The sequence below is a fragment of the Streptomyces sp. PA03-3a genome (assembly GCF_033792735.1).
Lineage (GTDB): Bacteria > Actinomycetota > Actinomycetes > Streptomycetales > Streptomycetaceae > Actinacidiphila.
Genome location: NZ_JARAVM010000005.1, coordinates 280,689 through 325,014, shown reverse-complemented (window position 1 = coordinate 325,014; position 44,326 = coordinate 280,689). Strand labels below are relative to the sequence as shown.

The window sequence follows — 44,326 nt, the reverse complement described above, 5'->3', positions numbered from 1 at the left end:
GCCGACGGCGGCGGGGCCGCGCGGGCGGCCCGGACTGCCGCCGGGTCACCGCGGAGGCCCGCCGCCACACCGGCGTGGGAGCCGGCGGCCCCGCACCGGTCGCGGGCTGTGCCGCTACGCGGCGCCGTGGGCCGGGGCGATGTCCTCGATGCGCCGGGCCAGCCCGAAGTCCCGTTCCGTGAGCCGGCCGCCCGCCGCGTGCGTGGTGACGGCGACGGCGACCGACTGGTAACCCAGCGTCAGGTCACTGTGGTGGTTCAGCTCGTCCTGGATCTGCGCGATGTGCATCACGAGGACCGCCGCCGGGATGTGCGGCAGCCGGTATGTGCGCCGCAGGCTCATTCCGTCCTCGGAGAGGGACCATCCGGGCAGCTCGGCGAGGCGGTCCTCGATCTCCTTGTGCGACAGGGGCTCGGCGTAGGGTGACATGGTTTCATCGTGGCACCGCATACCCTGCGGAGCCATGACTGAGATCGCGGGAAATGGAACGGGCGCGGCGCTCCGGGTCGCGGTGGTCACCGGGGCCGGGTCCGGCGTCGGGCGGGCGGTGGCACGCGAACTGGCGGCCTCGGGCTGGGCCGTGGCCCTGGCCGGCCGGCGTGAGGAGGCGCTGCTCCGTACCGCCGAGGGACTGCCGGACGAGGCGGTCGCGGTCATCCCGACGGACGTCACCCGCCCGGAGGCGGTGGCGGCGCTGTTCGCCGCCGTGGGCGCCCGCTTCGGCCGCGTCGACCTGCTGTTCAACAACGCGGGCACAGGCGCGCCCGCCGTTCCGCTGGACGAGCTGACGTACGAGCAGTGGCGTGCCGTCGTCGACGTCAACCTGACCGGGGCGTTCCTGTGCGCACAGGCCGCCTTCCGGGCCATGCGCGCGCAGCGGCCGCAGGGCGGGCGGATCATCAACAACGGGTCGATCTCCGCGCACGCGCCGCGGCCGCTGAGCGCGCCGTACACGGCGACCAAGCACGCCGTCACCGGGCTGACGAAGTCCCTGTCGCTGGACGGCCGCCCCTACCGGATCGCCTGCGGCCAGATCGACATCGGCAACGCGGCCACGGAGATGACGGAGCGGATGGCCGCCGGGACCCTTCAGGCGGACGGGCGGCTGACGACCGAACCCCGGATGGACGTCGACGACGTGGCCCGGACCGTCGCGCACATGGCCTCGCTCCCGCTGGAGGCGAATGTGCAGTTCGCGACGGTGATGGCGACGAACATGCCCTACATCGGGCGCGGTTGAGGGCACCGCGGAGGAGAGGGCCGAGGGGAACGGCCACGCGCACGGCCGGAGTCGGGGGCCGGCCACAGCCACCCACGGCCGGATTCGACCACTTCACCCCCGAAAATGGTCAAGTCCGAAATACGTCCCATAGGACTGCTTGCGTCGCGTTACGTTGCGGCATGCTCTCCAAGCACCACCGCGACGTATGGTCAGAACCACCCGCAGACGAAGTCGGGTTTGAGGCCGGGACCCCCGAGCCGGAGACCGAGCTGATAGCGCTGCCCGGTCCCGTGTTCGTCGATTCCAGCGGGAGACGGGCCCGCGCGGTACGCAGGGCCGGCTGGCTGGTCGGCGCGGCGTGCTCCGTCTACACGGCGGCGCTGGCGCTCAGCCTCTCCGGCGCGACGCCGATCGCGCCGAAGACGCTGCTGCCGCTGCCGGGGGTGCCGAGCACAGCGCCGGACGACGCGGGCTCCTCGGGGACGGGAGAACTCGACGAACCGGCCGACCAGGCCGCACCCCCGGCGACGGCGGGCTTCATCCGGGCGGGGGCGGCGGCCGCGCCGTCCCCGTCCGGGGCGGTCCGCCTCGTGTCCTCCCCCAGTCCCAGTGCCTCCGCGACCAAGCGCCCGGCCAAGGGCGGCGGGGTCCCCGGCACCCCGCGGGCGACCGCGGGCAGCCCGGCCGCCCCGACCCCGACCGCCGGCGCGACCGCGACCGAACCGGTCGCGTCCGGCTCCCCTTCGGCGCAGCCCAGCGCCTCCGCGTCCCCCGCACCGGGTGTCTCCGACGCCCCGGTCGACCAGCAGCCGCAGGGCGGACAGTGACCGCCCTGCGCCCCCGCCTCGTCATACCCCTGCTCGCCCTCGTGATGCTCGTGTGCGTCCTGCTGCTCGGCGGCTACGTACGCGGCGACTTCGAGGCCGACCACCGGGTCCACCCGCCGGTCTCGGCGGACAAGGTGCCGGAGGCGGTACTGGAGGGCGGCCCGGTGGTCGACGCCACCGGCGACAGGCCCCGCTCGTACCGCACCCCGGACCGCACGATCGCCCTCACCTTCGACGACGGACCCGATCCGGTCTGGACGCCGGAGGTGCTCGACGTGCTCAAGCGGCAGCACGTGCGCGCCACCTTCTTCGTGACGGGCGGCATGGCCGCCCGTCACCCGGGGCTGATCCGGCGGATGGTCGCCGAGGGCCACGAGATCGGCGTGCACACCTTCTCCCACCCCGACCTGGTGTACCAGTCGCCGGGGCGGATCGACCGGGAGCTGTCCCAGACCCAGCTGGCGCTCGCGGGGGCCGCCGGCATCCACACCTCCCTGTTCCGTCCGCCCTACTCCTCGACCGCGGACGCGCTGGACGACCTGTCCTGGCCGGTCGTCCAGCGGGTCGGCCGGCAGGGCTACGTGACCGCCTTCATCGACCGCGACGCCGAGGACTGGCGGCGGCCCGGCGTGCAGGCGATCGTGGACGCCTCCGTGCCGGCGGAACCGGGCCAGGGCGCGATCGTGCTCATGCACGACGCCGGCGGCGACCGCTCGCAGACCGTGGCGGCGCTGGACCGGCTGATCCCGCTGCTCAAGGAGCGCGGCTACCGCTTCGACACCGTGGGCGGAGCGGTCGGCGCCACGTCCACCAACGGCAAGGTCACCGGCTCGGAACTGTGGAAGGGACGGGTCTTCGTCGCCGCGGTGGAGCTCTCCGAGGCCGCCGTGCCGGCGCTGGCCGTCGTGCTCGCCGGGGTGGGCCTGCTGGTCCTGGCCCGGTTCGCCGCCATGCTGGTGCTGGCGCGCCGGCACGCGCGACGGCGGCGGGCACCCGGCTTCGCCTGGGGGCCGGCGGTCACCGAACCGGTGAGCGTCATCGTGCCCGCGTACAACGAGAAGGAGTGCATCACCCACACCGTGCACTCCCTCGCCGCGAGCGACCACCCCGTGGAGATCGTGGTCGTCGACGACGGCTCGACCGACGGCACCGCCGACATCGTCGAGGCCCTGGACCTGCCCGGCGTCACCGTCGTGCGGCAGCCCAACAGCGGCAAGCCCGCGGCCCTCAACAACGGTGTGGCGCACGCCCGGAACGACCTCATCGTGATGATGGACGGCGACACGGTCTTCGAACCGGCCACCGTCCGCGAACTGGTGCAGCCCTTCGGCGACCCCCGGGTCGGCGCGGTCGCCGGCAACGCCAAGGTCGGCAACCGCACCCGGATGATCGGGCGCTGGCAGCACATCGAGTACGTGATGGGCTTCAACCTCGACCGCCGCATGTACGACCTGCTGCGCTGCATGCCCACCATCCCCGGCGCGTGCGGCGCCTTCCGGCGGGACGCGCTGCGCGACGTCGGTGGCATGAGCGACGAGACCCTCGCCGAGGACACGGACGTCACGATGGCGATGCACCGGGCCGGCTGGCACGTGGTGTACGCGGAGAACGCCCGCGCCTGGACCGAGGCGCCGTCCTCGGTACGGCAGTTGTGGAAGCAGCGGTACCGCTGGAGCTACGGCACCATGCAGGCGATGTGGAAGCACCGCGGAGCGGTCCTGGACCGCGGGCACTCCGGGCGCTTCGGCCGGGTCGGGCTGCCGCTGGTCGTCCTCTTCCAGGTGCTCGCGCCGCTGCTGGCGCCGCTCATCGACGTGTTCGCGATCTACGGGCTGGTCTTCATGGACCCGTTTCGCACCGCGCTCGCGTGGGCGGGCGTGCTCGCCGTGCAGGCCGCGTGCGCGGCGTACGCCTTCCGGCTGGACGGCGAACCGCTGCGCGACCTGTGGCCGCTGCCCCTCCAGCAGGTGCTGTACCGGCAGTTGATGTACCTGGTGCTGCTGCAGTCCTGTGTGACGGCCGTCAACGGCGGCCGGCTGGGCTGGCACAAGCTGCGGCGCACCGGCGAGGTCGGCGCGCCGACCTTAGGCAGCGGCACCGCCGGCCGCGTCTGAACCCCCGTACCCTCCCGAGGAGTCGACCCATGCCCGAAGCACGCGAGGCGGGAGCCCCGGCGGCCCCGCCCCGGCCCGCCGACGGCGCCGGGACGCACATACCGGGTCCACGGGGCGCCGCCCCGGCCGCCGGCTCCTCCGGGAGCGGCGGCGGGGGCGGCGGCCGTGACCGCTACCTCGACCTGCTGCGCGCCCTCGCGCTGGTACGGGTGGTCGTCTACCACACCTTCGGCTGGGCCTGGCTGACCCTGGTCTTCCCGTCCATCGGCATCATGTTCGCCCTGGCCGGGTCCCTGGCGGCGCACTCCCTGCAGCGGCCCGCGCTGTCCGTGGTGCGCGGCCGGCTGCGGCGTCTGCTGGTGCCCTTCTGGCTGTTCTCCGCGGCCGTGAACGTCCTGATGCTGCTCCACGGCTGGCGGCCGCACTCCTGGCGCCGGATGCTGCTGTGGATCCTGCCGCTGGCGGACCCGCCCGGCACCGCCTGGGCCGAGCAGATCATCGCCCCGCTCTGGTACATCCGCACCTACCTGTGGCTCGTGCTGCTCTCCCCGTGGCTGCTCAAGGCCTTCCGGGCGGCGCCGCGGCCGTGTCTGGCGGCGTGCGGCGCACTCGTCGTCCTCGCCCAGTACGACCGGCTGCCGCTCGCCGAGCCGGCCCTCACTCCGGTGGTCGACCTCGTCACCTTCGCGGCCTGCTGGCTGCTCGGCTTCGCGCACCGCGACGGCCTGCTGGACGCCCTGCGGGCCCGCACGGTGGTCGCCGCGGCCGCGCTCTGCCTCGTCGCGGGCGGCTGGTTCGCGTACACCCACCCCACCGACGAGGGGATCGACCTCGGCGAGATCCCGCTGGCCCAGGCACTGTGGTCGGCCGGTTTCGTCCTCCTGCTGCTGCGCTTCCGGCCCCGCCGGATGCACCTGGTGCCCGGCGCGGACGGAGCGGTGGGACTGCTCAACGCCCGCGCCGTCACGGTCTACCTGTGGCACGAGGTCGCGCTCTTCGCCAGCGTCCCGCTGATCGACCTGATGTGGGACGTGCCCTTCTTCGAGGCCCATCTCCCGCTCGACGCGACCTGGTTCCAGTTCCTCACCGTCTGGCCGCTCATCGGCGCGGCCGTCGTGCTGGTCGGCTGGACCGAGGACCTCGCCTCACGGCGCCGGCCGCGCCTGTGGCCGGCGGGCGGCAGGAAACGCGGGCGGCGGGCCCGCGGCCGCGCCGCCGGGGCCCGCTGAGTCAGCGCGGCGCCCGGACGTCGTCCGCACCGGGAGCGGACCCCACCCGGTCCCGCCCGCCGAGCAGCAGGACGACGCCCGCCGCGCCGCCGAGCAGCCAGACCAGGAGCGTCGCCGCCGTCCGGCCGGGCACCAGGATGGCCGGGACGGCCACGAGCGTCCCCGTGAGCACGACCGCGGCCGCCCGCCGGACGGTGCCGCCCTGCGCCCATTCGGGGCGAAGCGGGCCCGAGCGCCGCCAGAGGGTCCACAGCGCCGCCCCGGCGGGGAGGACGGCGAAAGCGGCGAAGGGCAGGGGCAGCGGCTCCGGCGCCGCCCTCGCCGGCTGGCCCACGGTGCTGATCGCGCCCACGGCCCAGGCGTGCGGAGTCCTCGCGCTGGCCGCCGGGGAACCGGACACCGCCCTCGCGCACTTCCGCCAGGCGGCCACCCCGGCCCGTACCTCCGCCCCGCAACTCGCCCGCCTCCGCCTCTGGCAGGCCCGCGCCCTGCGCGCCTCGGGCCGTCCGGGCGCCGCCGCCGAGGCCCCACGCCTGCTGCGCCCGGCCCGCGCGGTCGCGGAGGAGTACGGGATGGCACGGCTGGCCGCGGAGTGCGCGGCGCTGCTGGCCGAGACCGGCGGGGAGGAGTGAGGCAGACGAGTCGAGCTGTACGCCGGGTTCTGTTCCCGGTCGGCCTCGCGGCCGGCCGGGCGACGGCCATCCATCTAGGACCGGCGTTGCCACCGGTCTCGTGCGGTCTACCCGCGGACTCGGGCGGGCAGCCCTCGATCGTCCGCGCAGGACCGTCTCGCGACGGTCCCTCTTGACCTTGCTCCGGGTGGGGTTTACCTAGCTGCCCAGGTCACCCTGGGCACTGGTGGTCTCTTACACCACCGTTTCACCCTTACCGGGAGCCTCGCGGCCCCGGCGGTCTGTTTTCTGTGGCACTGTCCCGCGGGTCACCCCGGGTGGGCGTTACCCACCACCCTGCCTTGTGGAGCCCGGACGTTCCTCGGCAGGACCAGGGTCCTGACGCGGCCGCCCGCTCGGCTCGTCTGCCGTGGCGACCATGCTACCGGCCGATCACGCCGGGGTGAAAAGCACGGTGTGGCGACCGGGGTCGGCCCGCGTGAGGCGGACGGCGAGCGGCTCGCCGAGCGGGAGGGGGGCGGTGCCGCCGCGGACCCGGGCGACGACGGCCGGGTCACGGAGGTGGACGGTCCCGGCGGTCGGGTCGGAGTCCTTCACGTCGATGACGTACGCGTCGAAGACCTCGCCGACGCGGTCCTTGAGCAGGGCCGCCTCGACGAGGTCGAGGGAGGCGCTCTCGATGGTGCCCGCGAAGTGCGAGCCGCCGCGCATGGCGCCCGGCAGCTCGCGGAAGGCCGCCTCGACCCACTCCGGCGGCTCCTGGCCGGCCACCGCGGCGAGGCAGAACTCGGCGGCGTAGCGGTCGACGAGGCGGCGCAGGGGCGCCGTGCAGTGCGTGTACGCCTCGGCGACGGCGGCGTGCACGGCCGGCTCGGCGGGGTGACCGGGCCAGAAGGGCGTGTAGTCGGCGCCGCGGAACAGGCTGGTGGCCTCGTGGAGGAAGGCCGCGTGCGTGGTGCGCTGCGGGTCCAGGGTGCGGACGAGCTCGGCGTAGGAGGTCATGTGCGGCCAGTCGATGCGCAGCGCCGCGGCGACCCTGCGCAGCCTCGCCACCTCCCCGTGCGGGGCCAGCGGGAGCGTACGGAGGATGCCGGTGCCGGAACGGAGCATGACGCCGGCCGCGACCATGCCGGTGAGCAGGGAGATCTGGGCGTTCCAGGCCTCGACGGGGAGCGGCGCCCGGTACCGCAGCGCGTATCCGCCGTCGAGCTCCACGACCTCCTGCTCGGGCACGTTGAGGGAGATGCCGCCGCGGGCCCGCTCCTGCGCCTCGCGCAGCAGGCCGACGGCCCGCAGCAGGGCCACCGGCTCCTCGGCGGTACCGGCGTCGATCGCGTGCTGCACACCCGCGTAGTCGAGCCGGGCGCGGCTGCGGACGAGCGCACGGCGGACGTCGACGTCGGTGACCACCCCGTCCGCGTCGAGGTCCATCCGCCACAGCACGGCGGGCCGGTCCTGTCCGGGCAGCAGGCTGGCCGCCCCCTCACCCAGCACCGTCGGGTGCAGCGGCACCCGGACGTCGGGGAAGTACAGGGTCTGCACACGCCGGTGCGCCTCGGCGTCCAGCGCGCCGCCGGGTGCGACGAAGGCCGCGGCGTCGGCGATCGCGTACGACACCCGGTAGCCGCGGCCCCCCTCGCGGACCGCGAGGTGCATCGCCTGGTCCAGGTCGAGCGACCCGGGCGGGTCGACGGTGAAGAACGGCACGTCGGTGGCGTCGTACCCCGGCAGCCGGGGGTCGCGCGCGGCCTCCTCGGCCTCGGCGAGCACGCCCGCCGGGAAGTCCCGCCGCACCTGCAGCTCCGTGCGGAGCACGTCGAGCGCGGACCGCAACCGGGCTCCGTCGGCGGTGGTGACGCGGAGGGGACGACGAGGCATGGAGCGAGCCTAAGTCGCACGGTCGTAGGCTGCACTGCACCGGGGAAACGCGAAGGAGAACCACAGTGCTCGTCCTGCTACCGCCGTCCGAGGGCAAGGCAACCGACGGCACGGGCCCCGCCGTCGACCTGGGCTCCCTCTCCCTGCCCGGGCTCACCACGGCCCGCGCGACGGTGCTGGACGAGCTCGTCGGGCTCTGCGCGGGCGGCGACGAAGACAAGGCGGCGGACGTGCTCGGGCTCAGCCCCGGGCTGCGCGGCGAGATCGCCCGCAACGCGGGGCTGCGCGACGCGCGGACCCGGCCGGCCGGCGAGATCTACACCGGCGTGCTCTACGACGCGCTCGGCCTGGACACGCTGGACGCCGCCGCCCGCCGCCGGGCGGCCCGGTCGCTGCTGGTCTTCTCCGGGCTGTGGGGCGCGGTCGGCATCCGCGACGCGATCCCCGCGTACCGCTGCTCGATGGGTGTGAAGCTGCCCGCGCTCGGGTCGCTCGCCGCGTACTGGCGCACGCACCTCGCCGAGGCCCTCCCGGACGCGGCCGAGGCCGCGGGCGGCGGCCTGCTGCTCGACCTGCGGTCGTCGGCGTACGGGGCGGCGTGGAAGCCGGCGCCGCGCAGCGCGCTGGCCGGGCGGACGGCGACGGTGCGGGTGGTGCAGGCGGAGACGCGGAAGGTCGTCAGCCACTTCAACAAGGCGACGAAGGGGCGGATCGTGCGGGCCCTCCTGGAGTCCGGGGCGCGCCCCGAGAACCCCGACGCGCTGGTCGCGGCCCTGCGGGATCTGGGCTTCACGGTGGAGGTGGCTGCGCCGGGGCGGCTCGACGTTCTGGTGACCGACGTCCACTGAGTTTTGTGCGGGGTGGTTGTGGTTGCGGTCCGTTGTCGTGTGCGGGTCGTTCGCGCCTGCGGGCGGCTGCGCCGGCCCACCACGCACGCGCGAGCCCCGCACCAACCATCCGGGGCAATCGGGCGGGAGGGCGGGGGATGCCCGCCGCAGGCGCAAACAACCCGCACACGAGCAACCGCGCCGCAAGGCGCACCGTTGCGCAAGGTGCAACGCCCGTTGCGGAGACCGCAGCCGCCCGGCACGATGCCACCGTGCTGAGCCTCACCCCCGGCGCCCCCGGCGCCCCCTCCCCCGCCAACGCCCCCGTCATCCCCGTGCTCACGCTGGACGACCCCGCCGACGCGCCCCCGCTCGTCCGCGCCCTGGCCCGCGGGGGGTTGACCGCGGTGGAGATCACGCTGCGGACGCCCGCCGCGCTGGAGGCGATCGCCGCGGCGGCCCGCGAGGTGCCGGAGGCGGTCGTGGGGGCCGGGACCTTGGTGCGGGCGGAGCAGGTGGGGGCGGCGGCGCGGGCGGGGGCGCGGTTCCTGGTGAGCCCGGGGTGGACGGAGGGCCTGCTGGACGCGATGACCGCGTCCGGGCTGCCGTTCCTGCCCGGAGTGTCGACCGCCTCCGAGGTTGTCGCCCTGGCCGAACGCGGTGTGCGGGAGCTGAAGTTCTTCCCCGCGGAGGCGGCCGGCGGCACGGCGTACCTCAAGGCGCTGGCCGCCCCGCTGCCGGAGATCCGGTTCTGCCCGACCGGCGGTATCGACGCGGCCCGCGCTCCGGCCTACCTCGCCCTGCCGAACGTCGCCTGTGTGGGCGGCAGTTGGATGGTCCCGCAGGACGCCCTGCGGGACCGCGACTGGGACCGGGTGGAGCACCTCGCCCGCGAGGCGGCCGGACTGCGCGCGCCGGCGCCGCCGTCAGCGCAGGTGTGACGTGTCGTTGAGCAGCCTCAGCGACGCGTTCCCGTCCCCGTAGTACGCCACCGCCGACAGCGCCGCCGCCGACAGCTCCATCCGGAACAGCGACTCCGGCGGGGCCCCCAGGGCGAGCCGGACCAGGGTCTTGATCGGCGTGACGTGGGTGACCACCAGCACCGTGCGCCCGGCGTAGCGGGCGATGAGCTTGTCCCGGGTCAGGGAGACCCGGCGGGCGACGGCGGCGAAGCTCTCCCCGCCGGGCGGGGCGGTCTTCGCGGAGCCGAGCCAGGCGTCGAGTTCGGCCGGGTGGCGTTCCTTCACCTCGGCGAAGGTCAGCCCCTCCCACGCGCCGAAGTCGGTCTCGCGCAGCCCTTCGTCGACGCGCAGGTCGAGGCCGAGCCGGTCCGCGACGGTCTGCGCGGTCTGCCGGCAGCGGGCCAGCGGCGAGGTGACGACGGCCTGGACGGTGCCGCGGGCGGCGAGGGAGTCGGCGACGCGCTGGGCCTGCCAGCGGCCCTTCTCGGAGAGTTCCGGGTCGTCGCCCCCGCTGCCGGAGAAGCGCTTCTCCGCCGTGAGCGGGGTCTCCCCGTGGCGCAGCAGGACGAACGTGGTGGGCGTGCCGAGGTCGGCCGCCGCGGCCCAGTCGGCGGGCGGGGCCTTGGGGGCCTCGTCCGCGGGTTCGGTGGCGACGGCGGCAGGCGAGGCGTCCGCCGCGGAGGAGGAGCGGCGGGGTTCCCACTGCTTGCCGCGCTTGCCCGCGTCCATCGCCTCGTTGGCGAGCCGGTCGGCGTGCTTGTTCTTCTCGCGCGGGATCCACTCGTAGCTGACCTGCTCCGCCGGCAGGACCGTCTTCGCCTCGGCGGCCAGCGGCCGCATGTCCGGGTGCTTGATCTTCCAGCGGCCGGACATCTGCTCGACGACCAGCTTGGAGTCCATGCGCACCCGCACCCGGGCCTGCGGGTCGATCGCGTGCGCGGCACGCAGCCCGGCGATCAGGCCCCGGTACTCGGCGACGTTGTTGGTGTGCGTGCCGATGAACTCGGCGGCCTCGGCGAGCACTTCGCCCGTGGCGCCGTCGCAGACGACGGCGCCGTACCCGGCCGGTCCCGGGTTGCCCCGGGACCCGCCGTCGGCCTCCACCACCAACGTACGGGCCATTACAGGCCCGACTCGGGGGTGCGGACGAGGATGCGGCGGCAGTTCTCGCAGCGCACGACCTCGTCGGCGGCGGCCGCCCGCACCTCGTTGAGCTCCGTGATGTTCAGCTCCAGCCGGCAGCCCTCGCAGCGCTTCTGGTAGAGCCGGGCGGCGCCGACGCCGCCGGACTGGCCGCGCAGCTTGTCGTAGAGCTTCATCAGGTCGGCGGGCACCGAACCGGCGATGATCTCGCGCTCCTTGACGACCGTGGAGCCCTCGGCGTCGATCTCCCGCAGCACGGTGCTGCGGCGCTCCTCGGACTCGCCCGCCTTGGCCTGCACGGACTCCAGGCGGCCGGTCAGCTCCTGGACCCGCTCCTGCAGGCCCTCACGGCGTTCCATGACCTCCAGGACGACGTCCTCGAGGTCGCTCTGCCGTTTGGCGAGCGAGGTGATCTCGCGCTGCAGGTTCTCCAGGTCCTTGGGGGAGGAGACCGCGCCGGAGTCCAGCCGCTCCTGGTCGCGGACGGCGCGCTTGCGCACCTGGTCCACGTCCTGCTCGGCCTTGGTCTGCTCGCGGGCGGTGTCGCTCTCCTCGGTCTGGGCGGCGACCAGCAGGTCGCGCAGCTGGGTCACGTCGGAGCCGAGGCGCTCGATCTCCGCGTGCTCGGGGAGGTTCTTGCGCTTGTGTTCCAACTGCGCGAGGCGCGAGTCGAGGGCCTGGACCTCGAGCAGTCGGATCTGGTCTGCGGGCGCGGCTTTCAGCGGGGGGCTCCTGAGGTCGTGGGTTCGTCAAGGGGAAGTGCCTGGGCGTGGGCCGTCCACGGGTCGGTGACGGCGCGTGACACATAGGTGCGCAGCGCCCAGCCGTGCCGTTCGGAGACCTCGTCGAGCCGGCGCGCGGCCTGCTCGCACCAGGGCCACTCGGTGGCCCAGTGGGCGGCGTCGACGAGTGCCGGCGGACCCGCCTGCCGCGCCTCGGACGCCGGGTGGTGGCGCAGGTCGGCGGTGAGGTAGACGTCCACCCCGGCCCTGCGTACGTCGTCGAAGAGGCTGTCGCCGGAGCCGCCGCACACCGCGACGGTGCGGACCTGCCGCTCGGGGTCGCCCGCGACACGCAGCCCGGTCGCGGTGGCCGGCAGGCCGGCCGCCGCCCGGCGGGCGAAGTCCGCCAGTGTCATCGGCTCGGGCAGCTCACCGATGCGGCCGAGGCCGCGGCGTCCGGCCGGGTCGGCCGGGTCGGGCACGAGGGGGCCGGTGACGCGCAGGCCGACGGCCTCGGCGAGGGCGTCGGAGACCCCGGGGTCGGCCCGGTCGGCGTTGGTGTGCGCCACGTGCAGCGCGATGCCGTTCCTGATCAGGGTGTGCACGACGCGGCCCTTGAAGCCGGTCGCCGCGACCGTCGTCGTCCCGCGCAGGTAGAGGGGGTGGTGCGTGACCAGCAGGTCGGCGCCGGTGGCGATCGCCTCGTCGACGACCTCCCGGACCGGGTCGACGGCGAACAGCACCCGGCCGACCTCGGCGTCCGGGTCCCCGCACACGAGCCCGACGGCGTCCCACTGCTCGGCCCACGCCGGGGGCCAGAGGGCTTCGAGGGCGGCGATGACGTCGGACAGTTTCGGCACGGGTCGAGGTTACCGCGCCGGTGCCGGGCGGCCGGAATCCCGGGCTGGTCATGAGCACACCGAGCATCCGAAGTCCGACGGAACGGGACGAGCGCCACCCTTACGTGTGAAGACCACCAACTCGTGTCGGACGCCCGGGCGTGCGAAAACTAGCGTCGTGGCCCGGAGGTGAGCCACACCATGACAGCCTGCGCCACCGAGACCACCACCGTGCGACGGGCCGGGTTCACGATCGCCGCGGACGGCTCCTACGCCGCCTGCCTGGCTCAGGGACCCGAGGGGGACGACGGCTGGTACCCCGAGCGCTGGACGCTCGGCGGGCCCGAGCCGTACACCGTGCCGCTGCCCGGCAACCAGCCCGAGGAACGGTGCTCCGAGGTCATGCCGCTGCCCGACGGCCGCGTGCTGATCCGCCGCCGGGTCGCCGACCGGTTCGACCTCGCCCTGCTCTACCCGACCGGTCCCGGCACCGGCGAACAGCTCATCGGCTCGCTGCCGGGCGGGGAGGCGGAGGCGCGGCTGCTGCCTCCGGTCGCCTCCGGCGAGGTGTACGCCCTCACCTACGACCCGGCACGCGAGGTGTCCGCGGTGTGGCTCGTCCACGACGACCGGGATCTGCGGCCGCGCCGGCTCGCGGAGGTCCCGGGCCGCTGCGGGGGCGGCGCGTGGCTGGACCGGGCCGGACGTCTGCTCGCGCTGGACCGCGAGGCGGAGGGGACGGTCAAGACGGTCGCCGTCGACCTGGAGCGGGCCGGGACGGTCAGCCCGCTGCTGCAGATCACCGAGGCGAGCAACGACCGGCTGCTGCTCGCGGAGCCGGACAGCGGGCTGCTGATAGTGCGCAGCGACGCCACCGGCGAGGACCGGATCGGCTGGGGCGTGCTGGGCAGTCGCCGGCCGATGCGGTTCGCCGAGTGCCTGCGCGTCCCGGACGCGGTGCTCACCCCGTTCGCGGCCCAGCCCGGCCAGGTGCTGATGCCCGAGGCGTGCGCCGTGGCGCTGCGCGCGGACGGACCGCACGGCACGTCGCTGGCGGTCTGGCGGCCCGGGGAACGCCGCGCCACCTGGCTGTCCGCGCCCGAGGGATGGCTGGCGGGGGCGGGCCTGTGGTCGGCCCGGGGGGTGCTGCGTCTGCCGTACGCCTGCGCGCACTGCCCGTGCGGCACGGTGGAGTACGAGGCGCCGGCCGCGGTGTCCTCGCCGTCCCCGGCGGGGAGCGCGGCGGAGGGCGCTCCCCCGGCCGTCCCGGACGGGGGAAGGACGAGCCCCGTGCTCCCGTTGCAGAAGGCGCCGCTGGCCACGGGATCTTGAATCGGTAAACTCCTGCGGCGTTCCGCGCACCCTGCAAGCTAGTCGACGGAGAGTCTTCCCATGTCCGATGCCCGACACGACACCGCCGCCGAGGCCCGCCTCGAGGACGGTAACGCCGAGGGCCCGCACGCCGGCCGCCACCGCGGTACGGCTTCCGCCCAAGAGAACGCCCAGGTGGTCGAGGCGCCGCACGGCCGCCACCGCCGCCCCTCCGGGCCCCCCGCCATGGAGGTCTGACGGGCCCCGGGCCCGTTTCAGCCCTCGTGGCGCAGGGCCTGGACGTCGGTGGCGGCGAAGGTGTCACCGGGGTCACGGCCCGCCCAGTACGGGGTGAGCAGGTCGTCCAGCTCGTCGTGGGTGAACGCCTCCTTGGCGGTGTCGAACTTCGCCGCGACACGGGGGCGGTCCATCACCGCCACCATCCCGCCGTGCACGACGAACAACTGGCCGGTGATCCGGTCGGCCGCCGGTGACGACAGGTAGCCGACGAGCGGGGCGACATGCTCCACCCCCAGCGGGTCCGGTCCGTCCCCGGGCCGGCCGAGGCCCGCGAAGACGTCCTCGGTCATCCGCGTGCGCGCCCGGGGGCAGATGGCGTTGACGCGTACGCCGTACCTGCCGAGGGCCGCGGCCGTCGACGAGGTGAGGCCGACGATGCCGCCCTTGGCGGCCTCGTAGTGGGGCCGGCCGGCCGAGCCGGCGAGGAACGCCTCGGACGAGGTGTTGACGATCCGGCCGTAGACCGGGGGCGTCCGTGGTCCTGGCGCGCTCGCGCCAGTGGGCGGCGGCGAACCGGGTGGTGGCGAAGTGGCCCCTCAGATGGACCCGGACGACGGAGTCCCACTCGTCCTCGGCCATCGAGAAGACCATCCGGTCCCGCAGGATGCGGGCGTTGTTGACCAGGACGTCGAGCGCCCCGTACGTGGCGACCGCGAGCCGCACCAGGTCCCGCGCCTGGTCGCAGTCGGCGACGTCCCCGTGGTGCGCCGCGTGGCCGCCGGCTGCGGTGATCTCGGCGACGACCTCGTCCGCGGGGCTCGCCGACGCCTCGCCGGAGCCGTCGCGGCCGGGCTGCCCGTAGTCCCGGACGAGTTCGGCGCTGCGGGGTTCGGCCGAGGTGGCGGCGACGACGTCGATCGGCATGTCCGGCGGCTCCTTCGCTGCGCGGTGGGCCCTGGCGCGGCCGTCCGCACCGTCGGCCCCGCCAGGGCGTGCAGTAGAACGTGTTCTAGCCAGCCCATGCATAACGTATCGCCCCGGCCCCGGGAATAGCTGACGCGTCGTCAAAATAACCTTCCGCCAGTGACATTTGTCCTGCCCGGGTCCGTACATTCCCCACTGACCCCGCGGTGGCCCCCGGTCGTAGTGTCGGTGACATGACGACGACAGTGAGTTTCACCAGGGCCGTCAAGGCGTTCGGCGCGGTACGCGCGGTGGACGGCGTCGACCTGGCGATCCGGCGGGGGGAGTCCGTCGCCCTGCTCGGCCGCAACGGCGCGGGCAAGTCCACCGCGATCAGCCTGCTGCTCGGGCTCAACGAGCCCGACGAGGGCGAGGTCCGGCTCTTCGGCGGCACCCCGCACACCGCGGTCCGCGCGGGCCGGGTCGGCGCGATGCTGCAGGACGGCCGGCCGATCCCCCGCGTGACCGTGCGCGAACTGATCACCTTCGTGGCGCGCACCTACCCTTCCCCGCTGCCCGTCGCCGAGGCCCTGGAGCTGGCCGGCCTCACCGAGGTCGCCGGCCGCCGGGCCGACCGGCTCTCCGGCGGCCAGGCGCAGCGGGTCCGCTTCGCCGTGGCCCTGGCCGGCAACCCCGAGCTCATCGTGCTGGACGAGCCCACCGCCGCCCTCGACGTCGAGGCCCGGCGCGCCTTCTGGGACTCGATGCGGGCCTACGCGGCCCGCGGCAACACCGTGCTGTTCTCCACCCACTACCTGGAGGAGGCGGACGAGAACGCCGACCGCATCGTCGTCATCGACCGCGGCCGTGTCGTCGCCGACGACAGCGGCGAGCGCATCAAGCGCGCGGTCGGCGGCAACCTCGTCTCCTTCGACCTGGCCGGGACCCCCACCGAGGGCCTGCGGCAGCTGCCCGGGGTGGTGTCCGTCGAGGTCCGCGGCGACCGCGCGCTGCTGCGCTCCGCGGACTCCGACGCCACCGTCCTCGCCCTCGCCGGCCGCGGCCTGGTCCGCGGCCTGACGGTGACCGCCGCCAGCCTGGAGGACGCGTTCCTCTCCCTCACCGCGCGGTCCGCCGCGCAGGACGACGCCCCCATCACCGCCGAAGACACCATCGCCCTCGCCGAGGAGAAGGTCTGATGCTGCTCGCCTACGTCTCGCTGGAGATCCGCCGCACCCTGCGCGACGCCGGATTCGTGATCTTCGGCGTCGGCATGCCCGTCATGATGTACCTGCTCTTCACCAACCTCGGGGTCTCCGGCTCGGAGGAGGACAAGGCCGCCTCGCTGGCCGCCATGATCGGCATGGCCGCGTACGGCGCCCTGGGCTCGGCGGTGTCCACCGGGTCGAGCGTCGCCGAGGACAAGGGCCTCGGCTGGCTCCGCCAGCTGCGGATCACCCCCATGTCGCCGCTGCTGGTCGTCACCGGCCGCTGCATCAGCGGCTCGGTCACCGTGCTGCCCGCCATCCTGGCCGTCCTGCTGGCCGGCGGCCTCGTCAACGGCGTCGCACTGGAGCCCTGGCAGTGGGCCGCCGTCGGCGGGCTGCTGTGGGTCGGCACCGCCCCCTTCACCCTGCTCGGCCTCGGCAACGGCTACCGGCTGTCCGGGCAGACCACCGGCGTGGTGAACATGGCCTGCAACCTGGGCCTGTCCGTCGTCGGCGGGCTGTGGATCCCCTCGGCCGTCTTCCCCGGCTGGCTGCGGGCGGTCTCCGAGTGGACCCCGTCCCACCGCTTCGGGCAGCTCGGCTGGAGCATCGCGGACGGCGCGCTCCCCCGGGCGGGTACCGTCGCGGTGCTCGCCGCGTGGACGGCCCTGTTCGGCGCGTACGCCGTCTACGCCTACCGCCGCTCGGCACGCACCCCGTGAGTCCCGCCCGCACAGCGCAGGAGAAGGAGACGACGGCCATGGCGACCACGACGCGATCACGGCCCCCGCTGCCGGCGCGCATCCGGCACGGGTGGCGGCAGCTGCGGGTGACCCGGTCCTTCTCCCAGGAGATCGAGGACCTCAAGCCCCCCACCCGCTTCACCTTCCTGCCCTGGCTGCTGATGGGCGTGGGCGCCCTGTCCCACCTCCTGCAGGGCAAGGCCGCCAACCCCTGGCTCGGCGGCCTCGGCCTGCTGGCCTTCAACTCCCTCTACATCGGCGTGGTCTTCACCTCCTTCGACCCGCGCACCGCCCGCGGCAAGGTGCCCCGGCGCTACCTCCTCGCGCTGGCCGCCGTCACCTACGCCCTCGCCATCGGCTACGGCGGCAGCTGGCTGGTGTTCTTCCCGCTGCTGTCGCTGGCCGTCGGGATCGTGGTGCGCGGCCGGCGGATGGGTCCGGTCCTCGTCGCCCTCGCGGTGTCCGCCGGAATCGTCTCCGGACTGCGCAGCGGTGACATCTGGGAGGGCGTGTCCATCGGGTACGGCAGCCTCATCTCGGGCCTGGTGACCGCGGCCATGCTCACCCTCTTCGACGCGGTGACCCAACTGCGCGCCACCCGGCAGGAACTCGCCCGCAACGCCGTCGCGGAGGAGCGGCTGCGGTTCTCCCGCGACCTGCACGACCTGCTCGGGCACACCCTGTCCGTGGTCGTCGTCAAGGCGGAGGCCGCCCGCCGGCTCGCCCCGCGCGACCTGGACGCCGCCCTCTCCCAGGTCGCCGACATCGAGGCGGTCGGACGCCAGGCGCTCACCGAGATCCGGGAGGCCGTCACCGGATACCGCGAGGGGAGCCTGTCAACCGAGCTGGACCGCGCCCGCTCGGCCCTGGCGGCCGCCGGGATCGAGGCCCTCGTCAAGGAGTCCGGCCCGCCGCTGCCCTCGCAGACCGAGGCCCTCCTCGGCTGGGTGGTGCGGGAGGGGGTGACCAACGTCGTACGGCACAGCGGGGCGACCAGCTGTGCCATCGAGCTCGCCGGCACCGGCGGGCTCGTACGCCTGCGGATCACGGACGACGGCCGCGGCGTAGGCTCGGTGCCCGGATCGGACCCGGGCTCGGGCTCGGGGCTGAAGGGACTCACCGAACGGCTCGCCGCCGCCGGCGGCTCCCTCGGCACGGGCCCCGGCCCGCGGGGCGGGTTCCGCGTGGTCGCCGAACTGCCGGTGGAGGAGGAGCAGACCGCATGAGCGGCGCCATCAAGGTCCTGCTGGCCGAGGACCAGGGCATGATGCGCGGGGCGCTCTCCCTGCTGCTGAACCTGGAGGACGACATCGACGTCGTCGCGCAGGTCTCGGCGGGCGACGAGATCGTCGCCGCGGCGCTGGAGGCCCGGCCCGACGTCGCGCTGCTCGACATCGAGCTCCCCGGGCGCAGCGGCCTCGACGCCGCGGCGGAGCTGCGCGAGCGCCTCCCGGAGTGCAAGGTACTCATCCTGACGACGTTCGGCCGCCCCGGCTACCTGCGCCGCGCCATGGAGGCCGGGGCCCGCGGCTTCCTGGTCAAGGACGGCCCCGTCGAGGACCTCGCCGCCGCGATCCGGCGCGTCCTCGACGGGCACCGCGTCATCGACCCCGCCCTGGCCGCCGCCGCGCTCAGCACCGGGCCCAGCCCGCTGACGCCGCGCGAGCAGGACGTGCTCAACGCGGCGGCGGACGGCGCGACCGTGGCGGACATCGCGGCACGTGTGCACCTGTCGGAGTCGACGGTGCGCAACCATTTGTCGTCGGCCATCGGGAAGACCGGCACCCGCAACCGCACGGAGGCGGTCCGCACCGCCCGCCACAACGGCTGGCTCTGACCGGCCGCCTACCCCGTCACTCGTGCCACACCCAGGTGACCCGCTCGTACAGCGGCTCGAAGCCGGCACGCAGCATGTTGTGCAGGGAGGTGTTGCGGTCGCCCGGGCCCTCCGCTCCCGTCTCGGCGACGAGCCATCGGCAGCCGGCGTCGCGGGCCGCCCGGACGCGTGCCGTCAGAAGCGCCGACTGGGCGCCGCGGCCGCGCCACTGCGGGAGCGTCGCCCCGCCGAACATGTCGGCGCAGTCACCGTTCACGAAGACGCTGCCGACGGCGACGATCCGTTCGCCCTCCCAGACGGCGTACTGCCGCCAGTCCGGCCTGCCCACGCACGCCGCGGCCATGTCGATCATGGCCGGCGCGGTGAAGCCGAAGGTCGTCATCATCACGGTGGCCCACTCGTGCGCCTGGTGGCGCCCGACGAGGCCGACGCGCAGGCCCGGGTCGAGCGCGGTGACACCGTCGGCCGCGGCCAGGGCCGTCCGGACCTCGCAGCCGAGCTTGGCGAGGCGCCCGCCCTCGGCGAGGTTCCACTTCCGTGCGGTCGGGGCCCAGTCCGGGGGCAGCAGCGGCGGCGCGATCGCGAACGAGCCGGCGGGCACACCCTGCCCTCGGTAGAAGCCGCACACCTGTTCCACGACGTCGGCGGTCACCGGTGCGGCGGGCCCGAAGCCCCCGGCCCGGTTGAAGAAGCGGCTCGGGTCCTCGCGAACGGCCAGCGCCCGCACGGAGCCGATCCGCTCCGCGCCGATGCCCAGTGTCCTGCGGATGTCCGCCGGCGCTCCGGTCACGAAGTCGGCGTAGGCCGCGATCTCGGTCTCCTCGGCGAGGCCGGTCGGCACCGTGGTGCTCATGCCGCGTTCCCCTTGTCCTCGGTGGTGACGACGTCGTGGCCGCCGGCGACCGCCGGGGCCGGCGCCGCGCCGCCACGGCACCGCGCCCGTGTGCGGGCCGGACGTGCTGGAGACGTGGCGCGTGTGCCGCGCTCCGCCTCGTGATGGATGACGTTCATACCCGCACGATGCGGTGGGGAGTGGAAAGGTTCGATCAGCCGCCATGATCTTTTGAGGGGCCGCCTCGCCGGTGGCGCGGGTGGTACAGGCGCAACCTGTCGTCGCGGTCCCGGTCCAGGAAGTGCACCCAGACCACGCCGGGAGGGCAGTGGAACGGGTCCTCCGGCGGGTTGACGATGGCCGTCTCCCAGATGACGACCTCGCGGCTCGCCACCACGTTCAGCAGCTTCTGGCGGACACCCTCGGAGACGTCGCGGCCGAAGGAGAATCCCAGGTAGTCCAGGTCCGAGCGCTTGCCGGTCGGCCAGGTCACCTCCAGCCGGGGCGACCGCCACCCGGCCCACGCGGAGGCGAGCTCGCCGTGATGGGCCGCGATCAAGGTCTGCTCGGCCAGCAGGCGGTGGCGCGCGGTGAGGGAGGCGGCGTCGTCGTGGACCCGGTCGCCCAGGCTCAGCAGCGCGGCGGCCAGCTTGGCCCGCGCCTGGTTGAGCCTGCTGCGCACGGTGCCGACGGCGATGCCGCACAGCAGCGCTATCTCCTCGTAGGAGGTGACGTCGGTGAAGTAGCGGAGCATCGTCACCAGTCGCAGCCCGGGTGACAACTGCTCCAGCGCACTCCAGATCCAGTCCCGCAGCACCTGCTCGTCGAGTACGTCCGCCGGGTCCGGCGGGCCGCCCGAGCGGTCCATGGCGACGAACCCCTCGAGTTCGGCCACCGGGACCGCCGACTTCCTGCGCAGCTGGGCGCGGGAGACGTTGCGCACCACCATCCGCAGCCATGGGCCGGCCGCCTCCGGGTCACGGAGGTCCCCGATGCGCCGCAGCGCGATGAGCGCGGCCTCCTGCACGGCGTCCTCGGCGTCCGGGCCGTGGCCCAGCACGGCGAGGGCGACGCCGTACATGGGCGCCCGGTGCCTGGCGAGCAGCAGACCGAGGGACGCCGCGTCGCCCGACTGCGCGGCCCGCACCAGATGGAGGTCCGGCGGCACCCCGCTCGGCAGCAGATCCGTCATATGGTGACCATTCAACCAGAACGGCCGGAGCCCCGGACCGCCCGTCGCGAGCCGCACCCCGGACGGAACGGCACCGCGGGCGTGGGAGACGATGGAGGGCATGAGCACGCCACTCCCCGCCGAGGTCCCCGCGGACGCACTGGCCGCGTTCGAGGCGGCCAAGGGCTTCATGCCCACCCACGAGGGCCTCGCCCTCCACGCGGCCGCGGCGGGTGCCGCCGCGCGCCTCCCGGGCCTGCCCCTGCTGGAGGTCGGCACGTACTGCGGCCGCTCCACCATCCTGCTGGCCGCCGCCGCCCGCGAGGCCGGGACCGTCGCCGTCACCGTCGACCACCACCGCGGCAGCGAGGAGCAGCAGCCCGGCTGGGAGTACCACGACACGACGCTCGTCGACCCCGAGGTCGGCCTGATGGACACCCTCCCCGCCTTCCGGCGCACCCTGCACGCCGCCGGGCTGGAGGAGCACGTGGTCGCGGTCGTCGGCCGCTCCCCGCAGGTCGCGGCGGTGTGGGGGAAGCCGCTCGCCCTGGTCTTCATCGACGGCGGTCACACCGACGAGCACGCCGGGAACGACTACGAGGGATGGGCCCCGCACCTCGCGCAGGACGGCCTCCTGGTCATCCACGACGTCTTCGCGGACCCGGCCGACGGCGGACAGGCGCCCTGGCGGATCTACCGGCGGGCGCTGGACTCGGGCGCGTTCACGGAAGTGTCCGTGACCGGTTCGCTGCACGTCCTCCGGCGTACGGGCGCCGGGACCTGAGACGGCGGATAGCATCGCTGACGTGTTCAAGAGCAAAGCCCGCTCCACCGTGGTCGTCGTGGCCGCGCTGGTGCCGGCGTGCGCGGCCGCGTGGCTGGTGTGGGACGCCACGAGCGGACCGGACGACCCCGGACGGAACGGCGACCTCCCGCAGAACGTGCGTCCGCACCGCTCGGCGGCGTCCTCCGGCCCGCCGCCGGCGGCACCGTCCTCCGGGGCGGCGAAGCCGCTCGCGGGGAAGGTCGTGGTGCTGGACCCGGGGCACAACGCGCAGAACAGCCGGCACACCGCCGAGATCAACCGCCTGGTCGACATCGGCACCGCCCGCAAGGAGTGCGACACCACGGGCACGGCGACCGACGCCGGCTACGCCGAGGCCGCGTTCACCCTGGACGTGTCCCGGCGCGCCAGGGCGCTGCTCGAGGCGCGCGGGGCCTCGGTGAGGTTCACGTACGACGGCGACCGCGCGTACGGCCCGTGCATCGACGAGCGGGCCCGGATCGGGAACAAGGCCAAGGCCGACGCGGTGGTGTCGGTGCACGGCGACGGCTCGGCGGCCGGCAACCGCGGCTTCCACGTGATCCTGCCCGCCCCGGTGCACCGCGGCATCGCGGACACCCGCGCGATCAGCGGGCCGTCCAAGCTGCTGGGCACCGCCCTCAAGCGGCACTTCGCGGCGGAGACGGGCACGCGGCCGTCCAACTACATCGGCGGCGGCACCGGCCTGGACGTCCGCCGCGACCTGGGCGGACTCAACCTCAGCACCAGGCCGAAGGTGTTGATCGAGTGCGGCAACATGCGCGACCCGAAGGACGCGGCACTGATGACCAGCCCGGCCTGGCGGCAGCGCGCCGCGGAGGGCATCGCGGACGGCATCAGCGCGTTCCTGGAAGACCGCGAGTGATCGGCCGGTGAGCATTGGGTCCCGATCGTGTCACCGAGGGGCGTACCGGTCCCACCCGGCGACAACCGCCCTCATACGATGGGGAACCGCTCGGCGACAGCGACAACGAGACGACTGACAAGGACTCCTAGTGAATAACCGCTCCCTCACCCGAGGAGACGGCGCGGTGATCGGCGCGGCGCTGCTGCTGCTGATCGCCTCGTTCCTGAACTTCTACACGTTCAAGGGATGCAGCTCCGACGAGTGCGGAGCCAGCGCGTGGAAGAGCGAGCTGTTCCCGCTGCTGCCCTCGGTGCACCTCCTGGGCCTGATCGCCGCCGGCCTGTTCGTCGCCTCGCGCTTCCAGCCCGAGGGCCGCAAGCTGCTCGGCATCGGGCTCGCCCACTGGGGCGCGGTGCTCTCCGTCGCCGCCGCCTGGGACGCGCTGTGGTCGCTGTTCCACGGGAGCGAGGCCTTCGAGCTGGCCGCCGGCGCCTACCTCTCCTTCGTCGCCGCGGCCGCTCTCGCCGCGGCCATGCTGCTCACCCTGCAGGGCCTTCCCGCGCTGAAGGCGCCGCTGCTGCCGGCTCCCCGGCCGCAGCAGCCCCAGCAGGCGCAGCCGTACGGCGGCCAGCAGGGCCAGCCGTACCCGGGCGTGCAGCAGGGCGGCTACGGGTACCCGGGGCAGACCGGTGGGCACGGCGCGCCGGCCGACCAGTCGTTCGGCGGCGGCCAGTACGGCTACCCGCAGGGGCAGCAGCAGCCGCAGGCCCAGCAGCCCCAGCCCCAGGCCCCGCAGCAGCCCTCGGCGGACTTCGCGGCCTTCTGGTTCGCGGTGCCCGTGGCGCGGCCGCTGTACGCGGAGGACGGTTCGGCCCAGCAGATCGCCGAACTGACCCCCGGCACCTGGTACCTGGCGGTGGAGCAGCGGGGCGGCGCCCTGGTCGCCCAGACCCAGGACGGCCGGCGCGGCGTCCTGCAGGACGTCAGCGGCCTCCAGCGCGGCTGATCCCGGACATCTCCTTCGCCCCACCGGCTCAGCCGGTGGGGCGAAGTGCTCTCCAAAGCCCGGGTAAAAGATGCGCACATACGTTCGTGCGGCCAGTAACGTTCGCGGCTGTCCCCCGATCATGTGATCGTCATGTCTGCACACGGGAATATCTGTGAACCTCGACTTCAGCGCCGAGCCGCTCTTCTCCTGGTACGTCGTACTCCTGATCATCAGCGGTATCGCGATGATCATCATTGGCGCGGTCAACTCCTCCGGTCTCAGCAACGGCTGGCGCGCCTTCAACGTGGTCGCCGGCCTCGCCTTCACCGGCTACGGCATCTACCTCGGATTCATCTTCGAGGGCGGCGAGTACTTCATCTTCTTCAAGGCGTTCATCCTGCCCGGCCTGGTGGTGGTCAACTTCTTCCGCGCCATGGCCGCCCGGAGCAGCGCCCCCGCCGCCCCGCAGCAGATGGTCCCGGCGCCGCCCGCGTACGGGGCTCCCGACATGCCGCCTCCGCCCGCCGCCCCCGTGGCGAACCCGGCGCAGAACGGCTGACGCGCGCGTTCCGCACGATCCGTGCCCCGGACCGGACGGTCCGGGGCACGGCTGTCTCCCCTCCGGGCCGGGGGACGGTTGCCGTACCGTACAACTGACATACCGTCAGTTGCGGTGGAAGGCGTGCGCATGCGGCTCGGTCTGGCCCTCGGCTACTGGGGGCGCGGCCCCTCCCCCGACCACCTGGCCCTGGCGCGGGAGGCCGAGCGCGCGTGCCCGACTCTGCGACGATCCCGCGGAGGGGCTGCTGCCGGTGAAGGCGATGCTCGGCTTCTCCATCGGCGGGATGGGCGCCGCCTCCCGCACCTTCCACGCCGACCTGACGGCCAGGATGGGCTACGAGGAGGAGGCCCGGCGCATCCAGGATCTGTTCCTGGCCGGGCGGCGCGAGGAGGCCGTGGCGGCGGTGCCGGACGCCTTCGCCGACGAGATCTCGCTCGTCGGCCCGCGGGAGCGGATCGCCGAGCGGCTGGAGATGTGGCGGTCGGGCCCGGTGACCGACCTGCTGGTCACCGGGCCCGACCCGGCCACCCTGCGGGTGCCGGCCGACCTCATCCGGCGCTGAGCTGGGACAGCGAGGGCACCTTGTCGGTGACCTTGGCACCGGCGCCCTCGCCCGCCGACTTGACGCCGCTGATGGCGTCCTGGAAGGTGCCCACGATGTCGTCCGTGCCCTGGCCGCTGCGCAGCTTGGCCGGAAGGTCCTTGAGCGAGTCGATCCCCGCGGTCAGCGGCGCCACCAGCTTGGCGAGGGTCGGGTCGCCCTTGGCGTTCTCCGAGGCGGCCTTGAGCCGGTTGTAGGCGAAGGCCCCGGCCAGGCCCGCCTTCACCAGCGTCAGCTTGCGGCCGTCCGCGTCCTTGTTGAACTTGCCCTCGCGGTAGGGCTTGACGATCCACTGGTAGGTCGCGCCGGCGGCCAGTCCGGCGTTGGCGACGAAGCGCGTCTTGGCGAGCTTCTGCTTCTGCACGGAGGAGGTGGGGCTCGCGGTCCCGCCGCTCGCGGTGTCGCCGGAGTCGCCGCCACAGGCGGGGACGAGCAGCAGCACGCCGGAGAGCAGGAGGGCGGTCAGGGCACGGCGCAAGGGCATGACGGTCTCTCCCGGGAGGATGCGGTGGGTGATCGCATCCTCGCCCGGGCCCCCGGCACCGGCCACCGCACAGGGCCGTACGGGGCGTCAGGCGGACGCCGCCGGCGACGTTTCAGTCCACCGATCGGGGCAAGACGGCAGGTATGTCCAGACGATATCGCGGCAATCTGGCGGCCACGATCATCATGGTGGCCGCGGACGTGGCGGCTTTCATCCTGATCCTGTGGATCGTCCTGTGGATGCTCGACGCCAACCGGGCGAACGACCTCGTGGAGTGGATCCACGACATGGCGTCGTGGCTCGGTGGCTGGGCCCACAACATCTTCTCCACCCAATCCGCATGGGCGCGCACCCTGCTGAACTACGGCCTGCCGGCGGCGGTCTACCTGATCGTCGGGCACGCCGTGGCGGGTCGCGTCAACAGGGCCTGACGCCCCTTCACCGGCCGGCGCAGCACCCCGCCGCATCGGGCACCAGCCCGAGCGGCAGCCGGTCGCCCCCGAAGACCGCCGTCGTCGCCTCGTCCCCTCCCAGGGCGGCGACGGCGAGCAGCAGGGCCCCGGCCGTCCATGTGGTGCGTTCCCGGGGCCACACCGAGGGTTCGGTGCCGGCCTGCGCGTCGCCCTCGAAGACGTACCCGGTCCAGTACATGCCGTCCTCGGCGCGCAGGTGCTGGATCTCGGCCAGGACATCCACGGCGCGGTCCGACTCGCCCATCGCCCACAGGGCGAGGGCGAGTTCCGCACTCTCGCCGCCGGTGACCCAGGGGTTGGGCACCACGCAGCGGACCCCGAGGCCGGGCACGACGAACTCGTCCCAGCGGGCCAGCACGCGCTCGCGCGCGGCCCCGCCGCGCAGCACTCCGCCGAGGACCGGGTAGTACCAGTCCATCGAGTACCGGTCCTTGTCCAGGAACCGCTCGGGGTGGTGGGCGACGGCGTGCCCGAGGGAGCCGGCGGCCAGCTCCCAGTCGGGCTGCGGGTCCTCGCGGTGCTCGGCGACGGCCAGCGCGCAGCGCAGCGCCTGGTACATCGAGGAGCAGCCGGTCAGCAGCGCCTCCTGCGGGTACGTCCCGTCCTCCTCGCGCTTCCAGGCGATCTCGCCGCCGGGCAGCTGGAGTTCCAGGACGTACTCGACGGCCGCGTACAGCACCGGCCACATGCGTTCCACGAAGGCGTCGTCGCCGGTGGACAGGTAGTGGTGCCACACGCCGACGGCGACGTAGGCGCAGAAGTTGCTCTCCCGCCCCAGATCGGTGGGCTCGCCCTCCGCGCCGTCGGCCCAGCCGTACGCCGCGTACCAGGAGCCGTCCGGGTTCTGCCGGCGGGCGAGCCAGGTGTAGGCCGCCTCGGCGTGCTCGTGCTCGCCGGCCGCGTCCAGCGCCATGGCGGCCTCGACGTGGTCCCAGGGGTCGAGGTGGCCGCCCTCGAACCACGGTATGGCGCCGTCCGGCCGCTGGACGGCGAGGATCCCGGCGACGGTCTGCGCGGCCTGCTCCGAGGTCAGGACGCCCGGGAGGACGAGGTGTTCGGTCCGCCTCACGCGTCGACGCCCGCCTTCGGGGTGTGCGGCTTGGTGGCGTAGGCGACGAAGCTCTTGCCGATCAGCGGGTTGAGCGCGTTCTCGGCGAGCCGGGTGGCCAGCGGTTTCCTCATGATGTCCCAGACCAGCAGCTTGTGGTACAGCTTCACCGGCAGGGCCTTGTCGTTGTCCACGCCGACGGCGCACTTGATCCACCAGTACGGGGAGTGCAGTGCGTGCGCGTGGTGGCTGCCGTACGGGCGCAGGCCCGCCTCGCGGATCCTGCCCAGCAGTTCGTCGGCCCGGTAGATGCGGATGTGCCCGCCCTCGACCTCGTGGTAGGCGTCGGACAGCGCCCAGCAGATCTTCTCCGGCCCGTAGCGCGGCACGGTGACCGCGATCAGCCCGCCCGGCTTGAGGACGCGCACCATCTCGGCGAGCACGCCCTTGTCGTCCGGGATGTGCTCCATGACCTCGGAGATGATGACGCGGTCGAAGGTGTCGTCGGGGAACGGCAGGCTCAGCGCGTCGCCCTCCATCGCCGTGGCGGTCGCCCCGGCCGGGGCCTCCCCGGCCTCCTTCATCGCGGCGAACCACTTGGCGACCTCGCGGATCTCGTCGCCGTTCCGGTCCAGGGCCACCACGTTCGCGCCGCGCCGGTAGCACTCGAAGGCGTGGCGGCCCGCACCGCAGCCCAGGTCGAGCACGCGGTCGCCCGGGGCGAGCGGGAAGCGGGTGAAGTCGACGGTCAGCACGTGGAGTCTGCTTTCGTCCGGGACGGTGACTGGACAGTGGGCCGCGGCCCCGCGGCGGCCTCGATCGCCGCACGGTAGTGCTCGGCGGTGCCGATGGCGGCCCGCTCCCAGGTGAAGCGGGCCAGTACGCGTTCCCGGCCGGCCAGACCGAGGCGGCGGCGCAGCTCGGAGTCGCGCAGCAGCCGGCCGAGCGCCGTCGCCAGCGCGCCCGGGTCCCCCGGCGGCACGGCGAGGCACGTCTCGCCGTCGGGCCCGGCGACCTCGGGGATGGCGCCGCCGGTCGTGGCGACCAGCGGCGTCCCGGTGGCCATGGCCTCGGCGGCCGGCAGCGAGAAGCCCTCGTACAGCGACGGCACGCACGCCACCTGGGCGCCGCGCACCAGGTCGACCAGCTCCTCGTCGCTGATGCCCTTGACGAAGTCGACGGCGCCGCCGAGCCCGTACCGCTCGATGGCGGCGGCCACCGGGCCGTCGTCGGCCCGCTTGCCGACGACGACGAGGTGCGCGTCGGGGTGCTCGGTGCGCAGCTTCGCGAGCGCCTCCACGAGGTGGACCAGGCCCTTGAGCGGCACGTCGGCGCTGGAGGTGGTCACGATCCGCCCCGGCACCTCGGGCACGGACGGGTCCGGCGAGAACAGCGCGGTGTCCGCGCCGATGTGCACCACGTGCACCCGGTCCTCGCGCACCCCGAGGTGGTCGACGATCTCCTGGCGGGAACTCCCGGAGACGGTGAGCACGGACGGCAGCCGGCGCGAGACCCGCTTCTGCATCCGGGTGAAGCCGTACCAGCGGCGGACCGACGCCCGGCGCTTCCACCCCTGCGCGGCGTCGAGTTCGAGCTGCCGGTCGACGGTGATGGGGTGGTGGATCGTCGTCACCAGCGGCGCGCCGAGGGCGTCCGGGCCGCCGAGCAGGCCGTAGCCGAGGGTCTGGTTGTCGTGGATGACGTCGAAGGCGCCCCGCCGGGCGGCCAGGTGACGGCGGGCCCGCAGGCTGAACGTCAGCGGCTCCGGGAACCCGCCGGTCCACATCGTGCCGACCTCCAGCGCGTCCACCCAGTCGCGGTACTCGTCGCGCTTCGGGGTGCGGAAGGGGTCGGGCTGGCGGTAGAGGTCCAGGCTCGGCAGCTCGGTGAGGCGCACCCCGTCACCGAGCTCGTCGAGCACGGGGTAGGGCTGGGCCCCGATCACCTCGACGCTGTGGCCGAGACGGGCGAGTTCCCTGGACAGATGGCGTACGTAGACGCCCTGGCCCCCGCAGAACGGGTTCCCCTTGTAGGTGAGCAGCGCGATCCGGAGCGGCCTGGCCTCTGCGGTCACTCACGGCCCCCTTCTCACTGCACTTCAGCGGGAGCGTAGCCGCCCGTGCGTTGGTAGAACAAGTTTCAGAATCGGTTACTCAGGAGTTGGCCCGAGAGCACGAAGATACCTGTAGCCGTGCGGGGGGTTCTGGCTGGTGCGGGTGATTCCCGCCACGCCGTCGTGGTGGCCGTGGGGGGTTCGCCCACCCACCCACCCGATTGCCCCGGATGGTTGGTGCGGGCCTGCGCGCGGTTCGTGGTGGGCCGGGGTCGGGGCCTCCGGGGCTGGGCATTCTGTACCGCATATTTATGTGCATGGCGGGCGGTCCAGGTAGGTGCCGTCCGTGCCGCACAACACATACACGTCAGCGTCCAGAACGCCCACCCCTACGACCCCGCCCCCTCCGTTTCGTCGGGCGACCAACGCCCGGTGGGGGGGATGCGGCCCGCCCCTCCCCGCACCGCAGGAAACTGCCACCGGCAGGAGGGCCCCCGGCCGCAGGCCGAGCAAGGGTGCGCGCACCGGTGGCCAGGGGCACCTCCCCCGCAGGGGTTGCCTGCGTCCCGGCGAGCGCGAGGGGTGGGGGCGCACCCCTGTCCTTCGGTGAGCGGCCGAACCGGCGCCTGCCCCGGATCCGAACTGGATGGTGTGAGCCTCGAGGACGTGTGCGGCGACCCCGGACCGCCTCTTCACCCCCTCCGGCCGTCAGTCGCCCACGGATACGGAGGGGGCGGGGGAGGTGGGGGCACCCCCGGCCGAAGGCTGAGGGAGGGTGAATGTTCTGGACGCTGCGGGATATTTGTGTGCGGCAGAGACGGCACCAATTCGGACCGCCCGCCATGCACGTAAATAACCCAGTCCAGGACGTGCAGCCCCGCTTCCCCGGCCCACCACGCACGCCGCGAGGCGGTCACTGACCGCGCCGGATGGGGGTCCCCCCGGCCGAAGGCTGGGGGAGGGAGGGCGGGTGGACGCCCGCCGCAGGCGCAAACAACCCGCACACGACAACCGGGCAGCCCGGGGCACGGACCGCAGGCGCAAACGACCCGCACACAACAACGGGCCGCAAGGGGCACCCCGGACACAGCCCCGACGCATCCGCGCACGACGGCGGCGGAACAGAGCGGACCCCGCGGCAAGGCACCGCAGTACGCTGGGGGACGGTTCCGCACGGCGCACAGATTCGGATTGGGACAGATGACCGCAGCTCCTCAGCCGACGCCGTCCCCCGTGCCGCTGACCGAACGTCAGGAAGCCCGGCGGCGCCGCATCCTGCGCACCAGCGCCGAGCTCGCCGTGCGGGGCGGATTCGACGCCGTCCAGATGCGCGAGGTCGCCGAGCAGTCGAACGTCGCGCTCGGCACCCTCTACCGCTACTTCCCGTCCAAGATCCATCTGCTCGTCGCCACGATGCGCGACCAGCTGGAGCACCTCCACGAGGCGCTGCGCAAGCGTCCGCCCTCGGCTGCCGCGCCCGCGGACCGCGTGGCGGAGACGCTGATGCGCGCGTTCCGCGCGATGCAGCGGGAGCCGCACCTCGCGGACGCCATGGTGCGGGCGCTGACCTTCGCCGACCGTTCCGTGAGCCCGGAGGTGGACGCCGTGTCGCGGCTGACGACCGCGATCGTGCTGGACGCGATGCGGCTGGACGGGCCGCCCGGGCCCGAGCTGCTGTCCGCGGTGCGCGTCATCGAGCACACCTGGCACTCGGCCCTGGTGACCTGGCTGTCCGGGCGCGCCTCGATCGCCCAGGTGAAGATCGACATCGAGACCGTCTGCCGGCTCATCGACCTGACCGATCCGCGCCGCGCGCAGGCGTGACCCCGGCACGTCACTCCTCGGGCGGGAAGACGGCCTCGCCGGAGTCGCCCAGCGCGATGCTGATCGCCTCCACCGGGCAGCCTCCGCCGCCGCCAGCAGCGCCTCCGCGGCGTCGGTGTCCGGGGCCGCCCCGTGGCCGGGCGGAGTCGAGGGTGAAGCCGCCCGGCGGGGAGTTCACGCACATGCCCGAGCCGATGCACACTCCTCGGTCGACCTCGATGTGCCAGCGGTCCCCCACGGGGTCAGCCCTCCCAGCCGGCGGGCAGGTGGACCTTCTTGTGCTCCAGCTACTCGCCCAGCCCCTCGGGCCCGAACTCGCACCCGAGCCCGGAGTTCTTGTAGCCGCCGAAGGGGCCGAGCATGTCGAGGCTGAAGGTGTTGACGTCGAACGTGCCGGTGCGCACCCGGCGGGCGATGTCGATGCCGTGCTCGACGTCGCCGGTCCAGACGCTGCCGGACAGGCCGTAGTCGGAGTCGTTGGCGATGCGGACGGCCTCCGCCTCGTCCTCGTACGGCAGCAGGCAGATGACCGGGCCGAAGATCTCCTCGCGGGCGATCCGCATGGAGTTGGACACGTCGCCGAAGCGGGTGGGCTCGACGTACCAGCCGGTGGGCTGCGCCTGGCCGCCGCCGGTGAGGACCTTGGCGCCCTCCTGCTGCCCGAGGGCGGTGTAGTCCAGGGAGCGCTGCTGCTGGCGGCGGGCGCCAGCGGCCCTACCTGGGTGGCGGGGTCGAGGGGGTCGCCGACGCCGAGGAGCTGCCCGCCCACGAGCACGCCTCCACCGGCGCCGGCGCCCGGGTACGCGAGCCGCCGGACCACCACACCGCCCGCCTCGCCTCGCTCCGCGCCCTGATCGCCGAGGCCCCCCGCACCCCGTGGCAGCTCGCCGAGCCATGCAGTGAAACCGCCCCTGGAAGCAGATCCCCTTCCCCTCCCGGAACATCGCCGTCGCCGAGGCCGAGGCCCACCTGCGCCGCCTGGTCAAGCTCGGGCACGCCGAACCGGTGCCCGGTTCCGACCCGGTCGCGTACACCGCGGTGTGAGCGGCCGGTGTGAGGCAGACCGCACCAGGCCGGGCACGGCGCGGCACGCGGTCCCGGCTAAGGTGTGCTCGACACAACCAAGTCCAATCACGTCCGAGCGGGGGAAGCCGGTGCGAATCCGGCGCTGACCCGCAACCGTGAGCCGTCCCCGCCCGGGGAGGGCCCAGCCGGAGCACCCGCGCGGACGGGAGCGGCTCTTCCGTCGAGGTACACGGAGCCGGAGCCCGGTGCCGTGACCGCGCGCCCGCATCCGTCTGCGCGACCGCTCACCCGAAAGGCACCACCCGATGCACCTGCGCCGCACCGCCGCGGCCGCCCTGGCCGCCTTCAGCACCCTCCTCATAGCCGCGTCGCCGTCACCCTCGCCGGCTGCGGCCCCCGCCGCGCTGTACGGGGACGCCGACCCGACGTACGACGGCGTGTGGCGCCAGTCGTACGCGCTGCTGGCGCTGCACGCGGCCGACATGGAACCGGCCGGTGACGCGGTGAAGTGGCTCGCCGGGCAGCAGTGCGCGGACGGCGGATTCGCCTCGTACCGTCTCGACCCGACGGCACCCTGCGACCCGGGGACCGAGGACACCAACGCCACCGCCATAGCCGTCCAGGCGCTCGCCGTCCACGGGCAGGACTTCGCCGTCAAGCGCGCCGCCGAGTGGCTCGCCAAGGTGCAGAACCGCGACGGCGGCTGGTCGTACAACCCCGGCGGAGCCTCCGACGCCGACTCCACGGGCGTCGTCATCGGCGGCCTCAAGGCCGCCGGCACCGACGTCAAGTCCGTGACCACCGACGGCCTGTCGCCCTACGACGCGCTGCGCTCCCTCCAGTTGGCCTGCGGCAAGAAGGACGGCGGCGCGTTCGCCTACCAGCCCGACCCCAAGTCGGGTGACCTCGCGGCCAACGCCAAGGCCACCGCCGACGCCGTGCGCGGCGCCGAGGGCGCGGGCCTCGTCGTCGAGGCCCCCGGCCGCGACGTCCCCGTGCGCGACGGGTGCGGCGGCAGCGCCTCCGACGCGGGCGCCGCCTGGCTCGCGGCCCGGCTCACCGCCGGCGGCGGCCACTTCGACGCCGTCACCCCGGGCTCCGACCAGAAGACCCCCGACTTCGGCACCACCGCCGACGCCGTCATCGCCCTCGTCGCCGGCGGCCATCTCGACGCCGCCAAGGGCGCCTACAACTGGCTCGCCGCCAACTCCGGCGCCTGGGCGAAGGACAACCCCACCGCCCTCGCACAGCTCGCCCTCGCCGCGTACGCCACCGGCAACCCGATGCGGGACCACGTCACGCGGCTCAGCGCCCTCGGCCCGGTCGCCCAGCAGAAGCCCGAGTCCTCGGGCGGCAGTTCGGTGTGGTGGATCGTGGGCGCCTGCCTGGTCGCCGGCATCGGCATCGGGGTGCTGCTCGCCGGCCGGAAGCACCGGCTGTGAGGCGGCCGCCCCTCACGGCGGCGGCACTCCTCCTGGCCCTGGTGGCCGCCCTCGTCGCGACGCCCGCGCACGCGGCCACCTACCGGTACTGGTCCTTCTGGCAGCGTGACGCCGCCACCGGCGCCTGGACGTACGCGACGACCGGGCCGGCCCTCAGCCGCCCCGGCGACGGTGCCGTGGAGGGCTGGCGCTTCGGCGTCAGCCCCGACGCCGACTCGGCCGCCCGCCCCCGCGGCACGGCCGGGTTCGCCGCCGTCTGCGAGGGCACCCCGGCCCGCCCGGGCACCAAGCGGGTCGCCCTGCTGCTCGACTTCGGCACCGCCGCCGACGCCCCGGCCACCCGCACCGCCTGCGCCCGCGTCCCCGCCGACGCCACCTCCGCCGACGCCCTGGCCGCCGTCGCGCCCCCGCTCCGCTACAACTCCGCGGGCCTGGTATGCGCGATCGCGGGCTACCCCGCCAAGGGCTGCGGCGAGCAGGTCGCCGACGCCGCCGCACCCCCCGCCCCCACCTCTTCCCCGGGCCCCGCGCTCGGCACGTACGGCGCCACAGGAGTCGTCCTCCTCGTCGTCGCGGCCGCCGCCTGGCAGGTCCGCCGCCGCCGGAGCGACCGCCCGTGACCGCCGGCACACCCCTGCCCCGACCGCCGAGGGCCCTCACGCTGCCGGTTAGGCTGCGCCCCCGTGACCGCCGCGACGGCTCGCCCACCCCGGACACCCGCCGTTCCGCCGACGCTGCTCCGCCCCGGCCGCGACAGCGGTCAGTCGTGCCGTCCGGTGACACCCCCGGCGCACCACGCACGGCGAACGCGACCGACGGGCTGTCCAGGGCATCGCGAGCCCTCGCGCTGCTTCCCCGGCCGCGCCCGCGCACCCGCGACGCCTCGCCCACCCCGGACGCCCGCACGGCGACCCCCGCTGCCCGTCGGCAACCCCGCCCCGGCACACCGGTGTCGATCGAGCCGGCCATCACCCCCGACTCCGGCCGGACACCACGCACGGCCGGCCCGGCCGCCGCCGAGGCCCCGGCATCGGCAACCCCCGCCTCGCCCGCCCCGGTCACCCACCGTTCCGGCGCGGCCGTCCGGCCCCGGCGGGCGATCGTGCCCGCTGGCAGCGACGAGCACCCCCTCCGCCGAGGCCCCCGAAACGGCGGCGGCTCCGGCCGCTTGCGGGCGCTGCGACGGCGGCCGGAACGCGCCGGGCAGGCCGGCGCCGCGGGCCCGCGGCCTTCGGGCCGGGCGCGCGGGCCGCACGCCGGGGCGTGGTGGCTGTGGGCGCTGGGCCTCTCCACCGCCGCGTCGCGGACGACGAATCCGGCGCTGCTCGCGCTGCTCGCCGCCGTCGCCGGTTACGTCGTGGCCGTGTGCCGGGTGCCGGACACGCCCTGGTCGCGGTCGTACGCCGCGTTCCTGCGCCTGGGCCTGGTGGTCGTCGCCATCCGGCTCGCCTTCGCCGTCGTCCTGGGCTCGCCGATCCCCGGCACGCACACCGTGCTGACCCTCCCCGAAGTGCCGCTCCCCCATTGGGCGCAGGGCGTCCGCCTCGGCGGGCGGGTGACCGCCGAGGGGCTGTGGTTCGCCTTCCGCGAGGGCATGCGGCTGGCCACCCTCCTGGCGTGCCTCGGTGCCGCGAACGCCCTGGCCAACCCGGCCAGGCTGCTGAAGTCGCTGCCCGGCGTCCTGTACGAGGCGGGCGTCGCCGTGGTCGTCGCGATGACGTTCGCGCCCCATCTGGTCGCCGACGTGCGGCGGCTGCGGACGGCCCGCAGACTGCGGGGCCGCACGGAGAAGGGCGTGCGGGCGCTGCTCCAGGTCGGCCTGCCCGTGCTCGAGGGCGCCCTGGAGCGTTCCGTCGCCCGCGCGGCCGCCATGGACGCCCGCGGTTACGGACGCACCGCCGCGGTGCCGCCCGCCGTGCGCCGGGCGACCGCCGCGCTCACCCTCGGCGGCCTGCTCGGACTGTGCGCGGGCACGTACGCGCTGCTGGCCGCCACGGGAGCCGCGTACGGCCTGCCGCTGCTGCTTGCCGGACTGGCCGCCGCCGTCGCCGGGCTGCGGCTCGGCGGGCGCCGCTCCGTCCGTACCCGCTACCGCCCCGACCGCTGGGACGCGACGGCATGGCTGATCACCGCCTCGGGGGTGGCCGTCGCCGCGCTGACGGTCTGGGCCGCCGCCGCCTCCCCCGCCGGCCTGGACCCGCCCGTGGTGCCGCTGACCGCGCCCTCGCTGCCGCTGTGGCCCGCGGCCGCCGTCCTGCTCGGACTGCTGCCCGCACACCTGAAGGGAGCCCGCCCGTGATCCGCTTCGAGCAGGTCTCCGTCACGTACGACGGCGCCGCCGGACCCGCCGTCTCCGGTGTCGACCTGACCGTCCCCGAGGGCGAACTCTGCCTGGTCGTCGGGCCCTCCGGCACGGGCAAGTCCACGCTGCTGGGCGCTGTCTCCGGCCTCGTGCCGCACTTCACGGGAGGCGTCCTCACCGGCCGGGTCACCGTCGCCGGGCACGACACCCGCACCCACCGTCCGCGCGAACTCGCCCATGTCGTCGGCACCGTGGGCCAGGACCCGCTCGCGCACTTCGTCACCGACACCGTCGAGGACGAACTCGCCTACGGCATGGAGTCGATCGGCCTCGCCCCCGACGTGATGCGCCGCCGCGTCGAGGAGACCCTCGACCTGCTCGGCCTCGCCGACCTGCGCGACCGCCCGATCGGCACCCTCTCCGGCGGGCAGCAGCAGCGCGTCGCCATCGGCTCGGTCCTCACCGTCCATCCGCGGGTGCTGGTGCTGGACGAGCCGACGTCCGCGCTCGACCCCGCCGCGGCCGAGGAGGTGCTCGCCGTCCTGCAGCGGCTCGTCCACGACCTGGGGACGACCGTGCTGATGGCCGAGCACCGCCTGGAGCGGGTCGTGCAGTACGCCGACCAGGTCGTCCTCCTCCCCGGCGCGGGCGCCGCCCCGGTCTCCGGTCCGCCGGCCGAGGTCATGGCGCTCTCGCCGGTGCGTCCGCCGGTCGTCGCCCTCGGCCGCCTCGCGGGCTGGTCCCCGCTGCCGCTGTCGGTGCGCGACGCCCGCCGCGTCGCCGCCCCGCTGCGCGAGCGCCTCGCCGGCCGCACCCCGCCCGCGCCGCCCGGGCCCGCCACCGGCGAGCCCGTCGCCGCCGTCTCCCGGCTCACCGTCCGCCGCGGCCGCGTCGAGGCGCTGCGCGGGGTGGACCTGGCCGTACGTCCCGGCGAGACCGTGGCCCTCATGGGCCGCAACGGCGCGGGCAAGTCGACCCTGCTGTCCACCCTTGCCGGGATGCGGGCGCCCACCTCGGGCAGCGTGGACGTCGGCGGCCTGGAGCCGTCCCGCGCCCGGCCCGCGGAGCTGATCCGCCGCGTGGGCCTCGTCCCGCAGGACCCCCGGGACCTGCTGTACGCCGACACCGTCGCCGCCGAGTGCGCCACCGCCGACGCCGACGCCCGCGCCACCCCCGGCACCTGCCGCGCCCTGGTCGGCGAGCTGCTGCCCGGGGTCGCCGACGGCACCCACCCGCGCGACCTGTCCGAGGGGCAGCGCCTGGCGCTCGCCCTCGCCGTCGTGCTGACCGCCCGGCCCTCGCTGATCCTGCTCGACGAGCCGACCCGCGGCCTGGACTACGCCGCCAAGGCCCGGCTCGCCGCGCACCTGCGCACGCTCGCGGCGGACGGCCACGCCGTCGTCCTGGCCACCCACGACGTCGAACTCGCCGCCGAACTCGCCCACCGCGTCGTCGTCCTCGCCGACGGCGACCTCGTCGCGGACGGTCCCACCGCCGAGGTCGTGGTCTCCTCCCCCGCCTTCGCCCCGCAGGTGGCCAAGGTGCTCGGCCCGCTGCCGTGGCTGACGGTCGGCCAGGTCGGGGCGGCCCTGGCGGGAACGGCGTGACCGCGCGTCCGCCGCGCGCCGTCCGGCTGGGCGGGCGGGCCGTCGCCGCGCTGACGCTGGTCTCCGCGATCGGCGTCGCCGCGTTCGGCTGGCCGCTGCTCGCCGACCCTGGCTCCGGGCTCGCCCACAGCGAGGACGCGCCTTGGCTGTTCGCCCTGCTGCTGCCGCTGCTGCTCGCCGTCGTCATGGCGACGATCGCCGACGACGAGGACGGCCTGAGCGCCAAGTCCGTCGCCATGCTGGGCGTGCTGGCCGCCGCGGGCGCGGCCCTACGCCCGCTCGGCGGCGGCACGGCGGGCATCGAGCCGATGTTCTTCCTCGTCGTGCTGTCCGGCCGGGTGCTCGGCCCCGGCTTCGGCTTCTCCCTGGGGGCGCTGACGATGTTCGCCTCGGCCCTGCTCACGGGCGGGGTCGGGCCGTGGATGCCGTTCCAGATGCTCTCGATGGGCTGGGTGGCCCTCGGCGCGGGCCTGCTCCCCGGCGCCGCCCGGCTGCGTGGCAGGGGCGAACTCGTCCTCCTCGCCGGGTACGGGGCGGTGTCCTCGATCGCGTACGGCACGGTCATGAACCTGCAGGGCTGGCCGTATCTCGGCGGCGCGTCCTCCGGGGTCTCCTTCGTGCCGGGCGACCCGCTCCCGGACAACCTCGCCCGCTTCGTCGCGTACTGCCTGGCCACCTCGCTGGGCTGGGACGTCCCGCGTGCCGTGCTCACGGCGGTCCTCGTCCTCACCCTGGGCCCGTTCGTGCTGCGCGCCCTGCGGCGGGCCACCCGGCGCGCCGCGTTCGGCGCGCCGGTGGCGTTCGGCGAGGGGGACGCGCCCGGTGGGCCCGGTGCGCCCGGCGTGCCGCCTCCGTCGCGCTGACGGTCCGAGGCCGCGAGCGGGCAGGCCCTCGCCGGAGGGCGGGCGCACCCCGCCGGGTCAGATCCGCTGGATGATCGTGCCCGTGGCGAGCGCCCCGCCCGCGCACATCACGATCAACGCGAACTCCTTGTCGGAGCGCTCCAGTTCGTGCAGCGCCGTGGTGATCAGCCGGGCCCCGGTGGCGCCCACGGGCCCCCGTTGACGTTGACCTTCTCCAGGTCCTGGTCGAAGACCTGCGCCCAGGACAGCACCACCGAGGCGAAGGCCTCGTTGACCTCGACGAGGTCGATGTCGTTCAGCGTCATGCCGGCCTTGCCGAGCACCGTGCGCGTCGCGTCGATCGGTCCGTCCAGGTGGTAGTGCGTGTCCGCGCCGACCAGCGCCTGCGCCACGATCCGGGCCCGCGGCCGCAGTCTCAGCGCCCGCGCCGTCCGCTGGGACGCCCACATCACGGCCGCCGCGCCGTCCGAGATCTGCGAGGAGTTCCCCGCGGTGTGCACGGCCGTCGGCCTGATCACCTTCAGCCCGCCCAGCGCCTCCCTGCTGGTGTCGCGCAGGCCCTCGTCACGGTCGACCAGCCGCCACATGCCCTGGCCGGCGAGCTGCTCGTCCTGCGTCGTGGGCACCTGCAGGGCGAAGGTCTCCCGCTTGAAGCGCTCCTCGGCCCAGGCCCGCCCCGCCCGCTCCTGCGACAGCAGCCCGAGCCGGTCCACGTGCTCCCGGGTCAGCCCGCGGCGCCGGGCGATGCGCGTCGGCATCTTCTACGCCTCCGCCAACCACGACCCCGAGGTCTTCACGTCCCCCGACACTTTCGACATCACCCGCGACCCCAACCCCCACCTGGGGTTCGGTGGTGGCGGCCCCCACTTCTGCCTCGGCGCCAGCCTCGCCCGACTGGAGATCGACCTCGTCTTCAACGCCATCGCCGACACCCTCCCCGCCATCCGCCTCGCGGCCGAGCCCCGCCGCCTCCGCTCCCCCTGCCTCAGCGGCGTGAAGGAACTCCGTGTGACCTACACCTGACGCCGCGCGTGCGTTTACCGGTCACCGGGTATGGCAGGGTAGGGTGTGCTTTCGCGTGTCCAGCGGGCGTGTAGCTCAGCGGTAGAGCGCTGCCCTTACAAGGCAGATGTCGGCGGTTCGAAACCGTCCACGCCCACCAGCCCCAGCGCATGGCAAAGGCCCAGGTCGTCCGGTGTGAGTCCGGATGCCTGGGCCTTGATCTTTTGCCGCCCGTGAGGGCCGCCGTGCCACTTACGTGCCAGATGGATCGGCGTCGGTCCCCTTCACCCGCCGGATCTGGTCGTCCACGTGCCCGGCGATCTCGTGGTCGCGGCCGTTGACGAGGTGCTGGTAGATCAGTGCCGCCCGCACCGACGAGTGCCCCATGCGGTGCATCAGCTCTCGCGTGGAGGCCCCGCCCGTCGCGGCGAGGGTGTTGCCGGTGTGCCGCAGATCGTGGAAGTGGACGTCCCCGAGGCCGGCCGCGCCGATGGCCCGCAGCCAGATCCCCCGGAAGTTGTTCCGCCGAAGCACTCCCCCGCGCGGCCCGACGAAGACTCGACCCGTGCGGCCGGGCTCGGCGTAGTCGGCCAGGTGGCCCGCCAGCTCGACCGTGAGAGACGCGGGGAACGCCACGGTGCGCACGCCGGCCGCGGACTTGGGAGCCTTGACCGTCAGTCCGTCCGACCGGGTCTCGGCGACCGACCGGCGGACCGTGATGGCGCGTCGGTCCAGGTCCACGTCCCAGCGCTGGAGGCCGGCCAGCTCCCCGAAGCGCAACGCGGTGAAGGCCGCGAGCAGGATCATCACTCGGTAGCGCTCAGGCACGGCGTCCGCGAGCCGGAAGACTTCCGCCACCGACAGGAACGGTCGCTCGGCACTCGGTGCGGTGGCACCACCCTTGACCCGGCACGGATTGCGCTGAACCAGGCCGTCGTCCACGGCGGTGTTCATGATGGCGCGGAGGATCTGATACGCCTTGGCCACGGTCGCCCCGCCGACGCCCTGGTCAAGGAGGGTAGTCCGCCAACGCCGTACCAGCGGGGTGGTGATGTCCCTCAGCAGCACCGCGCGGAAGGTCGGCAGGATGTGCAAGTTCAGCGCGCTCGCGTTCCGTTCGCGGGTGGTGGCCGCATAGTCGCGGTCCTTGAACCAGGTCTCGGCGTACTCACCGAACGGGATCTTGACGTCGGGGTTCTGCCAGTCGCCGTCGAGGATCTTGGCCTCTTGCTTCACCAGCCAGCGGTCTGCATCGGTCTGACTGGCGAAGGTCTTGTCCGCCGTCCGCATCAGCCCGTCCGGGCCCCGATAGCGCGCCTGGAAACGCCCCGAAGGCAGCTTCCGCACCGACCCGAAGCGACGACGGCGCCCCTTGGAATTCGCCATCAGGCCACCGCCCTCAGCCGCGCCGAGCCGCTCGTGACCGGCTGGACCGTGTGATCCGCGATGAAGGCTTCGACCGCGCTCTCAGGGATGCGGACATGGCGGCCGACCTTGACGAACGTGATGCGGCGCTCGGCGATCAGCCGTCGCGGGAAGCGCACCGAGGTTCCGAGCATCTCGGCCACCTGGTCGACGCTGAGGTATCGGTCCTTCATGCTGCGGCTCCTTCCAAAGCCAGTTGGTCGTGCAGGGCTTCGCGTGCGGTGTCGCGGGTTGAGCTGGAGGTCCCGGGCGATGGACGCGGCGAGGACGGATTCGCCGGGGGTGTGGCCGTGGCCGGCGTATTGCCAGTCAGCCAGGACCAGGACGGTGTCCGGCCCGATGTCCTCCAGGCCGAGGTCCGTGTGCTCTTGGGCGGCCCGGTAGTCGGCTCGTTCCTGGCGGAGGGCGCCGAGGGTGGTGGAGTAGCGGCGGGATTTGGTGGAGAAGTGGCCGCGGAAGCCAAGCATGTGAGCCCAGGCCCACAGCCGCCGGTCGGGGTAGAGGTCGTCGAGGTCGCGACAGGCCTGGATGAGGCGGCGGGCGTGGTCGGGCACGCCGTGGCGGTCGAGTTCCGAGAGTTCGCCGATGCGGCGGTCGAGGGTTCCGGTGTTCTCTGCTGCTTTGGTGGCGTACTTGGCGACGTAGGAGGCGACGGCCTGCTCGGTGATGTCCGAGCCGTCCCCGAACGCCTTCACTGGCCGGACGTCGAGCTGGGCACCCCAGCGGAACGTACGGGCCGATTGGTCACCGGCAGCGGGGACGGTGATCGAGGTGTAGGAGTGGTGGGCCGCAGCCCGAACTGCGTCCTCGAGTAACCGTGTGGTGGCCCACGACGGGGGCTCTGTGTCGGGACCTTCGGGGCCGTCGAGCCGGATGACGGCGTGGAAGTGGACGGCGCCGCGCTTCTGGAACTCGGCGACCTTGCCGAAGGAAACCCGCAGGACCTCTGCCATGGCCCGTTGGGAGAGGCCAGCGCGGGCAGCGATCTCGCGGCGGAGCCGGTTGGTGAAGCGCTGCCACAGCTGCCCGGCATGGTTGTTGAACAACACCGCCCCCGCATAGTCGTAGGTGACCGGGTCGAGCGCGGTCCCCAGCGCCGCATCGTCGGCCGCATGTCGGGTGCCGCAGCGGCAGCGTCCGGTGTCGGGCCGGTTGTGGACGCGCCCGAACGACGGAGCCGTGAGGGTGGCGAAGACCCGCGGGTGATCCCGCACGGTGGCGGGGATGTCGCGGCGCTGGTCTCCGGCGAGGCCGGCGCGGATGAGGTGGTAGGTGTCGCCGGCGTAGGTCCAGGCGCACGAGGGGCAGCGCGAGGCCCGCCGGTTGCCGCACGCGATGCGGAGCCGTCCGCCGGGCTCGTGTTCGGTGGAGTAGTGATGCAGCGTCTCGCCGGTGATCTTGTCTTTGGTGAGGGTCCAGCCGGTCAGGTGGATGGGGTCGGAGCAGCCGCCGGTGCGGCGGATCTGGTCTTCCCAGCGGTGGAAGCCCTGGGACCCGGCCACCCGCAGCAGGTCGGTCAGGGTGGTCGGGTCCAGGCCCGCGAGGGTCGCGGTGTCAGGCACGGGCGCCCTCCGGCGTCCGAGCGGGGCGCAGGATGCCGGCGCCACGGCAGGCCGGGCAGTGGACGGTGAGGGTGCGCAGGTGGCCGTGCCGGTCGCGGTCGCCGAGGGTGATGGCGGCGGAGGCGAAGCCGTCGCAGGCCGGGCAGATCCGTGCCGGGGGCGGTGTCGGGTGGGTCATGATGGGGGTTCCTTCCGGATCTCTGGTTCGGGCAGGGGCACGGCTCCCGGGGCGGGCGATACTTGGCGGTTGTGACCGCCCCGGGGGCCGGTCAGCGGTGCTTGTGCTGGCCGTGGAGCAGCGAGCGCAGGACCACGGCGCAGACGGCCACCGAGGCGGCGGTGACGGCGACCGCCAGCAGCAGCGAGACCAGGACGGCGCCGACGACCAGGACCACGGCCGTGCCGCCGCCGACGAGCGCGACCAGGGCGCCCGGGGTGAGCTGCACGACGGGCCGGGACGCCACCGGAGCCGGGGCCGCGGGGACCGGCGAGGGAGCCGGGGCCGGGGTGTGCTGGACGAGGCCGGCGGCGGGCTCAACCGGCAACGGGATCGGCACACCGGTCGGGGTCGGGTTGGTCGGGATCTTCGGGCGGAGCATGAGCGGTCTCCCTACTTCTCGATGAGGGTGTCGATGACGGGGGCAAGGAGGCTGTCGGCGATGAGGTAGCCGCCCAGGAGCAGCACCAGGACCAGCCAGAGCGGTGGGCGGATGAGCTTGCAGCCGAGGTAGCCGACGACGATCAGGGCGAACCAGAGCGGGACGTCCACGGGTCTCGCCTCCTATCGGGCCGTGCAGCGGTGGGTGCGGGCTGCCAGTTGGGCGGCTGACTGGCTGGAGTAATGGGCGGACCAGCCGCAGCGGTCGTTGGTGCACACCGCTGCGTGCTTGGTCTGGCCGTGCCGGTCGCGGTGGGTGCCGATCTGCACGGGGCCGATCCGCATCACGGAGTGGAAGAAGTCGCGAGCAGGCATGACGGTGGTTCTCCTCTCGGGTCAGGTGAGTTGGGCGGCGATGGCATCCGCGAGCTGGGCGGGGACGCCGAGCCGGACGCGCAGGGTGTCGGAGTCGATCCGGTTGCCGGTACGGGTGCGGTGTTCGTCGGCCACCTTCCGGGCGTGGGCCACCAGTGCGGCCGGGACAGCAGGGGTGGCCGGCGGGGGCGCGGGCAGTGCCGGGATGGGCTCGGCTGCGTCGACGGCTTCCGGTTCTGGCTCCGGTGTGGGGGCCCGTTCGACGCTGGTCGTCTCGGCCGCGGCAACGGCTGAGGTTTCCTGGCGTTCGGGAGCGGGGCTCGGGGTGTGCACGAGGAGGGTGCCGCCGAGGAAAGCCAGGGCGGGCCATCTGGCAACGAGGATGCTCAGCCAGTCCGACACGTGGTCCAGGTCGAGGAGCCCGGCGGTGGCGACGTTCGCCCCGAGGGAGGCGGCCAGGGCGACGGCGAACCAGAACCACGCAGCCCGGACCGGCTCCCCGCTCGGGCGCAGGGTCCGCAGCTTGCGCCAGGCGGCAACCAGGAGCAGGTCTACGGAGATGGGGTAGGCCCAGGCTTTCCAGCCGTCTTGCCCGGCCGCGGCAGCCAGGTCGTGCAGGTGGGCGAAGGACAGGGCACCGGCGATCACGGCCTGTACGAGGACGGCGTCCACGCGGAGCTTGCGGGGCATCGTCGGTCTCCTTCCTGTTTTCGGCATGGGAGGGGTAGGGACATGGCGCGAGGCGGTCGTGCCGACGGTCGGGCGGGGAGGGATCAGGCCGCGGCAGGGACGGTCTTGGCCGCCGGGGTGAGGTGGGCAACCAGGGCCGGACGGAACGGCGCGAGTTCGGCGAGGTCGGGGGTGCGGTCGGCGTGCCGGTTGCAGGCGTTGACGGCCTGGCGCAGCGTGGTGTGGGGGGTGCGGATGCGGGCCCATCCGCCGGTGGAGTCGCCGGTCACCGCGATGCCGGGGGTGTCGGGGCGGATTTGGATGGCGGCGAGGACGGCATCGGGGGCGATGTCGCCGAAGGCCATATTCGCGGACGGTTCGTCGTTGACGCGGTGGGCGGTGCGGCCGGTGAGCTGGGCGCGGAGCATGGTGATGCCCTTGCCGAGTTCGGAGCCGAAGCGCTGCCCGCAGATCTCCAGGTAGATGCCGGCCGCGCGGCCGAGCTGGGCGAGCCGGGCCAGTGCGGTGATGATGCGGTCGCGGCGCTTCTCCTCGTCCTTGGTGGTGAACAGGGCGAGTTCGGCGACCTCGTCGACCAGGACCACGACCGGGACCGGGCGCAGGTGGTCGGGCAGGTCCCAGATGTCGGCGGCGATCTCCGCATCGGGCACGTCGGCGGTGATCCGCTGCTCGGCGCGGATGAGCTGGTAGACGGCCTCCATGCGGGCGATGAGGGCGTCGAGGAGGTCGGCGGCGGTGTCGGGGTTGTCGGCCAGCGCGGAGAACCGGCGGGCCAGCGGGAACAGCTCCACACCCTGCTTGCAGTCGATACCCACCAGCGCGACATCCTGCGCGGCCAGTTCGGCGACCAGGTTCCGCTGGTACACCGACTTTCCGGACTTCGTTGCCCCGAGGGTCAGGGCGTGCGGGACGGTGCGGTAGTCGCGGTAGTGGACGGCGCCGTCCTCGCGCAGGGCGACCGGGACCCGCATCGGGGTGCGGTCGATCTTCGCGGGCATCTGCACCCGCTTGAGGACGTCGTATCCGGTCATCCGCAGCTCAACGACACCCGAGCGCAGCTCGCGCGAGGTGACGCCGTACATGCCGAAGGA

Annotated in this window: 45 protein-coding genes, 1 tRNA gene, 1 other RNA gene, 8 pseudogenes and 1 riboswitch (1 of these 56 running past the window's edge); of the genes and pseudogenes, 28 read left to right on the top strand and 27 right to left on the bottom strand. The window is 74.1% G+C overall.

From position 1 onward, the window contains the following. Positions 1-114: 114 nt before the first annotated feature. The gene (locus tag PV342_RS08780; RefSeq protein ID WP_360998988.1) at positions 115-429 is read right to left on the bottom strand and encodes a 4a-hydroxytetrahydrobiopterin dehydratase; all 315 of its coding nucleotides are present in this window, start codon (positions 427-429) and stop codon (positions 115-117) included. Between the two features lie 34 nt (positions 430-463). Here PV342_RS08780 and PV342_RS08775 point away from each other — a divergent pair, with 34 nt between their 5' ends. The 4 genes from PV342_RS08775 (at position 464) to PV342_RS08760 (ending at position 5,392) form a co-directional block, all read left to right on the top strand. After that, a complete protein-coding gene (locus tag PV342_RS08775) occupies positions 464-1,240 on the top strand; it encodes an SDR family oxidoreductase (protein WP_386988811.1) in 777 nt (258 codons plus the stop codon). Positions 1,241-1,401: 161 nt separating this feature from the next. Next, positions 1,402-2,049 (top strand): hypothetical protein, encoded by a 648-nt coding sequence (locus PV342_RS08770; protein WP_500316432.1) that lies wholly within the window; start codon positions 1,402-1,404, stop codon positions 2,047-2,049. After that, positions 2,046-4,163 (top strand): bifunctional polysaccharide deacetylase/glycosyltransferase family 2 protein, encoded by a 2,118-nt coding sequence (locus tag PV342_RS08765; protein ID WP_400802099.1) that lies wholly within the window; start codon positions 2,046-2,048, stop codon positions 4,161-4,163. The genes PV342_RS08770 and PV342_RS08765 overlap by 4 nt, the downstream gene beginning before the upstream one ends. Before the next feature lie 29 nt (positions 4,164-4,192). Next, entirely contained in the window at positions 4,193-5,392 is a 1,200-nt protein-coding gene (locus PV342_RS08760) for an acyltransferase family protein (RefSeq protein ID WP_500316430.1), read from the top strand. A gap of 1 nt (position 5,393) precedes the next feature. Here the strand turns inward: PV342_RS08760 and PV342_RS08755 are convergent, their stop codons facing one another. After that, positions 5,394-5,744: a hypothetical protein gene (locus PV342_RS08755; RefSeq protein WP_500316428.1), complete on the bottom strand. Its 351-nt coding sequence runs from the start codon at positions 5,742-5,744 to the stop codon at positions 5,394-5,396. Here PV342_RS08755 and PV342_RS08750 point away from each other — a divergent pair. Further along, positions 5,728-6,024, top strand: a complete 297-nt coding sequence (locus PV342_RS08750; protein ID WP_400802105.1) for a hypothetical protein — start codon at positions 5,728-5,730, stop codon at positions 6,022-6,024. The two genes, PV342_RS08755 and PV342_RS08750, sit on opposite strands and share 17 nt — an antisense overlap. 2 nt (positions 6,025-6,026) lie before the next feature. Here PV342_RS08750 and rnpB read toward each other — a convergent pair. Then, positions 6,027-6,427: RNase P RNA component class A (rnpB, locus tag PV342_RS08745), an RNA gene on the bottom strand. Between the two features lie 29 nt (positions 6,428-6,456). Beyond that, positions 6,457-7,902 (bottom strand): RNB domain-containing ribonuclease, encoded by a 1,446-nt coding sequence (locus PV342_RS08740; protein ID WP_500316427.1) that lies wholly within the window; start codon positions 7,900-7,902, stop codon positions 6,457-6,459. A gap of 65 nt (positions 7,903-7,967) precedes the next feature. Here PV342_RS08740 and yaaA point away from each other — a divergent pair, with 65 nt between their 5' ends. Both yaaA and eda read left to right on the top strand, forming a co-directional pair. Next, entirely contained in the window at positions 7,968-8,750 is a 783-nt protein-coding gene (yaaA, locus tag PV342_RS08735; protein WP_018556869.1) for a peroxide stress protein YaaA, read from the top strand. A gap of 251 nt (positions 8,751-9,001) precedes the next feature. Continuing rightward, on the top strand, positions 9,002-9,670 hold the full coding sequence (eda, locus tag PV342_RS08730; RefSeq protein WP_386993521.1) for a bifunctional 4-hydroxy-2-oxoglutarate aldolase/2-dehydro-3-deoxy-phosphogluconate aldolase: 669 nt from the start codon (positions 9,002-9,004) through the stop codon (positions 9,668-9,670). Here the strand turns inward: eda and PV342_RS08725 are convergent. From PV342_RS08725 to PV342_RS08715, 3 genes are read right to left on the bottom strand one after another with little or no spacing between them, the layout of a single operon-like run. Continuing rightward, positions 9,656-10,813 carry a bifunctional RNase H/acid phosphatase gene (locus tag PV342_RS08725; protein WP_500316424.1) on the bottom strand — a complete coding sequence of 386 codons (1,158 nt, stop codon included), beginning with the start codon at positions 10,811-10,813 and terminating at the stop codon, positions 9,656-9,658. The two genes, eda and PV342_RS08725, sit on opposite strands and share 15 nt — an antisense overlap. Next, positions 10,813-11,556 carry a zinc ribbon domain-containing protein gene (locus tag PV342_RS08720; RefSeq protein WP_386993753.1) on the bottom strand — a complete coding sequence of 248 codons (744 nt, stop codon included), beginning with the start codon at positions 11,554-11,556 and terminating at the stop codon, positions 10,813-10,815. Before PV342_RS08720 ends, PV342_RS08725 begins: the two co-directional genes overlap by 1 nt. After that, on the bottom strand, positions 11,553-12,416 hold the full coding sequence (locus tag PV342_RS08715) for a Nif3-like dinuclear metal center hexameric protein (RefSeq protein WP_018556865.1): 864 nt from the start codon (positions 12,414-12,416) through the stop codon (positions 11,553-11,555). Before PV342_RS08715 ends, PV342_RS08720 begins: the two co-directional genes overlap by 4 nt. Before the next feature lie 180 nt (positions 12,417-12,596). Here PV342_RS08715 and PV342_RS08710 point away from each other — a divergent pair, with 180 nt between their 5' ends. After that, positions 12,597-13,727 (top strand): hypothetical protein, encoded by a 1,131-nt coding sequence (locus PV342_RS08710; protein WP_400802113.1) that lies wholly within the window; start codon positions 12,597-12,599, stop codon positions 13,725-13,727. A gap of 60 nt (positions 13,728-13,787) precedes the next feature. Further along, positions 13,788-13,964 (top strand): hypothetical protein, encoded by a 177-nt coding sequence (locus tag PV342_RS08705; RefSeq protein ID WP_360999006.1) that lies wholly within the window; start codon positions 13,788-13,790, stop codon positions 13,962-13,964. Positions 13,965-13,981: 17 nt separating this feature from the next. Here PV342_RS08705 and PV342_RS08700 read toward each other — a convergent pair. Continuing rightward, positions 13,982-14,828, bottom strand: a pseudogene (locus PV342_RS08700) (SDR family oxidoreductase); the annotation flags it as partial. A 275-nt stretch (positions 14,829-15,103) separates the two neighbouring features. On the opposite strand from PV342_RS08700, the gene PV342_RS08695 reads away from it, so the two are divergent. From PV342_RS08695 to PV342_RS08680, 4 genes are read left to right on the top strand one after another with little or no spacing between them, the layout of a single operon-like run. Further along, positions 15,104-16,048, top strand: coding sequence for an ABC transporter ATP-binding protein (locus tag PV342_RS08695; RefSeq protein ID WP_386993525.1), 945 nt, complete (start codon positions 15,104-15,106; stop codon positions 16,046-16,048). Then, positions 16,048-16,779, top strand: a complete 732-nt coding sequence (locus PV342_RS08690) for an ABC transporter permease (protein ID WP_386993526.1) — start codon at positions 16,048-16,050, stop codon at positions 16,777-16,779. The genes PV342_RS08695 and PV342_RS08690 overlap by 1 nt, the downstream gene beginning before the upstream one ends. 38 nt (positions 16,780-16,817) lie before the next feature. Beyond that, positions 16,818-18,026 carry a sensor histidine kinase gene (locus PV342_RS08685; protein WP_500316422.1) on the top strand — a complete coding sequence of 403 codons (1,209 nt, stop codon included), beginning with the start codon at positions 16,818-16,820 and terminating at the stop codon, positions 18,024-18,026. Beyond that, a complete protein-coding gene (locus tag PV342_RS08680; RefSeq protein WP_360999011.1) occupies positions 18,023-18,637 on the top strand; it encodes a response regulator in 615 nt (204 codons plus the stop codon). Before PV342_RS08685 ends, PV342_RS08680 begins: the two co-directional genes overlap by 4 nt. Before the next feature lie 16 nt (positions 18,638-18,653). Here the strand turns inward: PV342_RS08680 and PV342_RS08675 are convergent, their stop codons facing one another. Genes PV342_RS08675 through PV342_RS08665 form a run of 3 tightly spaced genes read right to left on the bottom strand, consistent with a single transcriptional unit; the run spans position 18,654 to position 20,661 of the window. Continuing rightward, positions 18,654-19,490: a GNAT family N-acetyltransferase gene (locus tag PV342_RS08675; protein WP_400802118.1), complete on the bottom strand. Its 837-nt coding sequence runs from the start codon at positions 19,488-19,490 to the stop codon at positions 18,654-18,656. Further along, positions 19,487-19,648 carry a hypothetical protein gene (locus PV342_RS08670; RefSeq protein ID WP_500316420.1) on the bottom strand — a complete coding sequence of 54 codons (162 nt, stop codon included), beginning with the start codon at positions 19,646-19,648 and terminating at the stop codon, positions 19,487-19,489. The genes PV342_RS08675 and PV342_RS08670 overlap by 4 nt, the downstream gene beginning before the upstream one ends. A 35-nt stretch (positions 19,649-19,683) precedes the next feature. Then, a complete protein-coding gene (locus PV342_RS08665; RefSeq protein WP_500316418.1) occupies positions 19,684-20,661 on the bottom strand; it encodes an RNA polymerase sigma factor in 978 nt (325 codons plus the stop codon). A 91-nt stretch (positions 20,662-20,752) separates the two neighbouring features. Here PV342_RS08665 and PV342_RS08660 point away from each other — a divergent pair, with 91 nt between their 5' ends. The 5 genes and pseudogenes from PV342_RS08660 to PV342_RS08640 form a co-directional block, all read left to right on the top strand. Beyond that, positions 20,753-21,424 (top strand): class I SAM-dependent methyltransferase, encoded by a 672-nt coding sequence (locus PV342_RS08660; RefSeq protein WP_386993532.1) that lies wholly within the window; start codon positions 20,753-20,755, stop codon positions 21,422-21,424. Between the two features lie 22 nt (positions 21,425-21,446). Continuing rightward, complete coding sequence (locus PV342_RS08655) at positions 21,447-22,328, top strand: N-acetylmuramoyl-L-alanine amidase (RefSeq protein ID WP_500316416.1); 882 nt, start codon at positions 21,447-21,449, stop codon at positions 22,326-22,328. Positions 22,329-22,458: 130 nt separating this feature from the next. Next, positions 22,459-23,316 carry a DUF5336 domain-containing protein gene (locus PV342_RS08650; RefSeq protein ID WP_360999021.1) on the top strand — a complete coding sequence of 286 codons (858 nt, stop codon included), beginning with the start codon at positions 22,459-22,461 and terminating at the stop codon, positions 23,314-23,316. 154 nt (positions 23,317-23,470) lie between these two features. Continuing rightward, the gene (locus PV342_RS08645) at positions 23,471-23,857 is read left to right on the top strand and encodes a hypothetical protein (RefSeq protein ID WP_386993535.1); all 387 of its coding nucleotides are present in this window, start codon (positions 23,471-23,473) and stop codon (positions 23,855-23,857) included. 202 nt (positions 23,858-24,059) lie between these two features. Continuing rightward, a pseudogene (locus tag PV342_RS08640) lies at positions 24,060-24,422 on the top strand (LLM class flavin-dependent oxidoreductase); the annotation flags it as partial. Here the strand turns inward: PV342_RS08640 and PV342_RS08635 are convergent. Then, positions 24,409-24,945, bottom strand: a complete 537-nt coding sequence (locus tag PV342_RS08635; RefSeq protein ID WP_026250583.1) for a hypothetical protein — start codon at positions 24,943-24,945, stop codon at positions 24,409-24,411. The pseudogene PV342_RS08640 and the gene PV342_RS08635 overlap by 14 nt on opposite strands. Before the next feature lie 143 nt (positions 24,946-25,088). Between PV342_RS08635 and PV342_RS08630 the strand changes: the two genes are divergently transcribed. Beyond that, entirely contained in the window at positions 25,089-25,376 is a 288-nt protein-coding gene (locus tag PV342_RS08630) for a hypothetical protein (RefSeq protein WP_051101917.1), read from the top strand. Positions 25,377-25,383: 7 nt separating this feature from the next. Here PV342_RS08630 and PV342_RS08625 read toward each other — a convergent pair whose 3' ends face one another. From PV342_RS08625 to PV342_RS08615, 3 genes are read right to left on the bottom strand one after another with little or no spacing between them, the layout of a single operon-like run. Then, positions 25,384-26,487 (bottom strand): prenyltransferase/squalene oxidase repeat-containing protein, encoded by a 1,104-nt coding sequence (locus PV342_RS08625; protein ID WP_500316414.1) that lies wholly within the window; start codon positions 26,485-26,487, stop codon positions 25,384-25,386. Then, positions 26,484-27,221, bottom strand: coding sequence for a class I SAM-dependent methyltransferase (locus PV342_RS08620; RefSeq protein WP_329188146.1), 738 nt, complete (start codon positions 27,219-27,221; stop codon positions 26,484-26,486). Before PV342_RS08620 ends, PV342_RS08625 begins: the two co-directional genes overlap by 4 nt. Further along, the gene (locus PV342_RS08615) at positions 27,215-28,540 is read right to left on the bottom strand and encodes a glycosyltransferase family 4 protein (RefSeq protein WP_500316412.1); all 1,326 of its coding nucleotides are present in this window, start codon (positions 28,538-28,540) and stop codon (positions 27,215-27,217) included. The genes PV342_RS08620 and PV342_RS08615 overlap by 7 nt, the downstream gene beginning before the upstream one ends. 1,179 nt (positions 28,541-29,719) lie before the next feature. Here PV342_RS08615 and PV342_RS08610 point away from each other — a divergent pair. Next, entirely contained in the window at positions 29,720-30,343 is a 624-nt protein-coding gene (locus PV342_RS08610; protein WP_026250581.1) for a TetR family transcriptional regulator, read from the top strand. 10 nt (positions 30,344-30,353) lie between these two features. Here the strand turns inward: PV342_RS08610 and PV342_RS08605 are convergent. Next, positions 30,354-30,581: pseudogene (locus tag PV342_RS08605) on the bottom strand (ferredoxin). A 49-nt stretch (positions 30,582-30,630) separates the two neighbouring features. Continuing rightward, a pseudogene (locus PV342_RS08600) lies at positions 30,631-31,097 on the bottom strand (aldehyde dehydrogenase family protein); the annotation flags it as partial. Here PV342_RS08600 and PV342_RS08595 point away from each other — a divergent pair. The 6 genes and pseudogenes from PV342_RS08595 to PV342_RS08570 form a co-directional block, all read left to right on the top strand. Beyond that, positions 31,092-31,387, top strand: a pseudogene (locus tag PV342_RS08595) (MBL fold metallo-hydrolase); the annotation flags it as partial. The pseudogenes PV342_RS08600 and PV342_RS08595 overlap by 6 nt on opposite strands. Positions 31,388-31,488: 101 nt before the next feature. Next, positions 31,489-31,564: riboswitch (cobalamin riboswitch) on the top strand. A gap of 110 nt (positions 31,565-31,674) precedes the next feature. Beyond that, a complete protein-coding gene (locus tag PV342_RS08590) occupies positions 31,675-32,811 on the top strand; it encodes an SCO2321 family membrane protein (protein WP_500316410.1) in 1,137 nt (378 codons plus the stop codon). After that, positions 32,808-33,431: an SCO2322 family protein gene (locus PV342_RS08585; RefSeq protein WP_500316409.1), complete on the top strand. Its 624-nt coding sequence runs from the start codon at positions 32,808-32,810 to the stop codon at positions 33,429-33,431. The genes PV342_RS08590 and PV342_RS08585 overlap by 4 nt, the downstream gene beginning before the upstream one ends. Positions 33,432-33,760: 329 nt before the next feature. After that, positions 33,761-35,110, top strand: a complete 1,350-nt coding sequence (locus tag PV342_RS08580) for a CbiQ family ECF transporter T component (protein WP_500316407.1) — start codon at positions 33,761-33,763, stop codon at positions 35,108-35,110. Further along, on the top strand, positions 35,107-36,720 hold the full coding sequence (locus PV342_RS08575; RefSeq protein ID WP_500316405.1) for an ABC transporter ATP-binding protein: 1,614 nt from the start codon (positions 35,107-35,109) through the stop codon (positions 36,718-36,720). The genes PV342_RS08580 and PV342_RS08575 overlap by 4 nt, the downstream gene beginning before the upstream one ends. Continuing rightward, a complete protein-coding gene (locus tag PV342_RS08570) occupies positions 36,672-37,583 on the top strand; it encodes an ECF transporter S component (RefSeq protein ID WP_400802137.1) in 912 nt (303 codons plus the stop codon). The genes PV342_RS08575 and PV342_RS08570 overlap by 49 nt, the downstream gene beginning before the upstream one ends. A gap of 57 nt (positions 37,584-37,640) precedes the next feature. On the opposite strand, the pseudogene PV342_RS08565 reads toward PV342_RS08570, so the two are convergent. Beyond that, positions 37,641-38,332: pseudogene (locus PV342_RS08565) on the bottom strand (thiolase family protein); the annotation flags it as partial. On the opposite strand from PV342_RS08565, the pseudogene PV342_RS08560 reads away from it, so the two are divergent. Both PV342_RS08560 and PV342_RS08555 read left to right on the top strand, forming a co-directional pair. Next, positions 38,328-38,606 (top strand): annotated as a pseudogene (locus PV342_RS08560) (cytochrome P450); the annotation flags it as partial. The pseudogenes PV342_RS08565 and PV342_RS08560 overlap by 5 nt on opposite strands. Positions 38,607-38,670: 64 nt before the next feature. Then, positions 38,671-38,745: transfer RNA gene (locus PV342_RS08555), tRNA-Val, on the top strand. Between the two features lie 92 nt (positions 38,746-38,837). Here PV342_RS08555 and PV342_RS08550 read toward each other — a convergent pair. The 9 genes and pseudogenes from PV342_RS08550 to PV342_RS08510 form a co-directional block, all read right to left on the bottom strand. Continuing rightward, positions 38,838-39,971 carry a tyrosine-type recombinase/integrase gene (locus PV342_RS08550; protein WP_500316403.1) on the bottom strand — a complete coding sequence of 378 codons (1,134 nt, stop codon included), beginning with the start codon at positions 39,969-39,971 and terminating at the stop codon, positions 38,838-38,840. Then, positions 39,971-40,183, bottom strand: a complete 213-nt coding sequence (locus tag PV342_RS08545; RefSeq protein ID WP_500316401.1) for a helix-turn-helix domain-containing protein — start codon at positions 40,181-40,183, stop codon at positions 39,971-39,973. Before PV342_RS08545 ends, PV342_RS08550 begins: the two co-directional genes overlap by 1 nt. Beyond that, positions 40,180-41,572: pseudogene (gene repSA / locus PV342_RS08540) on the bottom strand (replication initiator protein RepSA). The gene PV342_RS08545 and the pseudogene repSA overlap by 4 nt, the downstream one beginning before the upstream one ends. Continuing rightward, entirely contained in the window at positions 41,565-41,750 is a 186-nt protein-coding gene (locus PV342_RS08535; RefSeq protein WP_500316399.1) for a hypothetical protein, read from the bottom strand. Before PV342_RS08535 ends, repSA begins: the two are co-directional and overlap by 8 nt. A 91-nt stretch (positions 41,751-41,841) precedes the next feature. Then, on the bottom strand, positions 41,842-42,171 hold the full coding sequence (locus tag PV342_RS08530; protein ID WP_500316398.1) for a SpdD-like protein: 330 nt from the start codon (positions 42,169-42,171) through the stop codon (positions 41,842-41,844). A gap of 11 nt (positions 42,172-42,182) precedes the next feature. Next, positions 42,183-42,341 carry a hypothetical protein gene (locus PV342_RS08525; protein ID WP_319159123.1) on the bottom strand — a complete coding sequence of 53 codons (159 nt, stop codon included), beginning with the start codon at positions 42,339-42,341 and terminating at the stop codon, positions 42,183-42,185. Positions 42,342-42,353: 12 nt separating this feature from the next. Continuing rightward, positions 42,354-42,545: a mobile element transfer protein gene (locus PV342_RS08520; protein ID WP_500316396.1), complete on the bottom strand. Its 192-nt coding sequence runs from the start codon at positions 42,543-42,545 to the stop codon at positions 42,354-42,356. Between the two features lie 21 nt (positions 42,546-42,566). After that, positions 42,567-43,235 carry a DUF2637 domain-containing protein gene (locus PV342_RS08515; RefSeq protein WP_500316394.1) on the bottom strand — a complete coding sequence of 223 codons (669 nt, stop codon included), beginning with the start codon at positions 43,233-43,235 and terminating at the stop codon, positions 42,567-42,569. Positions 43,236-43,318: 83 nt separating this feature from the next. Further along, a protein-coding gene (locus PV342_RS08510; protein WP_500316392.1) for an FtsK/SpoIIIE domain-containing protein crosses the window boundary here: on the bottom strand, positions 43,319-44,326 show its 3' portion. Its footprint extends 339 nt past the window's final position; 1,008 of the gene's 1,347 nt are visible here — the last part of the coding sequence; its start codon lies off the right edge, out of view — the gene reads right to left on this strand; the stop codon is at positions 43,319-43,321.

Excerpts from the sequence above, each read along its gene's own strand:
- PV342_RS08780 (WP_360998988.1), bottom strand. The coding sequence starts at position 429 with ATGTCACCCTACGCCGAGCCCCTGTCGCACAAGGAGATCGAGGACCGC.
- PV342_RS08775 (WP_386988811.1), top strand. The coding sequence starts at position 464 with ATGACTGAGATCGCGGGAAATGGAACGGGCGCGGCGCTCCGGGTCGCG.
- PV342_RS08770 (WP_500316432.1), top strand. The coding sequence starts at position 1,402 with ATGCTCTCCAAGCACCACCGCGACGTATGGTCAGAACCACCCGCAGAC.
- PV342_RS08760 (WP_500316430.1), top strand. The coding sequence starts at position 4,193 with ATGCCCGAAGCACGCGAGGCGGGAGCCCCGGCGGCCCCGCCCCGGCCC.
- PV342_RS08740 (WP_500316427.1), bottom strand. The coding sequence starts at position 7,902 with ATGCCTCGTCGTCCCCTCCGCGTCACCACCGCCGACGGAGCCCGGTTG.
- PV342_RS08725 (WP_500316424.1), bottom strand. The coding sequence starts at position 10,813 with ATGGCCCGTACGTTGGTGGTGGAGGCCGACGGCGGGTCCCGGGGCAAC.
- PV342_RS08710 (WP_400802113.1), top strand. The coding sequence starts at position 12,597 with ATGACAGCCTGCGCCACCGAGACCACCACCGTGCGACGGGCCGGGTTC.
- PV342_RS08705 (WP_360999006.1), top strand. The coding sequence starts at position 13,788 with ATGTCCGATGCCCGACACGACACCGCCGCCGAGGCCCGCCTCGAGGAC.
- PV342_RS08695 (WP_386993525.1), top strand. The coding sequence starts at position 15,104 with ATGACGACGACAGTGAGTTTCACCAGGGCCGTCAAGGCGTTCGGCGCG.
- PV342_RS08690 (WP_386993526.1), top strand. The coding sequence starts at position 16,048 with ATGCTGCTCGCCTACGTCTCGCTGGAGATCCGCCGCACCCTGCGCGAC.
- PV342_RS08685 (WP_500316422.1), top strand. The coding sequence starts at position 16,818 with ATGGCGACCACGACGCGATCACGGCCCCCGCTGCCGGCGCGCATCCGG.
- PV342_RS08680 (WP_360999011.1), top strand. The coding sequence starts at position 18,023 with ATGAGCGGCGCCATCAAGGTCCTGCTGGCCGAGGACCAGGGCATGATG.
- PV342_RS08675 (WP_400802118.1), bottom strand. The coding sequence starts at position 19,490 with ATGAGCACCACGGTGCCGACCGGCCTCGCCGAGGAGACCGAGATCGCG.
- PV342_RS08670 (WP_500316420.1), bottom strand. The coding sequence starts at position 19,648 with ATGAACGTCATCCATCACGAGGCGGAGCGCGGCACACGCGCCACGTCT.
- PV342_RS08665 (WP_500316418.1), bottom strand. The coding sequence starts at position 20,661 with ATGACGGATCTGCTGCCGAGCGGGGTGCCGCCGGACCTCCATCTGGTG.
- PV342_RS08660 (WP_386993532.1), top strand. The coding sequence starts at position 20,753 with ATGGAGGGCATGAGCACGCCACTCCCCGCCGAGGTCCCCGCGGACGCA.
- PV342_RS08635 (WP_026250583.1), bottom strand. The coding sequence starts at position 24,945 with ATGCCCTTGCGCCGTGCCCTGACCGCCCTCCTGCTCTCCGGCGTGCTG.
- PV342_RS08630 (WP_051101917.1), top strand. The coding sequence starts at position 25,089 with ATGTCCAGACGATATCGCGGCAATCTGGCGGCCACGATCATCATGGTG.
- PV342_RS08610 (WP_026250581.1), top strand. The coding sequence starts at position 29,720 with ATGACCGCAGCTCCTCAGCCGACGCCGTCCCCCGTGCCGCTGACCGAA.
- PV342_RS08590 (WP_500316410.1), top strand. The coding sequence starts at position 31,675 with ATGCACCTGCGCCGCACCGCCGCGGCCGCCCTGGCCGCCTTCAGCACC.
- PV342_RS08550 (WP_500316403.1), bottom strand. The coding sequence starts at position 39,971 with ATGGCGAATTCCAAGGGGCGCCGTCGTCGCTTCGGGTCGGTGCGGAAG.
- PV342_RS08545 (WP_500316401.1), bottom strand. The coding sequence starts at position 40,183 with ATGAAGGACCGATACCTCAGCGTCGACCAGGTGGCCGAGATGCTCGGA.
- PV342_RS08535 (WP_500316399.1), bottom strand. The coding sequence starts at position 41,750 with ATGACCCACCCGACACCGCCCCCGGCACGGATCTGCCCGGCCTGCGAC.
- PV342_RS08530 (WP_500316398.1), bottom strand. The coding sequence starts at position 42,171 with ATGCTCCGCCCGAAGATCCCGACCAACCCGACCCCGACCGGTGTGCCG.
- PV342_RS08520 (WP_500316396.1), bottom strand. The coding sequence starts at position 42,545 with ATGCCTGCTCGCGACTTCTTCCACTCCGTGATGCGGATCGGCCCCGTG.
- PV342_RS08515 (WP_500316394.1), bottom strand. The coding sequence starts at position 43,235 with ATGCCCCGCAAGCTCCGCGTGGACGCCGTCCTCGTACAGGCCGTGATC.